Raw genomic sequence first — 54,791 nt, forward strand, 5'->3', positions numbered from 1 at the left:
CCCCCCCCCCCCCCCCCGGCCCTGAGCCGCCACCGACATCGCGTCCCCGGCCGTCGTCCTCGTCGCTGGGTGACATCGAGGTCTCAGCTCGCCTCGCGCGATGCGGGCAGCTGGTAGCGACCGCCTGCGAGCGGCTCGACCAGACCGTCCGCGACCAGTGAGTCGAGGCACCTCTCGCGTTGGATCTCGTTGTCGGACAAGGCCTCCAGCGTGGCGCGCTGCACAGGCGTGTCGCTCGCGCGCAGCACCGCGAGCAGCGCCCCACGCAGCTGGCGGTCCGTGCCCTCCCAGGCCTGGCCCTTGCGGGCCGGACCTCGGTGTGCCGGCCGGCCGGCGRCCTGCCAGGCGCACAGGTCCGCCACGGGACAGTCCGAGCACCGCGGCGACCGGGCGCTGCAGACGAGTGCTCCGAGCTCCATCACCGCGACGCTCCACGTGCGGGCCTCGGCGGCATCGATCGGCACGAGGCCGGCGGCAACGGTGAGCTCGGCCCTGGTCGGTGACGGCGCGGCATACTCCTCGCCTGCCACGACGCGGGCCAGCACGCGGCGCACGTTGGTGTCGACGACCGTGGTCCGCTCGCCGAAGGCGAAGGTGGCGACGGCGGCGGCGGTGTAGGTCCCGACCCCGGGCAGGGCGAGGAGCTCGACCTCGGTCGAGGGGACGGCTCCCGCATGGTGCTCGGTCATCGCCACGGCGGCGGCGTGCAGCCGCAGGGCCCGGGGGGGGTAACCCAGTCGGCCCCACGCGCGGACCGCCTCACCAGGCGGGTCGGCCGCCAGGTCGCCCGGCGTGGGCCAGCGCGCCAGCCACTCGCGCCAGACCGGCTCGACGCGGACCACGGGGGTCTGCTGGAGCATGATCTCGGAGACGAAGATGCCCCAGGGAGTGGCGTCCGGACGGCGCCACGGGAGGTCGCGGGCGGACACGGCGTACCACTCCAGCACCCGGTGGTGCAGGTGCTCAGGAGCGGTGCGGGTGCTCACACGTAGCGTTCGAGGATGCTCGACTCGGCCAGCCGGGACAGGCCCTCGCGGACGGCGCGGGCCCGGCCCTCGCCGACTCCCTCGACGTCCATGAGCTCCTCGAGGTTGGCGGCCAGCAGCTTCTGCAGGCTGCCGAAGTGCTCGACCAGCCGGTCGACGATCGCGCCGGGGAGGCGGGGCACCTTGGTGAGCAGGCGGTAGCCGCACGGGCTCACCGCCGAGTCGAGGGAGTCGCCGCCGACCGCGAACCCGACGGCCTTGGCCCCGGCGGACAGGTCGAGCAGCTCGGTGGAGGTGAGCTCCTCGAGGGCGGCCATCGCCTCGTCGAGCGTCAGGTCGGTCTTGGTGACGGGGAGGTAGTCGCGGACGACGAGCTCGCGGTCGTTGCCGAGGCCGCCGGTGAGCTCCTCGAGCTGGAGGGTGAGCAGGCGCCCGTCGACGCCGAGCTCGACGACGTAGCCGGAGATCTCGTCGCGGATCCGCCGCACCATCTCAAGGCGCTGGAGCACGCTGGCGACGTCGCGGACGGTGACGAGGTCCTCGATCTCGAGGGCCGAAAGGGTGCCGGTGACCTCGTCGAGGCGCGACTTGTAGCGCTCGAGGGTCTGCAGTGCCTGGTTGGCGCGGGAGAGGATCGCGCTGGAGTCCTCGAGCACGTGGCGGCGGCCGTCGACGTAGATCGCGACGATCCGCATCGACTGGCTCACCGAGATGACGGGGTAGCCGGTCTGCTTGGCGACCCGCTCGGCGGTGCGGTGACGCGTGCCCGACTCGCTCGTCTCGATCGAGGGGTCGGGGACCAGCTGCGTGGCTGCCCGAAGGATGCGCGAGGCCTCACGGTCGAGCACGATCCCGCCGTCCATCTTGGCCAGCTCACGCAGGCGGGTGGCGGAGAACTCGACGTCGAGCGGGAAGCCGCCGGTTGACAGCTGCTCCACGGTCCGGTCGTGGCCGAGGACGATCAGGGCACCGGTGCGCCCCCTCAGGATGCGCTCGAGCCCGTCACGCAGCTCGGTGCCGGGTGCCACGGCGGCGAGGGTGGCGCGCAGCACCTCGTCCTCGCGAAGATCCACTGGTCAAACCCCTTTGGTGCCGCTGGCGTCGGTCTGGCGCGAGTCTAACTGTGCACGGGCTGCAGCGCCGCGCGCACCGCGGTCCGAATGTCGTCGCACTCGATCACCTGCATGCCCTCGGGCGTCGGGGCCGTGCCGAGGACGCCCGAGGGGACGTAGGCGGTGCGGAACCCCAGTCGTCCCGCCTCCGCCAACCGACGGGGTATGCCGGTCACCGGCCTGATCTCGCCGGCGAGCCCGAGCTCACCGAAGGCGATGGCGTTGTCGGGCAGCGGCTGGTCCTTGACGGCGCTGGCCACCGCGAGGGCGATCGCCAGGTCGGAGGCGGGCTCGGTGAGCCGCACACCGCCCACCGTGGAGAGGTAGACGTCGGCGTTGCCGATGGGCGCCTGGGCTCGCTTGGCCAGGACGGCGATGATCATCGCGACCCGGGCCGAGTCCAACCCGCTGGTGGCGCGCCGCGGCGTGGGGATCTCGCTCTTGGCGACCAGCGCCTGGACCTCGGTCATCAGCGGCCGGCGACCCTCGAGGGTCACGGTCACACAGGTGCCGGGCACGCTGAGGGTGCCCCGAGACAGGAAGAGCCCACTGGGGTCGGCCAGCCCCACGATGCCGATGTCGGACAGGTCGAAGCAGCCGACCTCGTCGGTGGGGCCGTAGCGGTTCTTGACCGCCCGCACGAGGCGCAGGCGGGAGTGCCGGTCACCCTCGAACTGCACGACCACGTCGACGAGGTGCTCGAGGACGCGGGGGCCGGCGATCGACCCGTCCTTGGTCACGTGGCCGACCAGGAGGGTGGCGATCCCGCGTGACTTGGCCACCTGGATCAGGGAGGCCGCGACCTCACGGACCTGGGTGACGTTGCCGGCCGACCCCTCGACGTCGCCGCTGGAGATCGTCTGCACGGAGTCGACGATCACGAGGTCGGGCTGCACCGCGTCGATCTGGCCGAGCACGGTCGCGAGATCGGTCTCCGACGCCAGGAACAACGAGGAGGCCATCGCCTCGATCCGCTCGGCCCGCATCCGCACCTGGGCCGCGGACTCCTCGCCGGTGACGTAGAGGACGGTGCGGCCGTTGCCCGACCTGGCCGCGCGGGCGGCCACGTCGAGCAGCAGCGTGGACTTGCCGATGCCGGGCTCGCCCGCCACGAGCACCACCGCCCCGGGCACGAGGCCGCCGCCGAGCACCCGGTCGAACTCACTGACGCCGGTGCTGACCGCCTCGGCTCGACGGGCGTCGACCTGACCGATGGGCACGGCGGGCCGCTCCACGCGGGCGGCAGCGGTGGTGCGCACGGTGACGGCGCCGATCTCGCTGACGCTGCCCCAGGACTGGCACTCGCCGCAGCGGCCGACCCACTTCACGGCGGTCCAGCCGCACTCGGAGCAGCGGAAACCGCTCGACCTGGTCGTCGTCTTCGCTGCCATGCACGACAACCTACGGCGCGGCACCGACAGGCCTGCGGACCGGCCGCGCGACCTGCCGGAGCCCAGTGGTTCAGTGCCCTTCGGCGACCTTCTTGAGGCCGTCGAGCATGCCCTGCCAGTTCTGCGAGAACTGCTCGGCCTGCTTGGCGCTGTCGCAGCCGTCCTGGGTGAGCTGGACCGTCGTGCCCCCACCGTCCGGCGACAGCTCGTAGCGCACGCGGTGGTAGTTCTCGGGGATGTCCTCGTCCCCGGTCATCGGGCTGTAGTGGGTGACCTCGAGCAGCCGTCCGGGCTCGGCCTGCAGCACCTCGCCCTTGTCCTGGTAGGGCTTGCCCTCCCACTCCCCGGTCCAGGTGATCGGGCTGCCGGGCTGCCAGTCGCTGGCGACCTCGCTGCCCATCATGTACTCGGCGACGAGCTTGGGTTCGGTCATCGCCTGCCAGACCCTGTCGGGGTCGGCGTCGATGGTGGTGCTGGCAGTGGCCACGTGGTCGGTCATGGTGCCTCCTGGGGGGTCCGGGGTGTCCGGTTCCATCCACCTTGTCCCCCGACGGTGCCCGTGTCCAGACCTCGGGCGTCACCCGGGTGGCCGTCGACACCACCGCGTCAGTAGTGGCGCCACCACAGGCTGACGGCGTAGTCGACCCCGGTGCCCTCGTGCTCCGCGAGGATGCCCTCCGCTGCCGTCTCGGGGAACTCGATCCGCACCACCGACTCGAACTCCTCGCGCGAGTCGAACTCCCAGTCGATCACCAGCCGCTCGCGTGACCACCCCTGGCGGGCCCAGAAACGTTCCACCGCAACGGGATCGTAGGAGGGGTTGGCCCGCGTGAACCACCTGCCGAAGGTCGAGCGGGTGGCGTCGTTGTCGATCACGTATGCCGTCCCACCGGGTCGCAGGACCCGCTCCAGCTCGCGCAGGCCGGGTTCACAGCCGGCGCCGAAGAAGTAGGCCCACCGGGCATGGGCGATGTCCATGGAGGCATCGGCCAGCGGCAGGGACTGGGCGGCACCCTCGACGACCCGCACGTCCGGCATACCTGAGATGCGTTGCTCCGCAAGGGAAACCAGTGGAGGGTGCGGCTCCACGCCGACCACGCTCGCGCAGCCGAGCGAGGCGAACCGGGGCAGGTGGAACCCGGTCCCGCAGCCGACGTCGACGAGGTCCGCGCCGGCGAACGGGTGCAGCGACGCCATCGCGGCCTCGATGAGCCCGGCGCGGTCGACGCCGAGGTTCTCGACCTCGTAGACGTCAGGGGAGTCCCAGATGTTGGGGCTGCGTGTCAGCTCCGCTGGCGGACCTGCTGGCTCCGGCGGCTCCGGCGTCGAGCTCATCGGGACTTGCGGGCCTCTTGCGCGGCCAGCGTCGCGGGATGCACCAGGAGGGGGAGCATCTTGCGCGAGTAGGCGTTTCGGGCAGCCTTCACGCTCGCGAGGTGCGCCTCACAGCGGATCTCGAGCTCGGCGTAGGCGTCCTCACCCATCAGCTCGACCAGCTCAGCGCGGTTGCTGCGGAACACCGGCTCCCGGCCGACGTGGGCCTCGGGGTTGCTCGAGCAGTACCAGTCGAGGTCGTGGCCACCGGGCCCCCAGCCGCGGCGGTCGTACTCGGTGATGGTGACCTCCTGCCAGCTCGACCCGTCAGGCATCTCCACCTTGCGGTAGGTGCGGCGGATCGGTAGCTGCCAGCAGACGTCCGGCTTGACGGTGTGCGGCTCCTTGCCCGTGAGCACCGCGTGCTGGTGCAGCGCGCAGCCGGCACCGGCGGGGAACCCCGGCCGGTTGAGGAAGATGCAGGCGCCGTCGACGACCTTGGTCTTGAGGGCGTCGTCCTCCTTCTCGGTCCAGGCGGCGAGCTTGGTCGAGCCGGGGTGCAGCTGCCACTCGTCCTCGCCGAGCTCCTTGACGACCTTCTTGACCCGCTTGACGTCGTCGTCGTCGGTGAAGTGGGCGCCCAGGGTGCAGCACCCGTCGTCCGGTCGGCCGGCGTAGATCCCCTGGCAGCCGTTGCCGAAGATGCACGTCCAGCTCGACGTCAGCCAGGTCAGGTCGCAGCGGAACCGCTGGCCCGTGTCGGCGGGATCGGTGAATTCCACCCAGATGCGGGCGGTGTCGAGCGGGGTCTCAGGCACATTCGCAACCTTACGTCGCGCAGTGCGCCGCACTCGGCGTGGCCCGTATGCCGGTCGTGCCCCAGAGGCGGCAGACCGCCGCCCGAGAGGCGGCAGACCGCCTCCCCGGGAGGCGCCGCACCGCCTCCCGGGCGCGGGCCTTCAGCCGATCGGTGCGGGCACCGGACCGGAGGGGTCGAACTGCAGGGGCACCGGCGCCGGTTGCCGCCGCGGCGTCGTGATGCCCTTCTCGGTGCGGCCGTCGACCTCCAGCTTGCCGCCGACGAGTGACACCGTGACGTGGGCCGCGGTGGCGCCCGGGGTGTCGACCGCGTCCACGGTCACCGACAGCCCGCCCTCGACGACCGTGCCCCGGCCCACGAAGCCGACCTCACCGGTCGGCCGCGCCACGGTCACGGCCAGGCCGTCTCCGTCGGGCCGGGTCAGCACCACCCAACGGACGAAGGTCGTGCCCATCGACTCGTTGACGCCGAGCAGCGCGCCGGCGATGCCGGGCGCCGACGCGAGCGACTCCGGGTCCTTGCCTGCGAGCACCACGTGCGTGCGGTCCCCACAGCTGAACGCACCCACGGGCGCGGCGCCCTCGGGCACCAGCGACCGCCAGGGCAGGTCCGCGGTGGCGGCCTTCCGCGCGACGGGAAGCTCGACCGGCTTGACGCGGGTCTTGACCCGCGCCGTCACCGGCAGCACCGGAGCGGTCTCACCGGGGAGCTGTTGTCGGGGGTCGGCCGGGTCGACGGCCGCTCCCACCCGGTGGGCGAGCAGGCGTGCCGAGGCGCTCGCGCGAGTGCTGGCGTGCGGCCAGTCAGCGAGCTCGCTCGCCGTCCGCAGTCGCCGCACGTCACTGCGAGCGCCCAGGTTGGTGAGGCCTGCGGACGCCGCCGCGACGAGCTGGCCGTCCTCGGCCTGGTCGACCACCTTGCGCAGGGCGCGCAGCGAGGTCGCTGACTGCACCTGTGCCAGGCCCTTGGCCGCAGCGACCCGCACCTGCGGTTCGTGATGGTCCGAGACCACCTTGGCCAGGGCGTTGGTGGCCCGGCGCCCGGCGACCTTCTCCGGGCCGGCGGCGGCCGCCTCGGACAGGATGGCGATCGCTGCCCCGGGGGTCAGTGTGGTGGGTTTGCCGGCGAGGGCCGCGATGGCCCCCGACACGGTGCGGTCCTTGCGGGACCCGATGATGACTGACATGTCGCCTCCTAGCAGGGGTTCTTCATGCGGCAGTGGTCCCGCATGTTGTCGGCTTCGGACGTGGTGATGACGCCCCCGTTGGGGATCGTCGGGTTCATCAGGGCCGTGGAGCTGTTGCGGTGGCTGAGGCCGAGGTAGTGGCCCAGCTCGTGCGCAGTGGCGAAGTCGGAGACCCCGCCCCCCGCGTTCATCTCGACGACGCTGCCGTCCATCCCCTTGGCGTTCTTGTCGCACGGACCGTCGACCCGGGACAGGCCGGCGGTGCTGCCGACGTACATCCGGACGAAGAACAGGTCCAGCGCGTCGTTGGGCACGGTCCACTCGTCGGTGAGCGTCTCGGCCTCCCCGTCGGAGTTGATGACGTCCCGCCCGTTGGCGTCGCCGGTCGAGATGACGAAGTGCTGGATCCGCCCGACCCCCATCGACCGGCCGGCACCGGCATACAGGTCCCGGGTCTTGGCGACGGCGCGGTCGATCTCCACCGCGTCGTTGAAGGTGAACTGGTCGGACCCGACCTGGATGCAGTTCACGTGGACGAACTTGCTCCCGAGCCGGTCCAGCTGGGTCTTCAGCGACACGGGGACCGAGTTGGTCAGCTGCCCCATGAAGTCACGGCGGACCGAGAGTGGCGACGTCGCGATGCCGATGCAGGCGGCGCGTTGGCGAAGGCTGGCCACGGGTCAGCCCTCGAGCTTCTTGATTCTGGCGTCGAGGTGCTTGATGAGGTCGCTGTAGCGGGCGAGCGTGTCCTCGAGGCTGAGGTGGCCGAACGGGCTCTTCACCGTCAGCGTGCCGTTGACGACGACCGCCCCGTTGATCTTCAGGGGTCCGTTGATGGTCACCCCGCCCGGGTAGTCGTGCGCCCAGTTGATGGTCAGGCCGTCGTCGAAGTCGTGCACGAGTGCCCGTCGCCACGGCGTGGAGCTCTTGCGCCGCGCCGCGTGGTCGAGCACCACGTCGGCCTGGTGACAGGTCAGCCGGAACCCCTCGACCGTGACGCCACCGGGGTAGTCCGAGTCCCAGTTCAGCGTCATGCCGTCCTTGAAGTCGTGCACGATCGCGCGGCGCTGCCCAGCACCGGTGGAGCGACGGCTCGGCGCGTCGATGACGACATCGGCGGCGGTCGTCTTGAAGACGTCCCCCTGGGCCGTCGTGGTGTTCCCGTCCAGACGCAGGTCTGCATCCATGCTTGTTCCCCCCTGTTCGACAAGGCCCCGACGGCCCCGTCCCCGCAGGCAAGGAGGCTCGGGAAGGTCTTCGTGATACCTCTGCGGTGAACCGTCCCAGTGGCCGGCCACCTCAGCCGATACCGTGCAGCCATGCGCCTCGGGGTCATCGACGTCGGCTCCAACACCGTCCACCTGCTCGTCGTCGACGCCCATCGCGGGGCCCAGCCCCTCCCCGCCACCTCGCACAAGATCGAGCTGCGGCTCTCCGAACACGTGACCGACGGCGGTGACATCGCCGAGTCGGGCGAGGCCGCGCTCATCGAGTTCATCGGCGAGTGCCTGACGGTTGCGGAGGACCAGGGCGTCGAGGAGGTGATGGCCTTCGTCACGAGTGCGATTCGTGAGGCTCCGAACGGCGAGGAGGTGCTGTCCCGCGTGCGCGCGAGGACCGGGGTGGAGCTCCAGGTGCTCTCCGGTGAGGACGAGGCGCGGCTGACCTTCCTGGCCGCACGTCGGTGGTTCGGCTGGTCGAGCGGCACGCTGCTCGTGGTCGACATCGGTGGCGGGTCGCTCGAGCTCGCCGCCGGCATGGACGAGGACCCCGACGCCGCCGTCTCCCTCCCCCTCGGGGCCGGGCGGCTGACCCGCGACCTCCTCCCCGGTGACCCGCCGACGGCGGAGGTGGTCAGGGAGGCGCGCCGGGCCATCCGGCTGCGCATGGCCGCGGCCATGCGGCCCCTGGCCAAGGCCGGGACCGCCGACCGTGCCGTCGGCACCTCCAAGACGATGCGTTCGCTCGCCCGCGTCACCGGCGCGGCACCGAGCAGCGACGGTCCGTATGCCGCGCGCAGCCTCGAGCGCAGCGCGCTCGCCTCGCTCGTCGCCGACCTCGGCGGGATGACCGCACACCAGCGGGAGCGGCTGTCGGGCGTCTCGGCCAGTCGCTCGCCACAGCTGCTCGCCGGTGCCCTCGTGGCCGAGGCGGCGATGGACCTGCTCGGCCTGGAGCGCCTCGAGATCTGCCCCTGGGCGCTGCGCGAGGGGGTCATCCTGAGCCGACTCGACGCGATGCGCTGACCCGCGCTGGGTAGGCTCGGTGCATGGCCCAAGCCGTGTCGATCCCAGGAGCCACGGTGGCCCTCTCGACCGCGTCGGTCTACCCGGACACTTGCGCGTCGGCCTTCGCCACGGCGGCCCGGCTCGGCTACGACGCCGTCGAGGTGATGGTCTGGACCGACCCCGTCTCGCAGGAGGCCGGCGCGCTCGCGGCGCTGTCCCGGCTCCACGGCATACCCGTCGTGTCGGTGCACGCACCCACGCTCCTGCTCACCCAGCGCATCTGGGGACCCGACCCGTGGACCAAGGTGGACAACTCGATCGCCCTGGCCCAGGAGGTGGGGGCGTCAACGGTGGTGCTGCACCCACCCTTCCGGTGGCAGAAGGAGTACGCCGGCGAGTTCGTCGAGGGGGTGGCGGTGCGCGAGCACGAGACCGGCGTCGCACTGGCCGTCGAGAACATGTTTCCCTGGCGCGCCCGGCAGCGGGAGTTCGAGGCCTACCTACCGCACTGGGACCCGGTGCCCCAGGCCTACGACAACGTCACCCTCGACCTCTCGCACACGTCGACGGCGGGCTCCGACGCCATGGCCATGGCCGCGGCACTCGGGCCCCGGCTCGCCCACGTCCACCTCGCCGACGGCCTGGGCTCCCTCAAGGACGAGCACCTCGTCCCCGGGCGCGGCACCCAGCCCTGCGCGGAGTTCCTCGAAATGCTTGCGGTGCAACAGTTCTCGGGGTCGGTCGTCGTCGAGGTGGGGACCCGCAAGCTCACCCAGGAGCAGCGGGAGGTCGACCTCGCCGAGTCGCTGGCGTTCGCCCGGCTGCACCTCGCGACCGCGACGACGGTCGGCGCGTCATGAGCCCCCGTGGACGCCGCCCCGGAGGTGTGGACACGCGCCAGGCCATCGTCGAGGCCGCCCGGGTCGACTTCGCCGACCAGGGCTACGACGGCACCTCGCTGCGTGGCATCGCCCGCCGGGCTGCGGTCGACCCGGCCCTGGTGCACCACTACTTCGGCGGCAAGGCGCAGCTGTTCGCGGCCGTGATGGACATCCCGGCCGACCCCGCGGCCCTGATCAGCGCCGTGGTCGAGGGGCCACGGGACCAGGTGGGCGAGGCGCTGGTGCGGACCTTCCTCGCGGTCTGGGACTCCGAGGACGGGAGGCAGCGCTTCCAGGCCCTGATGCGGGCGGCGGTCAGCCACGAGGAGGCGACCCGGATGCTGCGCGAGTTCCTGACCCGCGAGGTCTTCGGCAGGGTGCTGCAGGCGATGGCAGCCGATGGCGACCGGCCGGCCGACCTCGAGCTGCGCGCCGGTCTGGCGGCGTCCCAGATGGTCGGGCTGGCGATGATGCGCTACATCGTGGAGTTCCCGGCCGTGGTGGACGCCGAGCACGACGAGCTGGCCGCTCTGGTCGGGCCCACGATCCAGCGCTACCTCGCCCCGTAGGGCGACTCCGCGGCATACCGGCGGACGACCAGGCTCGGCAGGTGCGCGGGTTGGGTCGTGCTCGCGCCTGTCGCCCCGCCCCCGGCCATGGTCGTCCGGCGGCGGCTGACAAAGGTCTTGTCCGGGCGAAGGAGCAGCGCTATATTCATCGCATGATGAAAAACGCCATCGAGATCACGAACCTCCGCGTGGTGCGCGGCGGTCGTGAGGTGCTGCCCGACCTGACCATGTCGGTCCCGGCCGGCCAGGTGGTCGGACTGCTGGGGCCCAGCGGCAGCGGCAAGTCGACCCTGATCCGGGCGGTCGTGGGGGTCCAGATCGTCGAGTCCGGCGACGTCACGGTGCTCGGGGAGCCCGCGGGCTCGCCGTCGCTGCGCAACCGGATCGGCTACGTCACCCAGACGCCCAGCGTCTACGACGACCTGTCCGTGCGGGCCAACGTCCGCTACTTCGCCAACATACTCGGGGCGGCCCCGACGGCAGCCGACGAGGCCATCGAGGCCGTCGACCTCACGAGCCACGCCGACTCCCTGGTCGGTCGCCTGTCCGGTGGGCAACGGTCACGGGTCTCGCTCGCGGCCGCGCTCGTCGGCGACCCCGAGCTGCTGGTCCTCGACGAACCCACGGTCGGCCTCGACCCGGTGCTTCGGCGCGACCTGTGGGAGCTGTTCAAACGCCTTGCGGGCCAAGGGCGTTCGCTGCTGGTGTCGAGCCACGTGATGGACGAGGCGAGTCGCTGCGACCGCCTGCTCCTGCTGCGTGAGGGTCGCATCATGGCCGACGACACCCTGCCCGAGCTGCTCGCCCGCACTGGCGCCGACGACGCCGAGCACGCCTTCCTGTCCCTGATCGACCGCGCCGAGGAGACTGCCCGATGAACGCCCACCGCACCCTCGTCACGGCCGGCCGGGTCCTGGCCCAGCTGCGTGCCGACCACCGGACCATCGGGCTGATGCTCGTCGTCCCCTGCGTGCTGATCGGCCTGCTGGCCTGGATCTTCAACGGCACCCCGGTCTTCGACGGCCTCGGGGCACCATTGCTCGGTGTGTTCCCGTTCGTGGTGATGTTCATCGTCACGAGCGTCGCGACCCTCCGTGAGCGGACGTCGGGGACCCTCGAGCGGCTGCTCACCACGCCGATGGGCAAGGGGGACTTCATGTTCGGCTACGCCCTCGCCTTCGGGGTGATGGCGGTCCTGCAGGCCCTGATCGCGACGGCCTTCGCGGTCTACGTGTGCGGCCTCGACGTCGCCGGTCCCGCGTGGCAGCTCGTGGTGGTGGCCGTGCTCGACGCCCTGCTGGGGACCGCGCTGGGCCTGCTCGCGAGCGGCTTCGCGCGCACCGAGTTCCAGGCGGTGCAGTTCATGCCGGCGTTCGTGCTGCCGCAGTTCCTGCTGTGCGGACTGCTCGTGGCCCGCGACGGGCTGCCGGACGTCCTGCGCTGGCTCTCCGACGTGCTGCCCCTGTCGTATGCCGTGGACGCCATGAAGTCGGTGACGTCCAGCCCCACCCCGGGCGCCGACGTGACCGCGGACGCTGCCGTCATCGGCCTGTGGGTGCTGGTCGCGCTGGTCCTCGGCAGCCTCACCCTGCGTCGCCGCACCGCCTGAGGCGGGCGCGGCACCCCGCGGCGCGGCATACCTGCTGGTTGGCGGTTAGCCTTGTCGGCGGCCGCGACCTCCGCGGCGCCCGGTCGGAAGGACTCACGTGGACGCCAGTGACCTGCTGCGCAACAGCCTGCTCCAGCTCTCCAAGAGCGGCGCTGTGCGACAGACGATCGAGAAGGCGCCGGTGAGCCGCAGCGTGGTCAGGCGGTTCGTCCCCGGCGACCGCACGCAGGACGCCGTCAGCGCGACCGCCGAGCTGCGCGCAACCAACCGGCTCGCGACGATCGACTACCTGGGCGAGGACACCGCCGACCTCACCCAGGCGATCCGCACCCGTGACCACTACATCGAGCTGCTCGAGGCGCTCGCGGACGCCGACCTGTCGCAGCACGGCATGGGCGAGGTCAGCCTCAAGCTGTCCGCGCTGGGCCAGTACCTCCCCGGCGACGGTCACAAGATCGCCCTCGACCATGCCCGCGAGATCTGCCAGGCGGCGGCGAACGCCGGCACGACGGTGACCCTCGACATGGAGGACCACACGACGACGGACGCCACGCTGGAGTCCTTGCGCGAGCTGCGCCAGGACTTCCCGTGGGTCGGCGCCGTGATCCAGTCCTACCTGCACCGCAGCGAGGCGGACTGCCGCGACCTGGCCCACGAGGGCAGCCGCGTGCGGCTGTGCAAGGGTGCCTACAAGGAGCCCGAATCCGTTGCGTACCAGAGCAGCTCGGACGTCGACCAGAACTACGTGCGCTGCCTCAAGATCCTGATGGCGGGCGACGGCTACCCGATGGTGGCCAGCCACGACCCGCGGCTGGTCGAGATCGCCGGTGCGCTGGCATCGCACCACCAGCGCGACGCCGACAGCTACGAGTACCAGATGCTCTACGGGATCCGGCCCGAGGAGCAGAAGCGGATCGCCGACCGGGGCAACCAGATGCGGGTCTACATCCCCTATGGCGAGGAGTGGTACGGCTACCTCATGCGCCGGATGGCCGAGCGCCCCGCCAACACGGTGTTCTTCCTGCGCGGTCTCGCCACCAAGAACTGAGGCGCACACACCTCCCGCGACTGGAAGACTGCCGCCATGGGAACTGTCGCAATCCTCGGGGCCGGCGTGATGGGCGAGACGCTGCTGTCCGGGCTGATCCGGTCTGGTCGTAGCGCTGACGAGCTCGTCGTGACTGCTCGCCGCCCGGACCGGGCCGACCAGCTGGCCGAGCAGTACGGCGTGCGTGCCATGTCCAACATCGCGGCGGCAGAGGCCGCCGACACCCTGGTCCTGGTCGTCAAGCCGCAGGACATGGGCGGGCTCGTCGAGGAGATCCGCGACCACGTCTCGCCCGGAAACCTCGTGGTCAGCCTCGCCGCGGGCATCCCCACGGCCTACCTCGAGCACCGGCTCCCGGCCGGGGTCGCCGTCGTCCGGGTCATGCCGAACACCCCGGCCCTGGTCGACCAGGGGATGGCTGCCGTGAGCCCCGGTCGCAGTGCCGACGCGGCCCACCTCGAGGAGGCCTCCGAGCTGCTGCGCTCGTGCGGTCGCGTCGTCCAAGTCGCGGAGAAGCACCAGGACGCCGTCACCGCCATCAGCGGCAGCGGACCGGCGTACATCTTCTACGTCGTCGAGGCGATGATCGAGGCGGGCGTGGTGCTGGGGCTGCCCCGGCCGACCGCCACGGAGCTCGTCGTCCAGACGCTGTTCGGTGCGGCGACGATGATGCGCGAGACCGGCCAGCACCCCACCGTCCTGCGCGAGCAGGTCACCTCGCCCGGTGGCACGACGGCCGCGGCGCTGCGCCAGCTCGACGACCACAAGGTGCGGGCCGCCTTCATCACGGCCATGGAGGCTGCCGCCAACCGCTCGCACGAGCTCGCCTCGGGCAACGACTGAGGGACTGCCCCACCCACCCCAGCCGGCCGGGTGCGCGACGGTCGGCGTGCTCGGGGAACTCCCAGTCGGCTCTGGGTGAACACCCAGCAACCCACCTGACCGAACACGCGTGGATCATGCGAGAGTGGGTCCATGAGCGACATCACCGTGCGGTCACTGGGTGAGGACGAGTGGGAGCAGTACCGATCGGTGCGGCTCAGCGCGCTCGAGGAGTCGCCCGACGCCTTCGTGGCGAGCGCCGACGAGGAACGCGGCTACGAGGAAGACTTCTGGCGCCGCAGGATGCGCCGCTCCCAGCGACTGATCGCCGAGCAGGACGGGGCGCCGGTGGGGGTGGCCAGCGTCGGCCAAGCCCGCCAGGAGGGCGAGAAGGACAACGAGAAGGTCGCTGAGCTGTTCGGTCTGTGGGTGGCTCCGACTGCCCGAGGCACCGGTGTGGCGACCCAGCTGGTGCAGGCCGGGGCCGACGCCGCGCGCCAGCAGGGTCGCAGCCACCTCGCCTACTGGGTGGGGGTGGACAACGGCCGCGCGGTCGCCTTCGCCAGCGGCTTCGGCTTCCGCCCGACCGACAGCCGCCGACCGATGCGGGTCAAGGGTGACGACGACGCCGAGGACGAGGTCGCCATGGTGCTTCCCCTCGGCGAGGACCGCGGCGTCCCCAACCTCTGACCGGCAGGTATGCCGCGTGGCCGGCCACGCGGCATACCTCGCCTGGCGGTTGGGGAACGGCTGGCTAGGGGCGTGCGGCGAGGCGGTCGAGCAGGTCGGTCGGGCCGCTGACGATCAACGTGTCGTGGGCCGTCACCTTGGTCTCGGGCACGGCATACGTGAAGTCGCTGCCAGGCGCCTTCACGCCCACGATGGTCACGCCGTACTTGCTGCGGATCGCGCTCTGCTTCAACGTGAAACCGATGGCTTCCTGCGGCGGCTTCATCTTGACGATGGCAAAGCCGTCGTCGAACTCGATGTAGTCCATCAGCTTGCCGTTGAGCAGGTGCGCGACGCGGCGGCCGCTGTCGACCTCGGGGGAGATGACGTGGTGGACGCCGATGCGCTCGAGGATGCGGGCGTGCTCGGGGGAGAGCGCCTTGGCCCAGATGGTGGGGATGCCGGCGTCCACGAGGTTCATCGCGCACAGCACCGAGGCCTCGACCGACGAGCCGATGCCGACGACCGCGATCTGGAAGCTGCGGGCCTTGAGGTTGGCGACCGACTGCGGCTGGGCCGCGTCGGCCTGGACGATGCGACCCACCTTGCCCAGGAACGACTCCGCGAGGTGAGGGTCGCGCTCGACGCCGACGACGTGGTGCCCGAGCTTCGTCAGCTCGATCGCGACCGCACTGCCGAACCGGCCGAGGCCGATGACGAGGACGTCGTCCTCGTAGAGCTTCTTCGCCACTGCGGTCCTCCGCGGCATCGGGGATGGTGAGACCTCCCACGCTAGCGCGTCCCTGCAGGTGGGACCGTGCTGTCCGCGATGACCCCCCGCCCGGTAGCGTCGGCCCATGCCCTCACAGGTGCGGGTGGTCTGGGATCCCGGCTTCACCGCCTACAACTTCGGACCGGGTCATCCCATGAACCCGGTCCGTCTCGACCTGACGGCCCGGCTCTGCGACGCCCTCGGTGTCTTCGATCCCGACGACGTCGAGGTCTTCTCCCCGGACGTGCCGGGCGACGACGTCCTGGCGACCGTGCACACGGCCGACTACGTGGCGGCGGTCAAGGCGGCGTCGGCCGACCCGTCGTCGGCCGATCCGGCCTACGGACTCGGCACCGAGGACGACCCGGCCTTCCCCGGCATGCACGACGCGAGTGCCCGGGTGGTCGAGGGCACCCGCCAGGTGTGCGCCGACGTCTGGGAGGGACGCACCCAGCACGGCGTCAACTTCTGTGGCGGGCTGCACCACGCGATGGCCGGAAACGCCGCGGGGTTCTGCATCTACAACGACATCGCCGTGGGCATCCAGTGGCTGCTCGACCACGGTGCGCAGCGCGTCGCCTACGTGGACATCGACGTGCACCACGGCGACGGCGTCGAGCGCATCTTCTGGGACGACCCGCGGGTACTGACGATCTCGCTGCACGAGTCCGGCCGGGCGCTGTTTCCCGGCACCGGCTTCGCGGGCGACATCGGAGGCCCGAAGGCGCAGGGCGAGTCGGTCAACATCGCGCTGCCGCCTGGCACGGGCGACTCCGCCTGGCTGCGTGCGCTGCACTCCACGGCGCTGCCCCTGGTGCGGGCGTTCAAGCCGGATGTCCTGGTCACCCAGCACGGCTGCGACACCCACGCCCAGGACCCGCTGGCCCACCTGGCCATGTCGGTCGATGCCCAACGGGCGGCGGCGGAGTCGCTGCACCGGCTGTCGCACGAGGTCTGCGACGGCCGCTGGGTCGCCCTGGGTGGCGGCGGCTACGAGCTCGTGCACGTCGTGCCGAGGACGTGGACGCACCTGACCGCCATCGCTGCGCACCGCCCGATCCCGTTGACCGAGCAGGTGCCGCAGGACTGGCTCGACCACGTGCGCCAGGCCTTCGGCCGCGAGGGTCCCCGCCGGATGGGCGACCTGGACCCGGCCGACGGCCCGATCTGGCACCAGCCCTGGGACATGGGCTACAACCCCCACGACGAGGTGGACCGGGCCATCATGGCGACGCGTGAGTCGGTGTTCGGGCTGCACGGCCTGGACGTCTGGTTCGACTGACAGGGGTCGCCGGCGGAGTGACACCTCTGTGATTCACAGGACCTTGGCGGCGTGTCGACTGGACAAGTCGAAAGAGTTTTCCCCGTTGGCTTCCCCACGAGTCACATCAGCCCCTACAGTTCCTTCTGCACGAGCGTAGAGGTCCGCCGGACGGGAAGCCGGCGATGCGCGCGTGTAGAAGATCGAGGTAATCATGTCCAACGAGCGACAGCTCGCCGAGGTGCGGTTCCTGACCGTTGCCGAGGTGGCCTCGATCATGCGCGTGTCGAAGATGACGGTGTACCGCATGGTGCACGCTGGAGAGCTTCCCGCCATTCGCGTGGGACGGTCCTTCCGGGTTCCGGAGGACGCCGTGCACAAGTACCTGCGCACGTCCTACGTCGACACCGCCTGATTGGTGCTGACCGCACGACGACAGGGTGGGCCGGGACGAGAAGTCCCGGCCCAGCGGTCAGCGGTTGTCGACCGCGGTGACGTCCACCTTCACGTTCGCCCCGGTGTAGAGCTGCGTCACCAGGTAGACCGAGCCGGGCGGGATGACCGCCGACTCGTCAGCAGCCGACGTCGCCGCAGAGCCCGTCAGCTGGCAGGCGCTGTCCAGGAAGTACAGGTCGAGGTCGTGACCCGTTGCATCGTCCGCGTCGCTGGTGCCCTTGACCGAGACCGAGTGCAGCCCGTCGGAGAACCCGAGCGGGAACTTCGTGACCCAGCCGTCCGCGCCCTGGCTGGCCGGCGGGAACGTGCACGCGGTGTTCATCTCGGTGCCGGTCACGCCGAACACGTTCTGCAGACCGGTCGGGTCGCCCGCAGCCGGGTTGGGCGCGACGATCGTGCCCGAGTCGGTGTAGGCCGGGTCAGGCGTGACCGAGCCGTTGGCGACGGTCGCCCCGGCCCCGAAGACCTCGATGTCCGCCACCTGGGCCGACGTCGACGTGTTGCCCTGCACCGAGTCGATGAAGAACCGGACGTAGCCCGCCTTCACCGGCTTCGCCAGTGAGAACGTCGCGAAGTTGAGGTCCGGCGCGGTGGGCCGCGGCGCGGCATACGCGAAGCCACCGGTGCGGGCCGTGGTCCAGCTGACCCCGTCCGTCGACGTCTGGACCGTGAAGTCCTTCAGGGCGACGAAACGTGAGGCGTTGGTGGCCTTGAACGCGCTGACGCGCAGGCTGCTGACCGTGGCCGGAGCCGCGAGCTTCACCGTCACCCGCTGGTCCGGACCGGCGTTGTATGCCGTGGCGCCGGGCTTCGTGGACCACACCGACGCGGCGGTGTCGTCGAAGGCGAACTTGGCGGGAGCCCCGTCGTCCTCACTGGAGACGTTGACGATCTGCGCACCTGCGGCCGTGGAGGCCAGGTTGGGGGCGAGCTTGATCGTCCTGGCCGTGTTGCGTCCTGCCGTCACGGCGAAGGCGTCGATGGTCTGGACGCCGAACCCCGGTGCCTGGATGGTCAGCGGGTAGGTGCCTGCGAGCGCCTTGACACTGGCGCCGCCCGCGGAGCCGGTGCGGACGAGCGGGGTGACCCGGGCCTCGAACCGACCGAGGATCACCTTGGCGTTGTTGATCGGCTGACCCGTGGTCGCGTTGACGAGCGTCAGCGCGACCGTACCGTTCTTGGCCGCTGAGGGGTGGTCGAAGGCGGGGGTGGGGTCGGTGTCGTCACCGGTGTTCGAGTGGGCGCCGGCGCCGGCGCCGCGCTTGGCGAAGACCGACCAGATGAGGTCGGTGTTGTCACCGTGGTAGCGGTCGAGGTCGGCGGAGAGGATGCCGTCACGGGCGTCGAGGAAGCTCGGGTCCGGTGCGGTCAGCGGCATGCCGTCGGTGACCAGGCGGGCGGCGACCTCGGCTCCCTGGGTGGCGCCGTAGCGAGCCACCAGGGCCTTGCGCAGGTCCCACAGGGTCGCCGTCCAGATCTCGCCGTCGGCGTGCACCTCCGGACCGGTCAGGTCGTAGCCGATGTCCCCGAACGTGGTCGGGTTCTGGTCGTAGTTCCAGTTGCGGATGCCCCGCGCGGGGTTGCCGGTGACGTAGTCGCCGACGATCGGCTGGGTGAGCAGCCCGGTCTTGAAGCCGTGGTTGAGGGCGTACCAGTCCGACCAGCCCTCACCCATCGACCCCGCCTGCTGCGAGCCGAGCGCGCTGCCGCCCGCGACGTAACGGGTCGAGAGGCCGTGGGTGTACTCGTGCTGGATCACGCTCATGTCGAACGAGCCGTCGCGGTACGGCCCCTCGAAGGCGTCGTCGATGGGCTCCCACAGGAACATGCCGCTCCACGGGGGGATGCCGTCGTCGAGGGTGAGCATGTAGGCGTTGTCGCGGCCCGTGTAGGTCGGGTTGCCACCGGACGCGGCACCGGCCTGGACCAGCCCGCGGACCGGGTCACCGCCGTTGCCGCCGTTGCTCCCGTTGTCGAGCTGGAAGTTTCCGGCGGTCTCGGTGAACCCGAGGTCGTAGTACTCGTCGTGGATCCTGTTGTGCTGGAAGAACAAGTTGGTCGCAGCGGGGTTGAGGTCCTCGGCGTAGGACGGGGGGACCGTCTGCCCCTTGGTGGCCGCCCACTGGTTCGTGTAGGTGTAGCTGAAGTTCCCGGTCGGGGCGACCGGGCGCGGGGCGTTGTCCACCGGCCCGATGAAGTTGGACCAGTTGGCGTAGGTGTCGGCGTTGTTGCCGTATGTCGTGACGCCGGTGCCGAGCAGCCCGGTCGGGTCGACCCAGCCCTTTGGCGACTGCGTCGTCGGCCCGAACGACTGCTGCCGTGGCTGGCCGCCCTTGGCCGCGCCCGGGTAGTTGTCGTAGACCGTTCCCTGCGGGTCGCCCTCGAAGTCGACGACGGAGGTCCGGTAGAGGGTGCGCCCGGTGGTGCCGTCGACGACGACCTCCCAGGCCTCCTGCGGGCTCTTGATGAAATACACCTTGTATGCCGCGACGGGGCCGGCCTTGGTCCCGAAGGTCACCTTCTTGACGTACGACGGTCCGCCGAAGGGTCCGGCCGCGTAGGTGGTGTAGCCGGCCTGGGTGCCGCTCGCCTTGGGGGCGTAGGACACGTCCGGTGCGAGGCCACCGGCAACCTTCAGCAGCGCGGCTGCCTCGCCGAGCGCCCAGCCGCCGGTGAGGTTCGCACCCGGGGTGGGGTCGCCGGCATACGAGAGGACTCTGCCGTCCTTGGTGACGGCAACGTTGAGCCGCCCTCCGCGCGCAGCAGCGACGCCGTCGGCGGTCTGGACGAAGTCCACGACGTGCGTGCCGGTGGTGGGCAGGGCGTGGTCGCGCACCACGGCGAGCGAGTCGACCTGGGCGGTCGTGAGCCCGAAGGCCGCGGCGTTGGTGCGCAGCCAGCCACGGGCGACGTCCACGGCGGTGCCGGAGGTCGCCGACGTGAGGTAACCGTCAGTGCGCACCGAGCGAAGCGTGCCGAACCGCTCGTCCCAGGTGGCACGAGTGCCGCTGCCGGCCTTGGCGAGCAGGGCGGACGCGGCGTTGCGGGCCGACGTCGTGGGCACGACGGCGTCCTTCACCGCCCGGGTGTCCAGGGTCCTGCCGAGCGCGTCGACGGTGTCGCCGAGCGCGGGGAGGACCGGTGCACCGGGAAGGGCGGCGGACGCGGTGGACAGGGGGAGGGCGGTGGCCGCCGCGGTCAGCAGGCACACCCCGATTCCCAGTGGTCTGACAGAGGGGTGCCTGCGGGACATGGTCGACGTCTCCTGCGCTCTGCGGGCCCTCGTTGGCCCGGGTGGCCTGACAACGAGGGCTCCCCACGAGTGGTTACTGGCTGGTCATGTCGGGCTGACGCCCTCGTGGTGGCGGATCCCCGCCACGTGCGCCTCGGGGGCCTTGCCTGGACGTGGGTTTGGGTTGCAGGGTCGCGGGCCGCTAGAGTGACGTCCACAGTTCGGCGTGGTGCGTTGGTTCGTTGCCCCGTCCGGCAACACCGACCACGATCAAGAGGACACCATGGGCTCTGTCATCAAGAAGCGCCGCAAGCGCATGGCGAAGAAGAAGCACCGCAAGCTCCTTCGCAAGACGCGCCACCAGCGTCGCAACAAGAAGTGATCGAGGGCCCCCGCTGAGCGGGGGCCTTTTGTCTTGAGCGGGGGTAGGAGTGCGGCAGTCCGAAAGTGTGACGAGGCACGCGTCCACGGAAGGCGCACTCCCGTCGGCCGGGGCACGGCTCTCGGTAGGGTTGGCACGGGTCGCGAGCCTCGCGACCATCGGACCCCGCGGGAGGGATCGTGGCTGAGGTCGTCCTCGTGACGGGTGTCTCCCGCTACCTCGGCGGGCAGTTCGCCAGGGCCCTGACCCAGGACCCCACGGTCAAGCGCGTCATCGGCGTCGACGTCATCCCGCCGCCAGGGGACATCGGCCGGGCCGAGTTCGTCCGCGCCGACATCCGGAACCCGATGATCGGCAAGATCATCGCGCAGTCCGAGGTCGACACCGTCGTGCACATGAACGTCATCGCGACGCCGACCGGCGCCGGTGGCCGCACGTCGATGAAGGAGATCAACGTCATCGGCACGATGCAGCTGCTCGCTGCGTGCCAGAAGGCGTCCAGCATCAAGCGTCTCGTCGTGAAGTCGTCCGCGGCCATCTACGGTTCCAGCCCGCGCGACCCTGCGATGTTCACCGAGGACATGGGCCCGAAGTCGTTGCCCAGAGCGGGATTCGGCAAGGACTCGGTCGAGGTCGAGGGCTACGTCCGCGGCTTCTCGCGTCGCCGTCCCGACGTCGAGATCTCCATGCTGCGCTTCGCCAACATCATCGGTCGGGGCATCCGCACGTCCCTGACCGACTACTTCGCCCTGCCCGTCGTGCCGGTGCCCTTCGGCTACGACGCCCGCCTGCAGTTCGTGCACGAGAGCGACGCGATCGGCTCGCTGCTGCTCGCCACCACCGGCCCGAGCACGGGCATCACCAACATCGCCGGGGACGGGGTCATCACCGTGAGCCAGGCGGCGGGCATGGCCGGCCGGCCGATCATCCCCGTGCCGATGCCCGCTGCGGGCATCTTCGGAAACCTCGTGAAGCGGTCCGGGCTCGCCGACTTCAGCAGCGACCAGATCCAGTTCCTCGCCTTCGGTCGCGGGTTGGACACCCGACGGATGCGTGAGGTGCTGGGGTACGAGCCGGACTACACCACGCGGGCTGCCTTCGCCGACTATGCGCAGGGGGTCGGCTCGGCGATCCCGGGGGCCGGGATGTTCGGGTCGGCCGTCACCGGCGCCGCGGAGAGTGCCGCCGGCGCGATCAGCCACGTGTGGGCTGCAGGGAGGAACGACTGATGGCCTCGACGCCCAAGAAGCCGGCGAAACCCACCGCGCGCAAGGGCGCCCTCGCAGCGGGCGCCGCCAGGGCATCCGGGGAACGCGCCAAGCGCCGCAGCACGCCCCTGCTCGCGTCGACCACCCCGGCTGCCCCCGCAGCTGCCGCTCCCACGACAGCTCCCGCTCCCGCACGCGCATCTGCGTCGGCATCGGCCGCCTCGGCGACCACCCCCTCGACGGCCAGTGGCAAACACCGCCCGAGCCCGGTGGCCAAGGCGGTGCCAAGCCGCAAGGCGGTGTCCCGTTCCGGCGCCCGCACGACCCAGCCCAGCAAGGCCGCCAAGCCCGCCCGGCCACCTCGGGAGGTGACGGGTGCGGCCACGTCAGGAGAGCGGCATACCCCTGAAGCCAAGGTGCGCACCCTCAAGGCGGTGACGGACGAGACCGTCGTGCCGGTTGACGTGCCGGAACCGGCGACCTCTCGCAGCATCGCGCCGGGAGTCGAGGAGCTGCTGACTGCGGGCATCGCTGCGGTCCGGGTTGCCTCGGAGGCGGCGGGGATCTCGTCGGACGACGTCGAGCGCCACATCGCCTCGTTGCTGTCGTTCGTGCGGCGTCGGGTGACGGGCGACTACACCGTCGACGAGTTCGGCTTCGACGAGGACTTCACCAGGCACTTCTACCTGCCGATCCTGCGGCCGCTCTACCGGTCGTGGTTCCGCGTCGAGGTCCGCGGGATCGAGAACATCCCGACCGTTGGCGGCGGCCTGGTCGTCGCCAACCACTCCGGCACGATCGCCATGGACTCGCTGATGACCCAGGTGGCCGTCCACGACGAGCACCCTGCGCACCGTCACCTGCGGATGCTGGGTGCCGACCTGGTCTTCCAGACCCCCGTCGTCGGCCAGGTCGCGCGCAAGTCGGGCTCGACGCTGGCCGCGAACCCCGACGCCGAGCGGCTGCTGTCGAGCGGCGAGCTGTGCGGGGTCTGGCCCGAGGGCTTCAAGGGAGTCGGCAAGCCGTTTAGCGAGCGCTACAAGCTCCAGCGGTTCGGGCGGGGCGGCTTCGTCTCCGCTGCGCTCAAGACGGGCGCGCCCATCATCCCGTGCTCGATCGTCGGCGCCGAGGAGATCTACCCGATCATCGGCAACATGAAGACCGTTGCGCGGCTGCTGGGGGCGCCCTACGCGCCGATCACGCCCACCTGGCCCTTGCTCGGCCCGCTCGGGCTGATCCCGTTGCCCAGCAAGTGGATCATCGAGTTCGGCGCACCCGTGGAGACCGCAGACCTGGGGCCGAACGCCGCCGACGACCCCATGCTCGTCTTCGACCTCACCGACCAGGTGCGCGAGACCATCCAGCAGACGCTCTACTCCCTGCTCATGCAGCGCCGTTCCGTCTTCTTCTGACGGGGCCTGGCCCACGGGGCTGGATCAGGGCAGCGTGACTGAGGGCAGCGTGACTCAGGGCAGGGTGACTGAGGGCAGCGTGACTCAGGGCAGGGTGACTCGGGGCAGGGTGACCGTGACGCCGGGCAGCGTGACCGGGCCGAGGGTGCTGCTCGGGACCGCGACACTGCCGCCTCCGGTGCCGAGTGACGCCGAGGGCAGCGGCACGGTGACGCTGGCGGAGGGCACTCCCGGCACCGAAGCGCTGACGGTCGGCAGGCGCACGCTCGCGCCACCCGTCGACAGGCTGGCGCTGCCGCCACCGCCTCCGACGACCGCTCCGGAGCCGCTCGAGCCGCCGGGCAGCACGCCGCCCGCCGGTGCCGTCACTGCGGTGCTGGGCACGGTGATGCCACCGGACGCGCCGCTGGTCGGTGACGCGGAGGGACCCGAGGTGGTCGTGGCGCCGGGCAGCGAACCCGGGCCGACCGTCGACGCGAGATCCGCGCTGCAGGAGCTGCCGCAGGCAGCGATCCGTCGCGAGGTGCTCTCCTGCGTGTCGCGCAGCAGGGCCTCGAGCCGCCCGAGCGTCAGCAGCGATGGGGCGGGCACCTCGGCCTTCAGGGCGTCGACCTGAGGGAGGGCCCGCTCCGTGAAGTCGCGCATGGCGAGCAGGGAATGGGGGTTGCCGGTCGCGGCATACGAGGTGTCGAGCGCCTGCCGCCCCTTGCGCACGGTGTCGATGGCCCCCTCGAGCGCGACGTCGACGTCCGTGGGGTCCTCGCGGTCGGCCTCGGCCAGCTGACGGGCATCGGAGATGTGTCCCTGGGCCTGGGACAGGTAGGTCTGGCCGCGGTCGAAGTCGTTGTCGGCGAGCCGGACGGCCACGCCGTCCAGCCAGCTCTTCACGGGGTACAGCGCGTCACCGGGCACCGCGCTGCGGGAGACCGCGCCCACGATGCCGCCGACGAGCAGCGCCGAGGCGGCGGCGCCGGCGACCAGGCGGGGGAGGCCACGACCCACCAGGACCACGACGGGGGTGTTGCGGGAGGCGGCACGACGGGAGGCCGCGGCCTTGGCAGCGACCGGGCTGGGCGCGGGCATCCGTGCGGCCTCGGCCATCAGCCGCTCGCGCAGGGTCGTGACGAAGACGGTGTCCGGAGCCGGGATGGTCGGGACGAGGTCCACGAGGTGACGGCTGGTCTCGACGAGCTCGACGAGGTGCGCATCGGTGATCCGCTCGCCTTCGAGGGCGCGCTGGAAACGGTCTGCCGAACGGTTCAGTACTGGCATGTCGGCTTCTCCCTCCCCAGCCCTGCGGTGTCCCCGGTCATGATGTCCCCGGTCATGTGGTCGGTGAGCGTGTTGTCACCGAACGTGTGTCGTGCTGAGAACGAGGTGCGATGCCGGAAGTTACGCGTCGCCACGTAGCGAAACCTGGAGGTCTCAGATGTCGACATCAGCGAGCTCCCGGTGCAGGGCGCGCACGGCGCGCAGCTGGAGCTGCTTCACTGCGCCCTCGGACTTGCCGAGGACCTTGGCGGTCTCCGCGAGGGTCAGTCCCTGCAGGAACCGGAGCACCACGCACTCGGCCTGCTCGGGCTTGAGACCCTTGACGGCGGCGAGCAGGCGCTGGTCGCGCAGCCGGTCCAGCACCTCCTGGTCGGGGGCGTCCACGCGACGGTCGGCGTCGAGCATGTCGGCGGTGGTGACCTCCATGCGGAAGCGAGCCGACTTGGCGTTGTCGGTGATCAGGTTCCGCGCGATGGTGATGAACCAGGCCGCGATGTCGCGGCCCTGCCAGGAGAAGGAGTCCATCCGGCGCAGTGCACGCAGGAAGGTCTCCGAGGTGATGTCCTCGGCCAGCTGCTTGCCTCCCACCCGCACGTAGACATAGCGGTAGACGACGTCGACGTAGCGTTCGTAGAGCATCCCGAACGCCTCGGCGTCGCCACGCTGGGCCAGCTCGACCAGCGCGGAGATGCGTTCGAAGTCCTGGGGCGCCTCACCCGGCCCGAAGCCGGCGCGCGCAGCCGAACCGCCGCCTGAACCTTCGTGGCCACCTCCAGACAGGGTGCCGGCCGTGCCGGCCTCGCCGGCGAGGCTCAGCAGCACTCGCAGGGTGCCGAGGAAGTCCGCCGTGGCCGCTCCCATGCCGTGGTCACCCACCGTGGCGTAACCGAAGGCCGGGCGGCTCGTTGCCCAGAGCGGACCCTGGTCTCCGGCCCAGTGGGCAGCACGAGGGACCGCGAGTCGTCTCGCGGCGCTGCGTGGTGAACGAATCCGGATCGGGGCCTCCTTGATCGGACAGTTTCCCCGATATCTGCCAGATTGTCAGGAGACCTGCGACACATCTCGGTATGCCGCGGTGTCCAGCGAGCCCCGTGGGGCGGGTGAGGCGCCCGCTACCGCGACCGGCGGCGGCGAGCGGCCGTGGCGCCCACGCGGCATACGCTCGGGGTGTGTCCGCAACCCCCACACCCGCCGAGGTGCGCATCACCCTGGTCAGCAAACCGGGGTGCCACCTGTGCGATGAGGCGCGGGCCGTCATCGAGCTCGTGGCCGCCGACCTCGGGGTGGGTTGGGTGGAGCTGTCGATCGAGGACGACCCGTCACTGAAGGAGCAGTACTGGGAGCAGATCCCCGTCACCTTCGTGGACGGGGGCCAGCACGACTACTGGCGGGTCGACGAGACCCGGCTGAGGAGCGCGCTCACGAGCACGAAGTGACGTGGATCACGCGGGTCCTGAGACGGACGCTTGTGACTTTGTGCATCCGTTCACAAAAGCGTAATCTGGCCGGGCTCCCATCCGCTCCAGCCAGGCGCGGACTGCCCGTGATGAGAAGGAGCCGGAAGAGACTGTGTCTGCCGACCCGAGCGCCCGTCGGGGTATTCCCGACGCCACGGTCGCACGGCTACCCGAGTACCTCCGAGCCCTGACCGGCTTCGCGGAGCGCGGGATCACGTCGGTGTCCTCCGAGGAGCTGGCCTCCGCCGCGGGCGTCCGCAGTGCCAAGCTCCGCAAGGACCTGTCCCACCTCGGGTCCTACGGCGTGCGCGGGGTCGGCTACGAGGTCGACCACCTCGCCTACCAGATCTCCCGCGAGCTCGGCCTCACCCAGGACTGGCCGGTCGCCATCATCGGGATGGGAAACCTGGGCCACGCGCTCGCGGCCTACAGTGGCTTCGCCACGCGCGGGTTCCGCGTCGTCGCCCTGCTCGACCAGGACTCCGCCCTGCTGGGGCAGGAGATCGCCGGGATCACCGTGCAGCCGATGGGCGCCCTCGCGTCGCTGGTGGCCGACCAGGGCCTGGCGATCGGCGTCATCGCGACGCCCGCCGCGTCGGCGCAGGACGTGGCCGACCAGCTCGTGGCGGTCGGGGTGCGCTCGATCCTCAACTTCGCCCCGTGCGTGCTCGTCGTGCCCGACGACGTCGACGTCCGCAAGGTCGACCTCTCGACCGAGCTGCAGATCCTCGCCTTCCACGAGCAGCGCAGGGCGCTGGCCGCCGAGGGCGCGCTCGACCAGGTCTCCGCCGGCTCGCTCGACCACGTGGCCCAGGCGGTCGGCCGATGAGCCTGGTCATCCTGGGCCTGTCCCACCACACCGCGCCGCTGCCCCTCCTCGAGGCGATGTCGCTCGACGCCGACCGCCGGCGCGCGCTCTCCGCCGGCCTCACCGGCCGCGAGAACCTCTCCGAGGCGATCGTCGTGTCCACGTGCAACCGCACCGAGGTCTATGCCGAGTCGATGACCTTCCACGGTGCGGTCACCGACATCTCGGACGCGCTCACCGAGGTCACCGGCGTGGGTCGCGACGAGCTGCGCGAGCACCTCTACGTGCACTACGAGGACCGCGCGATCGCGCACGCGTTCACGGTCGCCTGTGGCCTGGACTCGATGGCGGTCGGTGAGGCCCAGATCCTCGGCCAGATGCGCACTGCCCTGCGCGAGTCGCAGAAGTACGGCCACGCCGGCCCGGCCCTCAACACCCTCTTCCAGCAGGCCCTGCGCGTCGGCAAGCGCGCCCACACCGAGACCGGGATCGACGCCGTGAGCGTCTCCCTGGTCGAGGCCGGCCTGGCCCGCGCGGAACGCGAGCTCGGGTCCCTGGCCGGGCTCAAGGTCCTCGTCGTGGGCGCCGGGGGCATGAGCTCGCTGGCCGCCACGACCGTCTCGCGCCGCGGCGCCGCCGGACTCACGATCGTCAACCGGACGCTAGCCAAGGCGATTCGGCTCGCCGAGCGCACCGGCGGCACGGCTCGCCCCCTCGACGACCTCGCGGCTGCCCTGGCCGGCGCCGACGTCGTCATCTCCTGCACCGGGTCGACCGGCGTGGTCGTCGACCTCGCCAGCGCCGGCGATGCCCAGGTGGCCCGCGCCGGGCGCCCGCAGGCCTACATCGACCTCGCCCTTCCCCACGACGTCGCCCCCGAGGTCGCCTCCCTGAGTGGGGTCACCCTCGCCGGGCTGGGTGCGCTGGGGGAGGAGCTCTCCGGAGGCCAGACCCCGCCCCAGGTGCGCGAGGTTGCGGACCTCGTCATCGGTGAGGTCGCGGCATACCTCACCTCGCGGGCGGCGGAGACCGTCGCACCGACCGTGGCGGCGCTGCGGTCGCACGCCGCCGACGTCGTCGCGGGCGAGCTCAACCGGCTCGACCAGCGGCTCCCCGACCTCGACGACGTCGTCCGGGCAGAGGTCCAGCTCGCCGTTCACCGCATCGTCGAGAAGCTGCTGCACACCCCCACGGTCCGCATGAAGGAACGCGCCGTGGGCGGTGAGGGCGCCGACTACGCGCAGGCCCTGCGTGAGCTGTTCGACCTGCGTCCCGGCGAGGCCGTCATCGCGTCCGTGCCCCCGCCAGAGCGTGGAGGTATGCCGTGAGCGCACCTGCCGCCGCACCCCTCGCCCTGCGTCTGGGCACCCGACGCAGCCCCCTGGCCACGACCCAGTCCACCGGGGTGGCCGACCTGCTGCGCGCCCGGGGTCATGCGGTCGAGCTCGTGGAGATCGTCACCGAGGGAGACACGTCGACCGCCTCGCTCGCCTCGATCGGCGGGACCGGGGTGTTCGCGGCCGCCCTTCGCCGCGCCCTGCTCGCGGGTGAGGTCGACCTCGCTGTGCACTCGCTCAAGGACCTGCCGACCACGCCCGAGCCCGGTCTGGTCGTGGCAGCCCTCCCGGTCCGTGAGGACCCGCGCGACGTGCTGGTCTCCTCGGGCGGTCGCACCCTCGGTGAGCTCGGCGAGGGCGCGGTCGTCGGCACCGGCTCGCCGCGGCGCGTGGCCCAGCTCGCGGCCCTCGGGCTCGGGCTGTCGTTCAAGGACATCCGCGGCAACGTCGACACCCGCATCGGGCTGGTCAGGGACGGCGCCCTCGACGCCGTCGTGCTGGCTCGCGCGGGTCTGGCCAGGCTCGGGCGGCTCGATGAGGTCGCCGAGGCGATCGACCCCCTCCAGATGCTGCCCGCCCCCGGCCAGGGTGCACTCGCCGTGGAGTGCCGGGCCGACGACGACATCACCCGCGCCGCGCTGGAGGTCCTCGACGACCCCGACACCCGCGCGTGCGTGACGGCCGAGCGTGCTGTCCTCGCGGCCCTCGAGGCCGGCTGCTCGGCACCGGTCGGAGCGCTGGCCGAGATCGTCGAGGGTGAGGACGGGCTCGAGCTGTCCCTGCGTGCCTTCGTCGGTGCCGTCGACGGGTCGTTCGACCTGCGCCGGTCCCTCGTGGGCGGCGTCGACGACGGCGAGGCCCTCGGCCGCCGGCTCGCCGCCGTGCTGCTCGAGGACGGCGCCGACCTGTTGCAGGGACCCGAGGACCGCCCCCCTGCCCGACCGGTGCCGCCCGGCACGGGTCCCTCGAGCGCCGTCACCGACGGACTGACACCAGACCCAGCCGAGGCGAACGGACCAGCTCCGCTCGCCGCCCCCGACCGCCACCCAGAACACGACAGCACGGAGCGTGCACTGTGAGCCCCACGCGCTCGACCCAGCCCACCACCCACCAGACCCCTCGTCAGAGCCGGGTCCCGGGACGCGTCGCCTTCGTCGGCGCCGGCCCCGGCGACTCCGGACTCATGACCGTGCGGTCCCTGGAGTTCCTCGCCGCAGCCGACGTGGTCGTCATTGACCAGGTGGCTCGTGAGGACGTCGTTGCCCGCTACTGCCGTGCGGACGTCGAGATCATCGACGCCGGCCACGGCGAGCACGGGCAGCCACTGACCCACGCCATGAGGGCCAAGCTCGTCGTCAAGGCCGCCAAGTCCGCCACCGGCGGCTTGGTCGTCCGGCTCATGGACGGCGACCCGGGCACCTTCAACGGCCTCGCGGAGGAAGCCCTCGCCTGCCAGAAGGCCGGCATCGGCTTCGACATCGTCCCCGGGGTCAGCGCGGTCTCGGCCGTCCCGGCCTACGCGGGCATCCCGCTGACGTCGAGCAGCTCGCCGGCCGTGCACGTGATCTCCGCCAACGACCGGCACGTCGACTGGTCGGCCTCGGTGGCCGACTCGGTCACCGTGGTCCTGCTCGGCCAGCCCGAGGACCTCGGTGTCGCGCTGGGCAAGCTGCTGGGGGCGGGTCGGTCGGCCGACAGCCCGGTAGCCCTCACCGAGCGCGGCACGACGATCCGTCAGGCCACCCGCGTCACGACCCTGGGTGAGGTCGCCAAGGTCATGAAGACCCTGGAGTTCCCCGCCCTCGCGGTGGTCGGCACGACCGTGGCTCTCCGCGAGAACCTGTCCTGGTTCGAGACCAAGCCGCTGTTCGGCTGGAACGTCCTGGTGCCCCGCACCAAGGAGCAGTCCGGCTCGACCATCGCCCGGCTCGAGTCCTTCGGTGCGACCGCCGAGGTCGTCCCCACGATCTCGGTCGAGCCGCCGCGCACGCCCCAGCAGATGGAGCGTGCGGTCAAGGGCCTGGTCACCGGTCGCTACGAGTGGATCGGGTTCACCTCGGTCAACGCCGTGAAGGCCGTGCGGGAGAAGTTCGAGGAGTTCGGGCTCGACGCACGGGCCTTCGCCGGGCTCAAGATCGCTGCGGTCGGTGGCGTGACCGCCGCGGCGCTGCGCGAGTGGGGCATCGTGCCCGACCTCGTGCCGTCCGGCGAGATGTCCGCCAACGGGCTGCTCGAGGAGTGGCCGCCGTTCGACGAGGTGCTCGACCCCATCAACCGGGTCTTCCTCCCGCGCGCCGACATCGCCACCGACACCCTCGTCGCAGGCCTCCAGGAGATGGGCTGGGAGGTGGACGACGTCACGGCATACCGCACGGTGCGCGCCGCTCCGCCGGCCGCCCACATCCGTGAGGCCATCAAGGGCGGGCAGTTCGACGCAGCGGTGTTCACGTCGTCCTCGACGGTGCGCAACCTGGTCGGCATCGCCGGCAAGCCGCACCCGTCAACGGTCATCGCGTGCATCGGTCCGGCCACGGCCAAGACGGCCGAGGAGCACGGCCTGCGGGTCGACGTCCTCGCGCCCGAGGCGTCGTCCGACTCGCTCGTCGACGCGCTGGCCGACTACGGCCTGGGGCTGGCAACCGCTGCCGCGGAGGCGGGCGAGCCCGTGGTGCGTCCCAGCGCCAAGAAGTCGGCGTCACGCCGCCGGGCGAAGTAGCCGTCCCGCATGACTGACCACTCGCAGCCGGTGGGGCCGGTGATCCGGCCCCGTCGGCTGCGGCAGTCGGTGGCCATGCGCCGGCTCGTCGCCGAGACGAGGCTGGACCCGGCCGAGCTGGTGCTGCCCGTGTTCGTGCGCGAGGGCATCGACGAGCCGCAGCCGATCTCGGCGATGCCGGGCGTCGTCCAGCACACGCTGGACTCGCTGGTGGTCGCCGCACGTGAGGCGGCGGACGCGGGGCTGGGCGGGCTCATGCTCTTCGGCGTGCCGACTGCTAAGGACGCCGTGGGTTCCGGCGCCGACGACCCGGACGGCATCCTCAACGTGGCGCTCCGAGCCGTCGCCGACGCCGTCGGTGACCGGCTCGTCGTGATGGCCGACCTGTGCCTCGACGAGTTCACCGACCACGGCCACTGCGGGGTCCTGACCGAGGGCGGACGGGTCGACAACGACGCCACGCTCGAGCGGTATGCCGCGATGGGCCTCGCCCAGGCCCGCGCCGGCGCCCACGTGCTCGGGCTCTCGGGGATGATGGACGGCCAGGTCGCCCACGTCCGTGCGGCGCTCGATGCCGAGGGCTCCACCGACACCGTTCTCCTGGCGTATGCCGTGAAGTACACCTCGGCTCTGTACGGCCCGTTCCGCGAGGCCGTGCAGTCCTCGCTCGAGGGTGACCGGGCGACCTACCAGCAGGACCCGGCCAACGCGACCGAGGCCCTGCGCGAGCTCGAGCTCGACATCGCCGAGGGCGCCGACATCGTCATGGTGAAGCCGGCCGGGCCGCACCTCGACATCGTGGCAGCCGCTGCGGCGGTGTCGACCGTGCCGGTGGCGGCCTACCAGATCTCGGGGGAGTACTCGATGATCCAGGCGGCCGCGGCCAACGGCTGGATCGACCGCGACCGGGCGATGATGGAGTCGCTGCTGACCATCCGGCGCGCCGGGGCCCAGGTCATCCTCACCTACTTCGCGGTCGACGCCGCCCGCCTCCTGCGCCCCTGAGCCGGCACGGCGGCATACCTCACTTGTTGCGCGCTGGTGGTCACGGAGGGCCGATTTGGGGCCCTTCGTGACGATCTGCCGGCAACAAGTCGGCGAGCGCCTGGACTTGTTGCGCTCTGGTGGTCACGGAGCGCTGGTTCTGGGCCCCTCGTGACGATCTGCCGGCAACAAGTCGGAGAGGTGACGATCTGGCGGCACCAAGTCGGGGAGGGGCAGACATGACGAACGGGCCGGTTCCCCCGAACCGGCCCGTCGTCAGTCTGTGTGTGAAGCGCTGGGTCAGGCAGCCTTGGTGAGCTGGATGTCCAGGTTGAGCTTGACCTTCTCGGAGACGAGCACGCCGCCACCCTCGAGGGCGACGTTCCAGCCGAGGTCCCAGTCCTTGCGGTTGATGTCGGCGCTGGCCTCGAAGCCGGCCTTCTCGTTGCCCCACGGGTCGGTGGCCAGACCGGTGAACTCCAGGTCGAAGGTGACCGGCTTGGTGACGCCCTTGATGGTCAGGTCGCCGGTGAGCGAGTCGGGGGTGACCTCGGTCGAGGTGAAGCTCATGGTGGGGTTGGCCTCGGCGTCGAAGAAGTCGCCGGACTTGAGGTGGGTGTCGCGGTCGGCGGAGCCGGTGTCGACGGAGGCGATCTGGGCCACCGCGGTCACCTGCGAGTCGGTGATGTCGTCGCCGACCTTGACGGTGCCCTCGAACTCCTTGAACTGGCCGCGGACCTTCGTGACCATGAGGTGACGGGCGACGAAGCCGATCTCGCTGTGCGAGGCGTCGACGGTCCAGGTGCCGGCGGGGAGGTCGTTGATGCTTGCCATGGGGGTCTCCTGTGGTGGGGGGTGCGACCGGGCAGTTCCCGAACGCTTCATCTCTTCGAACATAGCAGACCTCATTTATATTTCAACTATCGCTTGGGATGCCATACTCACGCTCATGAGCACTCCCACCGGTGAGCCGCAGTGGCTCAGCGACGACGAACAGCGGGCTTGGCGTGCCTACCTGCGGGGGAGCCGCCTGATCGAGGAGGCCCTCGACCACGACCTCCAGTCGCACGGCGTCCAGCTGACGGAGTACGAGATCATCTCGATGCTCTCCGAGAGCCCCGGCCGGCGACTGCGCATGTCGAGCCTGGCCGACCTCGTCGTGCAGTCGCGCAGCCGCCTGACGCACACGGCCTCGCGCCTCGAGAAGCGTGGCTGGGTGGTGCGCGAGTCCTGTCTCGACGACAGGCGGGGGGTGGAGCTGGTGCTCACGGACCCCGGGTGGCAGGCCGTCCAGGACATGGCCCGGGTGCACGTCGCCAGCGTGAGGCGCTCGGTCATCGACCCTGTCCCGGCGCCGCTGTTCAAGGCCCTGGGCGAGGCGATGGACGCGATCCGGACGGCTCTGGCGCCGGGCGGCGACGAGGGTGACCACCCCGCGGTGGCCCGCGAAGCCGTGGCGCACGAGGTCCACACCCAGGCGGAGGCCCGCCGGGTGGGCAGCGCCTGACCCCCAGGGGCGCAAGCGCTCAGGTACGGCTGGGACACTGGCACCATGACGGCATACCCCTTCGACGCACCGGCCTCGCAGGCGCTCCTCGAGCGGGCTCTGGCGGTGACGCCCGGAGGCGTGAACTCGCCGGTCCGCGCGTTCCGGGCCGTGGGCGGGACGCCGAGGTTCATGGTGTCCGGCCAGGGCCCCTACCTCACCGACGCCGACGGCCGTGAGTACGTCGACCTGGTCTGCTCGTGGGGGCCGATGATCCTCGGCCACGGCCACCCGGAGGTCCAGCGGGCGGTCACCGAGGCGGCGGCCAAGGGCTTTTCCTTCGGCACCCCGTCGGAGAACGAGGTCGCCCTCGGCGAGGAGATCGTCCGGCGGGTGGCTCCGGTCGAGCAAGTGCGCCTGGTGTCGAGTGGCACCGAGGCGACGATGAGCGCCATCCGGCTCGCGCGCGGCTACACAGGGCGCTCACTCGTCGTGAAGTTCGCCGGCTGCTACCACGGACACGTCGACTCCCTCCTGGCGCAGGCCGGCTCGGGCGTCGCGACCTTCGCGCTGCCCGACTCGGCCGGGGTGCCCAAGGAGATGGCCGCCGAGACGATCGTGCTGCCGTTCAACGACCTGGACGCCGTCGAAGCCGCCTTCGCCGAGCGTGGCGCCGAGATCGCCGCCCTGATCACCGAGGCGTCCCCCGGCAACATGGGCGTCGTCCCGCCCGCGCCCGGCTTCACGGAGGGGCTGCGTCGCATCACCGCCGCCCACGGTGCGCTGCTCATCTCCGACGAGGTGATGACGGGCTTCCGGTGCAGCGAGGCCGGGTGGTTCGGCCTCGAGGCAGGAGAGCAGGGGTATGCCGCGGGCGCACCCGACCTGTTCACCTTCGGAAAGGTCATGGGGGGCGGCTTCCCTGCCGCCGCCTTCGGCGGACGGGTCGACGTGATGGGGCTGCTCGCACCCGTCGGGCCGGTCTACCAGGCGGGCACCCTCTCCGGTAACCCCGTGGCGACCGCCGCCGGGCTGGCCACCCTCCAGCAGTGCACCCCGGCCCTCTACGCCCGCCTCGGCGAGGTGGCTGACGCGCTCACGACGGGGCTCCACGAGCACCTCGGTGCCGCAGGTGTCCCGCACGTCATCCAGCGGGCCGGCAGCATGTTCAGCGTCTTCTTCCGTGACGGCCAGGTCAGCAACTACGACGAGGCGCGGGCCCAGCACGTCCCGGCGTTCGCGGCGTTCTTCCACTCGATGCTGAGCCAGGGGGTCTACCTGCCGCCGAGCGCCTTCGAGTCCTGGTTCGTCAGCGGGGCCCACGACGACCGGGCCGTCGACCGGGTGCTGGCGGCGATCCCGGCAGCGGCGTCGGCCGCCGCCGAGGCGTTTGCGACAATCGACTCGTGACCAGCGCAACCGACCACACCGTGGTGCACCTGATGCGCCACGGGGAGGTGCACAACCCCGATGGCGTCCTCTACGGACGGCTCGACGGCTACCACCTGTCCGACCTCGGTCACGAGATGGCGCGCACGGTGGCCGACCACCTCGCCGACCACGACGTCACCCACGTCGTGGCCTCCTCCCTGCTGCGCGCGCAGGAGACCGCCGCGCCGGTCGCCGAGGCGCACGGCATACCGGTCACCACGGACGACCGCGTGATAGAGGGCGGCAACGCGTTCGAGGGTGAGCGCGTCGGCGAGATGAAGCCGCTGGACTTCCTCCGCCCCGCCCACTGGTCCAAGCTGGTCAACCCGCTGCGTCCGTCGTGGGGTGAGCCCTACGCCGAGATCGCCGAGCGCATGTCCGCCGCCATCGCCGACGCCAGGGCCGCCGCGCGCGGCCACGAGGCCGTCATCGTGTCGCACCAGCTGCCGATCTGGACCGCCCGCAACGCGGTGATGGGCAAGCGGTTGTGGCACGACCCACGCAAGCGCGAGTGCCGCCTCGCCTCGCTCACCACCCTCACCTACGTCGGCGACAACCTCGAGTCGATCACCTACTCCGAGCCCGCCGCGTCGCTGCTCGCCCAGTCCCACGGCGGCACCGGATGACACGTCCCGCCATGCCGCGTGCGGCTGTGCTGCTCGCGGTGCCCCTGCTCGTCGTGTCGCTGTCCGCATGCACGGATGACCCGAACTCCATTGCGGCGCAAGCGAAGTCGGGCAACCGGCAGGGCTACGTCTCCCAGGACGGTGCGTTCGAGACGATCCCTGCCGCCAAGCGCCAGAAGCCGGTCGCCCTCACCGGCACGACCCTCGACAACCAGCCGTGGTCGTCCCAGGACGTCGTGGGCAAGGTCGCGGTGCTCAACGTCTGGGCCTCCTGGTGCCCGCCCTGCCAGAGCGAGGCCCCCGAGCTGAGGAAGGCAGCCGAGCAGATCGCCGCCGCCGACAAGCCGGTTGCCTTCATGGGCATCAACTACCGCGACAACGCCGACTCGGGTCGGTCGACGGCGAAACGGTGGGGCATTCCCTTCCCGTCGCTCGACGACCCGGCGGGCCTGACGATCCTCGCGCTGCAGGGCAAGGTCACGGCACCGCCCACCACCCTCGTGCTCGACCGCACCGGACGCATCGCCGCTCGCGTCAGCGGTGAGGTGAAGGCGTCGACCCTCACCGGGCTGGTCGACGACGTCCTGGCCGAGCAGTAGAACCCCCTGACTGATGACGGACGACTGATGACTGCCGACGCGGCGAACGCAGTGACCTCCGGCGCCCTGCCGGTGGCGATGGCGGTCGCCCTCCTAGCCGGCCTGGTGTCGTTCGCCTCTCCCTGCGTGCTGCCCCTCGTGCCGGGGTTCCTCGGCTACGTCACCGGCCTGTCCGACGAGTCGCTGGCGGAGCGCAAGCGACACCGGATGGTGCTCGGTGCCCTGCTGTTCGTCCTCGGGTTCACGGTGGTGTTCATGGCGACCACCGTGGTCATCGCCGGGATCGGCGCCACCCTGATCCGGCACCGTGAGGTGCTGGAGCGGGTCGGTGGCGTGCTCGTCATCCTCATGGCCCTGGTGTTCATCGGTGCGGGCTCCCAGCGCGAGCTCAAGCTGCACCGCCGTCCCGCCTCCGGGCTCGCGGGAGCGCCCCTGCTCGGTGCCGTCTTCGGCCTGGGGTGGGCGCCCTGCACCGGTCCCACCCTGGGCGCCGTGCAGGTGCTCGCCGCCGCCACCGACAACCAGTCGGCGGTGACCCGGGGGGTCATCCTGGCGGTGGTCTACTCGCTGGGTCTGGGCCTTCCCTTCCTGCTCATCGCCGCCGGCTACGAACGCTTCGGGCGGGTGTCCGCGTTCCTGCGCAAGCGGCAGCGCGGCATCCAGCTCTTTGGTGGTGCACTGTTGTTCGTCGTCGGGATCCTGCTCGTGACCGGACTCTGGGAGTCGATCACCCGCCACGTGCAGTCCACGCTGGTCGCCGGGTTCCGGACGGTGATCTGAGGTGACCGACCCCATCACCCAGCCACAGCTGGGCCTGGTCGGCTGGCTGCGCTGGATGTGGCGGCAGATCACGAGCATGCGCACGGCGCTGTTCCTACTGCTCCTGCTCGCGATCGCGGCCCTCCCCGGATCCATCTGGCCGCAACGCAGCATCGACGCCGCGCGCACGGCGCAGTACATCGCCGACCACCCCGACGCGGGGCCCTGGCTCGACAAGCTCGGCTTCTTCGAGGTCTACGCGTCACCGTGGTTCGCCGCGATCTACCTGCTGCTGTTCATCTCGCTCGTCGGGTGCGTCCTGCCCCGCAGCAAGGTGCACTGGAAGGCCATGACGTCCTCGCCGCCCAAGGCGCCGGCCCGGCCCGCCCGGCTGCCAGCCGGCGGCACGGTCGAGGTTGCGGGCCCGCCCGAGGTGGTCATCGACGCGGCACGGGAGGTGTTGCGCGGCAAGCGGTTCCGCACCGTCAACCATGACGGGGAATCGGTCAGCGCCGAGAAGGGCTACTTGAAGGAGACGGGCAACCTCGTCTTCCACCTGGCGCTGATCTTCGTCATCATCGGCGTCGCGATCGGGCACCTGTTCGGCTGGAAGGGCGACGTGATCGTCCCGGTCGGGGAGTCGTTCGCCAACACGCTCGGGAACTACGACACCTTCAGCCCCGGTCCCCTGGTCGACCCGGCCAGCCTGTCGCCGTTCCAGCTCACGGTCGACAAGCTGGACGCGACCTTCGAGGAGACCGTCACCGGTCGCGGACAGTTCGGCCAGCCACGGGACTTCACCGCGCACGTCACGACCAAGGCGACTCCCGGTGCGTCCGCGAAGAAGTCGACGATCAAGGTCAACCACCCGCTGGAGATGGACGGCGCCGGGGTCTTCCTCCTGGGCAACGGCTACGCCCCCGTCGTGACGGTCCGCGACGCGAAGGGCACCAGCATCTACCACGGCGCGACGCCGTTCCTGGCGAGGGACAACAACTACACGTCCGTCGGGGTCATCAAGGTGACCGGGGCCCAGCCCAACCAGCTCGGCTTCTCCGGGCTGTTCCTGCCCACGGCCGTCATCGACAAGGAGAGCGGCCCGATCTCGGTCTTCCCCGATGCGAAGAAGCCGGCCCTGGCCCTGACCGCCTACGAGGGTGACCTGCTGCCCGGCGGACGTCCCCAGTCGGTCTACGTCCTCGACATCGCCGAGCTCACCCAGCTCGAGAACGACAAGGGTGACCCGCTGCGGATCTGGCTGGAGCCGGGGCAGACCTACCAGCTCCCCGGCGGGCGCGGCAGCATCAGCTTCGACGGGGTCGAGCGGTTCGCCGGGCTGTCGATCCGTCACGACCCCGGCAAGTTCGTCACCCTGGCTGCCGCCCTGCTCGCCCTGGCCGGCCTGATCGCCTCCCTGGTGGTCCGGCGCCGACGCGTGTTCGTGCGGGTTTCCCCCGCCACCGTGCCGGGTCGTACCGTGGTAGCCGTCGGCGGCCTCGCCAAGGGCGACGACGACGGGCTCCAGGACGTGGTCGAGGAGTTCCTTGCCGCCATCGAACGACGATTGGGCACCAGCACATGACGAACGAAAACCTGGCCGGCTACGCCAACCTGAGCCTCTACTCGGCGATGGCTGTCTTCACGATCGCCATGGTGTGCCACGCCATCTACCTCGCAGCGCTGCTCCCCGCCCGAGACCGTGGCCGCGAGGGCGTCTCAGCCCTCGTGGCCGACCGCGACAGTGAGCTGGTGACGGCCGGTGCCGGCACCAGCGGTGGTGCCGGCGCCCCCGCCGCGCCCACGCGGCATACCGAGGCCGAGCTGTCCCGCCGGGCGCTCACCGCAGCGGGCATCGCCTCCACGACCACCTGGCTGGGCGGCTTCCTGCTCGTCCTCTCGGTGCTCCTGCGCGGCCTCGCCGTGCACCGCTGGCCGCTGGGCAACATGTTCGAGTTCGCCGTGATGGGTTCGATGTTCACCGTGCTCGCCTACTCGATCTGGTCCACGCGACGCGACCTGCGCTGGCTGGGGCTGTTCATCACCGGGCCGGTGCTGCTGATCCTGGGGATGGCCGTGGCGGTCTGGTACACCGAGGCCGCCGAGCTCATGCCGTCACTGCGCAGCTACTGGCTGGTCATCCACGTCACGGTCGCCACGCTCGCCACCGCGGTCTTCACCATCGGGGCGGCGCTCACCGCCGTCTACCTGCTCAAGGACGCGTTCGAGCGGTCCGGCCGACGCAGCGTCCTGGACCGGTTCCCGGAGACCGGGTCCATCGAGCGCACGGCCTACAGCCTGCACATCGTGGCCTTCCCGCTGTGGACCTTCACCCTCATCGCCGGCGCCATCTGGGCCCGTCAGGCCTGGGCGTCCTACTGGAACTGGGATCCCAAGGAGGTCTGGACCTTCGTGATCTTCGTCGTCTACGCGGCATACCTCCACTCGCGGGCCACCAGCGGGATCTCCCGCCAGACGGCGTCCTACATCGCCCTGGCCGGATATGCCTGCATCATCGTCAACTTCGCCGTCGTGAACGTCTTCTTCGTCGGCCAGCACTCCTACTCAGGGCTCTAAGGACTGACCAGGTCATGCTCCGCTACTCCGTCCTTCGCCTGCTCCTCTTCTTCGGCGTGCTGTCGCTGCTGTGGCTGCTCGGGCTGCGCGACCAGGACCAGCAGTGGATGCTGCTCGTCCTCAGCGCCCTGATCTCGATGGTGCTGTCGTTCTTCGTGCTCGCCCGGTTCCGCGAGGAGGGCACGGCGGCGATCGCCGACCGCCTGCAGCGTCGCGTCGAGGCCAAGCAGGCGGGCAAGCCTGCCGTTCACGGGGCCGACGAAGACGCCGAGGACGCCGAGGACGAGCGCGGACCGGCCGAGTACCGCTAGCGACTCGCTAGTGGCTGAGGGCGATCCCGACAGCCAGCAGCGCGGCATACCCGATCTCGAAGAGACCGGTCGCGGCGAGGACCGGCACGAGGTCACGTCCCGTGGCGCCGGACAGCAGGGACTTGAGCGGCTTGCCGACGATGCCGAAGGCGAGCAGGCCCAGCGTCGCCCACGGGTAGTCGCGGGCGACCGCCACCAGCGCCACCGCGGCGACGACGAGCAGCCCGACATAGAGGGCGCGGGTGCCGCGGTCGCCCAGCCGGACCGCCAGCGTCAGCTTGCCGCTCTCGCGGTCGGTGGGGATGTCGCGCAGGTTGTTGGCGACCAGGATGGCCGTGGCGATGGCCCCCACCCCGACGGCGCACGCCAGGCCCGTCCAGGTGACCCGGTGGGCCTGCGTGTAGAGCGTGCCCAGGGTGGCCATCAGGCCGAAGAAGAGGAAGACGTAGAGCTCGCCGAGGCCGCGGTAGCCGTAGGGGTTGTCGCCACCGGTGTACTTCCAGGCGGCGACCACGGCCAGGGCTCCCAGCGGGATCATGATCCAGGTCTCGGTGATGGCCACCAGGGCCAGTCCCACCAGGGCGGCAGCGCCGAAGAACGAGAAGGCCATCAGCTTGACGTTGCTCGGATCCGCGAGGTGCTGTCCGACCAGCCTGACCGGACCGACCCGCTCGCCGTCGGTGCCGCGGATGCCGTCCGAGTAGTCGTTCGCGTAGTTGACCCCCACCTGGAGGCCCAGGGAGACGAGGACGGCGAGCAGTGCCAGACCGAAGCTGGCCTTGTCGAGCGGGATGGCTGCGGCAGTACCCGCGACGACGGGGGCGATGGCGGCAGGGAGGGTGCGCGGGCGGGCGCCGGCGATCCACTGGTTCAGGGTTGCCATTCGGGTGGTGTTCTCACTCAGGTCGTGCGGGCAGGGCGGKGGGGCGGGGAGAGCCGTGCGGCGGGGTGCTGCTCAGAGCCTACGGAGGAAGTCCGGGTCGTCGTCGGGGCCACGCGGGGGCGGCGGCCGGTGAGATGGCCCACGCCCACTCGGCCCACCACCCGTGGTGCCACGCTGCGGTCGTCCGGCGATGAACCAGGCGATCGACCCCACGACCGGGAAGAGCAGGATCAGCAGCAGCCACAAGAGCTTGGGCAGGCCCCTGACCTGCGCATCGTCGGTCTGGATGCAGTCGACGACGGCGTAGACGGTCACCGCGATCGTCAGCAGCCAGGGCAGCAGCCGGATCATCTCCCCATGGTGTCACGCGTGGTCGGCGAAGCGTGCGGCGACCGCCGACCGGTCCGGTTTGCCCGGCCCCCGCAGGGGTATCGCCGTCAACACCAGGAGTCGTCGGGGCAGGGCCTGCGCCGGGAGTATGCCGCGGAGCAGCTCTCGCAGCTCCTCCACCGTGGGTGCGGGGGAGCCACCGAGGGCGTCGGGGGCATGGGGGGCGTGGGGGGCGTCGGGGGCGTGGGGGGCGTCGGTGGCCGCGAGGACGACGGCGGCGCTGACGACCTGACCCCAGTGGTCGTCGGGGGTGCCCACGACGAGGGCCTCCGCGATGGTGGGCAGGGCAGTCAGCGCGTCCTCGACGAGGCGGGGCGCGACCTTGAGCCCGCCGGTGGTGATGACGTCGTCGACGCGTCCGTCGACGTGCCACCGGGCGTCGGCATCCGCACCGACCGCGGCACCCGCGGGCAGGCCCTTGTCTCCGAAATGCCCCAGGTCGTCGGTGCGGAACCACCTGCGCCCAGCGGAGTCGGTGCTGAAGGCTGCCGCAGTGAGGTCCGGACGGCCGAGGTAGCCGGTCGCCAGGGTGGCGCCCCCGAGGTGGAGCCGACCGTCGTCGTCGACGCGGACCTCCGTGCCCGAGAGCGGGACTCCGTCGTAGACACAGCCCCCGGCGGTCTCGCTCATGCCGTAGGTCGTGACGACGGGGACCCCTGCCTCGCGAGCCCGACTCAGCAGTGCCGGTGGGCAGGCGGCGCCGCCGACCAGCACGGCGTCGAACCCCGCGAGCCCAGCGGTGGCACGCTCGTCCTCGAGCAGTCGGACCAGCTGGGTGGGCACGAGGGAGGTGTAGCGGCGGCTCCCACCGAACGTCGCGGACGCCTGCGTGAACGCGGGGGCGGTGAAACCCTCGGGCAGGTCCACGAACCCGGGCTCGGTGCCCGCTGCGAGGCATCGCAGCAGCACCTGCACTCCCGCGATGTGGTGGGCCGGTATCGCGAGCAGCCAGGCACCGGGCCCGCCGAGTCGTTCGTGCGTTGCGGCGGCGCTCGCGGCGAGGGCGGTTGCCGGGAGCATTGCGAGCTTGGGAGCGCCGGTGGATCCCGACGTCCCGACGACGAGTGCGGTCCCTGCATCGGGGACGGCGCCCTCGGGGACCGGTGGCGGGGGGCCGTCCACGGCATGGGGGAGGACGGCGAACTCGCCGTCCAGGGCCCGGCGGAGCGTCGGCAGGACTGACGCAGCGGCTCGGCCGGCGGGGATGGCCAGCGGTCGCAGCGACGTCATCCGGTCAGGTTAGCCGCCGGGTGGACGCGCCCGACGCGCGGCGGGACGATGGACCACGGGAGGTGCCATGGACGCGGACTTCGCGGCATACATCGATCGGGTGCGGGCTCACCGCGGGGAGCTGCGCGACTCGGTCGTCGCCGTCGACGAGGCGCTGGCCTCGCCCATCGCCCGGGGAGGTGCGTGGCGCGAACGGGTCCGGGCGGCGCTCGCCGAGCTGTCCCACGACTTCCGGGACCACGTCGACCTGACCGAACGGCCCGGTGGGATCTACGACGTGGTGCGACGCGGGGCGCCCCGCCTGATGAGGGCGGTCGACCGGTTGACCGGTGAGCACGCGAGCTATGCCGAGGCGATCGCGGGTTACCTCGCAGTCCTCGAGCACGGTGGCACGATCGCCGACCTGCCGGCCTTCCGCGAGGAGGTCACCACGCTGATGGGGCAGCTGGTGCGGCACCGCCAGCGCGGGGCGGACCTCGTGTACGAGGCGTTCGAGGTCGACCTCGGCGGCTCCGGCTGACGGCTCCCCGACTTGTTGCGCGCCGGTGGTCACGGAGAGGGGTTTCGGGGGGTCCGGTGACCACGAGCCGGCAACACGTGCCATGGCTCCCCGACTTGTTGCGCGCCGGTGGTCACGGAGAGCGGTTCCGGGGGGTCCGGTGACTACGAGCCGGCAACACGTGCCATGGCTCCCCGACTTGTTGCGCGCCGGTGGTCACGGAAAGGGGTTTCGGGGGTCCGGTGACCACGAGCCGGCAACACGTGCGAGCGGGTCGGCCCGCTCAGCTCAGAAGTACCAGGGGAAGGGTGACCAGTCCGCGTCCCGCTTCTCCAGGAACTGGTCGCGCCCCTCGACTGCCTCGTCGGTCATGTAGGCGAGCCGGGTCGCCTCCCCGGCGAAGACCTGCTGTCCCATCAACCCGTCGTCGAGCAGGTTGAACGCGAACTTGAGCATTCGCTGCGCCTGCGGGCTCTTGCCCATGATCTCGCGCGCCACCTGCAGGGCGTCGGCCTCGAGCAACGCGTGGTCGGAGACGAGGTTGACCGCGCCCATCCGGTGCATGTCGTCGGCGGTGTAGGTGCGACCGAGGAAGAAGATCTCGCGGGCGAACTTCTGGCCGACCATCTTGGCGAGGTAGGCCGAGCCGTAGCCGCCGTCGAACGAGCCCACGTCGGCGTCGGTCTGCTTGAACCGGGCGTGCTCGCGGCTGGCCATGGTCAGGTCGCAGACGACGTGCAGCGAGTGCCCGCCGCCCGCCGCCCAGCCGTTGACCAGCGCGATGACGACCTTGGGCATCGTGCGGATCAGCCGCTGCACCTCGAGGATGTGCAGCCGTCCGCCCTCAGCCTTGACCCTGCGCTCGTCGACCGTCTCGGCGGTGTCGCCCTGTGCGTACTGGTAGCCCGAGCGACCCCGGATCCGCTGGTCGCCGCCGGAGCAGAACCCCCACTGGCCCTCGCTGCCCGTCCCCTCGGGCCCTGGGCCGTTGCCGGTGAGGAGCACGACGCCGACATCGGGCGTGCGACGTGCGTGGTCGAGCGCCTGGTAGAGCTCGTCCACGGTGTGCGGCCGGAAGGCGTTCAGCACCTCGGGCCGGTCGAACGCGATCCGCACGGCCCCCACTCCACGCGCCCGGTGGTAGGTGATGTCGGTGAACTCGAACCCCTCCACCACGTCCCACGCGTCCGGGTCGAAGGTCTGGCTCACCACAGGCTGCTCGCTCACCTGCGCGAGCCTAGCTGTCATGTCCGGGCACACGACGAGGTATGCCGCGTGGTCGCCACGCGGCATACCTCACCCTTGTGACGGCTTGCCGAGGATCGTGACGTGCAGGCCGGGGAATCGTTCAAAGCCCTTGTCGAAGGTGACGAAGTGCGCGCCGAGCTCGATCGCCTGTGCCGCCAGCCACGCATCAGGAACGTCGTTGCCGCGCAGCTCCAAGGCGGTGACCAGCCCAACGAAGCGTTGCCAGGCGGCAGCGCCCGACTCCACGCGCTCGGCCATGGGCGCGGATCGGATGCGCTCGCAGAAGGCCAGTGCCTTCTCGGTCGACGCGGGCTGGGTCTTGATGCGCCGGTTGGTGCAGATGCGCATCGTCGCTGTCAGGGTGTCGTCGATCACGCCGACGGGCTCGCTACCCGTCAGCGCTCGGACCAGGGCCTGGTTCGCCACCGAGTAGCTTGCGGCGTCGAGGTCCATCGCGGTCACGAAGACGTTGACGTCGAAGATGATCACAGTCGGTCGTTGTCGCCCAACGCGTCGGCCAGGGCTTCCTTGTCGAGGATGTCGACGAGGAAGCCGCCGCCGTGATAGCTGGGCAGGGTGAAGTCCCGCCGGCGTCGCTCCTCCGCCTCGGTATGCCGCGCGAGCATCTCGCGCAGGGCCTCCTCGAGGACGCTGCTGACGGTGCGGTCGGTCCGGGCCGCCATGACCTTTGCCTCCCTCAACAAGTCTTCGTCGATCGTGATGGTGGTACGCACTGCATCAGTGCATCACGTTCTGCATCATGATGCAAGGGCGATGAAAGCCTGCCCGGGCGACCCTGTGGACAAGTCGTCTGCAGTGTCACCAGGGGCTGTCAGGGTGATCTCAGAGCGGTGGCCCGGGTTGGGCCGCACCGGCAGAGGGGGGCAGGAGATGGGTCAGGTCGAGGGCGCAAACCAGTGGGAGGGCGCAGACCAGTGGGACGGCGCAGGTCAGTGGGGGGACGAGGCAGCAGTGCTGCCGTTCGGCCGAGTGGGCAGGGACGAGCGCCGGTACGAGGACCTGTTGGCTGATGACAGCTTCGACGACGACGACGGCTTCGGTAGGGGATATGGGCGTGATCTCGGTCTGCTGACGATGGTCGTCATGATGGACGACAAGGTCGTGGACACCGTTCGCCGACCCGTCGAGGGAAGTGGCTACGAGTGCGCCGCCCTCGAGCTCGGACGTGGCGCTACTCGACCTGCGCCACCGCCCGCAGTGATCCACGTGCCGATGCAACCGCGACACGAGCTGGCGAGGACCTGGCTGCGTTCCCTGGTCGGCGGTGCGGAAGAGCTGGATGCCCTGACCAGGGAGCCCCTGCCCGACGAGCCGCTCGACCTGGGTCTGGTACCGGCGGACCTGCGAGATCGAGTGGCCGCGATCGCCGCGCGCACCGACGCCGTGGCGAAGTCGTTGATCGGCGTCGAGGGCCGCACCGCCTGTCGACGTCTCCTGGCCCGTGCTGTGGCCGCTGAGCCAGCCTTGCTGCGCGGGTACGACCGCGACGACATCGCGGCAGGTGCCGTGATCCACGCGGTGGCCATGGCCAACGACCTGCTCGGCCCCGGCCGCGCCCTCACGTCGACCGCACTGTGGACGCACATGGGGCTGCGGTCGTCTCCCCACGACAGGGCACGCAGGTTCGCCCACGCGGTGTCCGGCCCGGACGGTGTGGACGTGCGGCTTGGCCACCCGCACCGTGCACCGGACGTGTGGCGACTGGGGAGTGCCGACCTGTTGGTCGGCAGGTTCAGGAACTTCCTGATGGCGCAGCGGGCCCTGGCTGACCTCGAGGCGGTTCGTCCACGCGAAGGCTGAGCAGGCCCTGGCCACGGGGGCTCAGGCGGCGAGGGCGTCCTCGATGTCCTTGGCGATGGCCTCGGGCTTGGTGCTCGAGCCGTAGCGCTTGAGAACGGCGCCGTCACGGCCGACGAGGAACTTGGTGAAGTTCCACTTGATCTTGGCGCCCATCAGGCCGCGCTTCTCCGACTTCAGCCAGTCGTACAGCGGGTGCGCCTCGGCGCCGTTCACCTGGACCTTGGCGAACATCGGGAAGGTCACTCCGTAGTTGCGCTGACAGAACTCGCCGATCTGGTCCTCGTGACCGGGCTCCTGGCCGCCGAACTGGTTGCACGGGAACCCGAGCACGACCAGGCCCTGCTCGGAGTACGCCGCGTACAGCTCCTCCAGACCGGCGAACTGCGGCGTGTAGCCGCACTCGCTCGCCGTGTTCACGACCAAGGCCACCTGACCGGCATAGGTCGACAGCGGCTGGTCCTCGCCGGACAGGGTGGTTGCGGAGAAATCGGACAGGGTCGGCACGGGTGCCCTCTCGTCGGACGGCTTCTGGGCACCGTCGATGAACGTTTGTGGATGGGGATTCGTAGCAGAAGGGCGGGCGGATTCCCGTCTCGCCCCCTTTTTCAGGAGGTCTGCATGAACACACTCAAGCAGTGGGGCGTCATCGCGTCGGCCGTGGGGCTCGGTGCCGTCGGCATCCTCGGAGCTGGCGCGGTCGCCTCTGCAGGCGACGGCAGCCACAAGTCGTTCACGGTCACCGAGCGGCTCAGCGGCTACCACGAGACACCGCTCGCCCTGTCGACCAGCGGGTCGGGGTCGATCCGGCTGCGGATCAACCCCGACGCTGGCACCATCGACTACCGGGTGCGGTACGCCAACCTCGAGGGCACCGTCACGCAGTCGCACATCCACTTCGGTTCCCCGTCCCAGACGGGCGGGGTCAGCGTCTTCCTCTGCAGCAACGTGGGCGCTCCTCCCGGAATCGTCACGCCCGCATGCCCTACGACCAACCCGGGCGAAGTGAGCGGGACGTTGCGGGCCGCTGACGTGATCGGCCCGAGCGGGCAGGGCATCGCGGCGGGAGAGTTCGCCGAGCTGCTTGCGGCGATCCGGGCCGACTCGACCTACGCCAACGTCCACAGCACGAAGTACCCCGGCGGCGAGATCCGCAACCAGCTCACCCAGCACGACCACTGACCGCAGGGGTCGCGCCCGGCCCGCCGCCGGCGGTCCGGGCGCGTCTGCTGCAATGGGCACATGACCGTGCCCCGGGTGCCCTCGCCGCCCCCGCTGCCGCTGCCGCCACTCGACGAGCTGCTCGCGGGGATGCGCGTGGTCTCGATCCCGATGCGGGTGCGCTTCCGTGGCGTCACGGTGCGAGAGGCCGCACTGCTGCACGGCCCGTCGGGCTGGGGTGAGTTCTCGCCCTTCCTCGAGTACCCCACGGACGAGTCCGCCCGGTGGCTGTCCGCCGCCGTCGAGGCGGGCTGGGGCCAGTGGCCGTCACCGAGGCGCGACAGCATTCCCGTCAACGCGACCGTGCCCGCCGTGGCCGCCGACCAGGTCGTGGGCGTCCTCGCCCGGTTCGACGGCGCGACGACGGCGAAGGTCAAGGTCGCCGAGCACGGCCAGAGCATCGAGGACGACGTATGCCGCGTGGCCGCGGTTCGCGACGCGATGGGACCTGACGGCCGGATCCGGGTGGACGCCAACGGCGGGTGGTCCGTGGCCGAGGCGACGGACGCGCTGCGCCGGCTCGCGGCATACGGGCTGGAGTATGCAGAGCAGCCGTGCGCGGAGGTGAGCGAGCTGCGAGAGCTGCGCCTGGCGCTGGCACGCAACGGGATCGACGTCCTCGTCGCCGCCGACGAGTCGATCCGCAAGGCGGAGGACCCTGCGCGGGTGGCGCGCGAGGAGGCCGCCGACCTCGTGGTCGTCAAGGTGGCGCCGCTGGGGGGCGTCCAGCGCGCCCTGGAGGTGGTCGCGGACTGTGGACTCCCGGCCGTCGTGTCCTCGGCGCTCGACACGTCAGTCGGGATGGCGGCGGGGGTCGCGCTGGCGGCCGCGCTGCCCGACCTGCCCTTCGCGTGCGGGCTGGGCACCGTGGCGCTGCTGGAAGGGGACGTGTGCGCAGACCCCCTGGTGCCCCGGGGAGGTTTCCTGCCAGTCGGCCGGGTCGCGCCGGACGAGGCCCTGCTGACCCGGTGGGCGGCGACGGCCGAGCGGGAGCAATGGTGGCGCGAGCGGGTCGAGGCAGCGTACGCCCACCTCCTTGCACCACGACGAGCACTCGGGCCCGGGGCGGGCATAGGGTCGGGTCCGTGAACATCGTCTTCGTCGAGCCGGGGTTCCCCGCCAACCAGCGCCGCTTCGCCCTCGCCCTGGCCTCCGTGGGGGCCAATGTCATCGGCATCGGGGAGTCCGACGAGTACACCCTCGACGACGAGCTGCGCAGCGCGATGAGCGGCTACTACAAGGTCGGATCCGTCACCGACCTGAAGGCGATGGTCGAGGCGGTGCGGTTCATCCAGTCCAAGGTGTGGGTCGACGGCCTCGAAGCGACCGTCGAGGCGCACACCATGGTCGCCGCGCAGGTCCGCGAGGCCACCGGCGTCCCGGGCACCTCGGTCCGCACCACGTGGCTCTGCCGCGACAAGCCGTCGATGAAGCAGGCGCTGCGTGAGGCAGGGGTGCCGACGGCTGCCTCGGCGGCCGTCGACCACGCCCACGAGGCCTGGGCCTTCGCCGAGCGCGTCGGCTACCCGCTCATCCTCAAGCCGCGCGACGGAGCCGGCGCCAAGGACACGATGCGGGTCGACAACGACACCGAGCTGGCGCACGCGCTGACCGAGTTCGGGTCGCACGGTGCCGCGTCCATCGCGATCGAGGAGTTCGTCGAGGGCCACGAGGGCTTCTACGACACCATCGCCAAGGACGGCCGGGTGGTCCACGACTGGACCACGCACTACTACCCCAACGTCCTGGAGGCGATGCGCAGCCGCTGGATCTCGCCCCAGTTCGCCACGACGAACCGGATGTCCGACTCACCCTTCTACGCAGAGGTCGCGGCGATGGGCGCCCGTGTCATCGAGGCCCTCGGCATCGGGACGAGCGCCACCCACATGGAGTGGTTCCACGGCCCGAAGGGGCTCAAGTTCTCCGAGATCGGGTGCCGCCCGCCCGGCGTGGGGTGCTGGGACCTCTACTCCGCGAGCAACGACGTCGACGTCTACCGCGAGTGGGCCCACATCATCACCCACGGCGTCCCGGAGCAGCCCATGAGGCGTCCCTACTCCGCCGGGATCATCGCGCTGCGTCCCGAGGCCGACGGCCACATCACCGGCTACACCGGCATCGACGAGATCCAGTCCCGATACGGCCAGTGGATCATCGACGGCCACTTCCCTCCGCAGGGTCACCACACCCAGCCCGTCGAGGCCGGCTACATGGCCAACGCCTATGTGCGCATGCGCCACCCCGACTACGACACCCTCCGCAGCATGCTCGACGACGTGGGCCAGACCGTCCACGTCCACGCAGGCTGACCGCCGTCCCCTGATGCGCACCGTCCTCCTCGGGCCGCAACGGTTCATGACCACGGCCGGCACCGCCCTGCGTTCCCTCGGTGTCGAGGGACCCGTGGCGACGATCAACGCGGGCTGGGAGGAGCGCGAGGACGACGTCGACGAGATCGACACCGTCCTCGGGGGCGACACCCGCCACCTGCGTCTCTACCACCGCAGCCTCGACGTCATCACCAAGGACGAGGCGTTCGGCTCCGCGGCGCTCGCCTTCCGCGACCGCCACGACGCCCTCCTCTCGCTCTACCGCCTGCGCCTCCAGAACGCCATGGACGGGGTGTATGCCGTGCAGCGACGCACGGGCGAAGGCGAGGGCCGCGTCCGCGGCGAGGCCACGGCCTACGCGGCGCTCGACGACTCGATCGAGGTCGTGCGCCACGTCGACCAGTGGTACGCCGCGCAGCTCAAGGCGCTGTACGCCGAGCTCGACGAGGCGGCGCCGATCGACGCCAGCGGGGTGATCGGCTGGCACCGCGGCGAGCTCGCCGACCTGCTCCGCCAGTCGGCCGCGGTCGTGCTCACCGGCGGACACGTCGGCACCCTGCTGCGGACCTTGCGGCTCTTCGCGATCCGCCTGCCCGACGAGGTGCCGGTGATCGCGTGGTCGGCCGGCGCGATGGCGTTGACCGAGCGGGTCGTGCTCTTCCACGACCACGGTCCCGAGGGCAACACCGAGGCCGAGGTCTTCGACCGCGGCCTGGGTCGGGTGCGGGGGATCGTCGCGCTGCCGCACGCCCGCCGCCGGCTGCGTCTCGACGACCGGGACCGGTGCGCCGTCATGGCTCGGCGGTTCACCGACCAGCACTGTGTGCTGCTCGACGACGGGACCGCCCTCGAGCTCACGGAGTCCGGTGGGCTGCCCCTGGGTGCGCGGATCCTGGGCATCGACGGAGCGGTCCACGAGCTGGGCGGCGCGAATGGTTCGCCGGCGACCGGCACGCAGGTCATGGACGGCAGGGGGGCCGGCTCGTGAGCGAGGGACGGCTGGCGGTCAACAGGCTGCGCGAGCGCCTGCCGGTGGACGGCGCGGTGATCGACCGGTTCATCGCCCGGCACGGGGCGCCGATCATCGAGAACGAGCGGGCGACGTTCCTCTTCCGCGGCGAGGCCGACGAGGTGAGGGTCCGGCACCGGGTCGTGGGGCTGCCCGACCCGTTGGTCATGAAGCGGCTGCCCGACACCGACCTCTGGGCGGTCACGACGGTCCTGCCCAGCGGCTCGCGAGTGGAGTACCAGCTCGAGACCCGCAACGGCGAGCACTACGCGACGTTCAACGACCCGCTGAACCAGCGGCTGGCTCATTCCCCTATGGGGTCGAGCTCGGTGTGTGCGGCCACGGGCTACGAGGTGCCGGACTGGGTGCACCACGACCCCGAGGCCAGACCGGGCGAGATCATCGAGGACACGTTGCAGTCGAAGGCGCTGCGCCGCGAGCAGCACGTCAAGCTCTACCTGCCGGCTCGTTACAACCCTGCTCTTCGCTACCCGCTGCTCGTCGTCCACGACGGCACCGACTACCTCGACTACGCCGCGATGAAGACCGTGCTGGACAACCTCATCCACCGGCTCGACGTCGCACCGCTGATCGTTGCCTTCGTGCCACCCCGGGACCGGCTGCGGGAGTACCCCAACCACGCGCCGCATGCGCGCTTCATCGCCCGCGAGCTCCTCCCGATGCTGGCCGAACGGCTCCCGCTCATCGACGACCCGCACGCTCGAGCCCTGATGGGATCGAGCTTCGGCGGCATCGCGTCACTGTCCACCGCGGTGCGCTATCCGGGCGTGTTCGGGTCACTGTTCCTGCAGTCCGCGTCACTGGTGTTCACCGACATCGGCACCGACCACGGCGGCGGGCCGGCGTTCGACCCCGTCGTGAAGTTCGTCAACCGCTACCGGGCCAAGCCCACCGCACCCGTCGAGCGGCTGTTCATGAGCTGCGGCATCTACGAGCCGCTCATCACGCCCAACCGGTCCATGGTGCCGGTGTTCCGCGGCGCGGGCATGACCGTCAAGTACGTCGAGGCGCGGGACGGCCACAACTGGGAGGACTGGCGGGACCGGCTGCGCGACGGGCTGTCCTGGCTGTTCCCCGGACCCCAGAAGTTCGTGTACGAGTAGATGCACCCCACCTCACTCCCCACCCCCTGGAGGACGGCATGAAGGTCACCGAACGCTGGCATTCGGAGCGGATGGGGCGCGACATCACCCTGGTCCGCTGGGGCCACTACGGCGTGCCCGTGCTGCTGTTTCCGACCGCCGGCGGAGACGCCGAGGAGGTGGAGCGTCACCACCTGGTCGGGACGCTCGCTCCGCTGATCGAGGCGGGCCGGATCAAGGTCTACTCGTGCGACAGTGCGGCCGGTCAGGCGCTGCAGCGCAACGAGGGGTCGCCAGAGCACCGGATGTGGCTGTTCAACCAGTACCACCAGGCTGTCGCCGAGGAGGTCGTGCCGGCCATCCACGCCGACGGCTCCCCCCAGGCCGTGGTCGTGGCCGGCGCCTCTATCGGCGCGTTCAACTCCTACGCCATGATCTGCCGCTACCCCCACCTGTTCGCTGCGGCCGTCTGCATGAGCGGCACCTTCCGGGTGGAGAAGTTCATCGGCGGCGACACCACCCAGGACTGGTACTTCGCGTCGCCGCTGCAGTTCCTCCCCGGGCTCGAGGGCCCGGCGCTGGAGATGCTGCGCCGTCGCTACGTCGTCCTCGCCTCGGGTAGTGGGCGCTGGGAGGACGTCGGAGAGTCCTGGGCGGCCGGGGATGCGTTGGGCCGCAAGGGAGTTCCCAATCGGGTCGACGACTGGGGCGACCGCTACGACCACGACTGGCCGACCTGGTGGGAGATGCTCCCGCTCTACCTCGACGACCTGGTGCCGTGAGCGAAGCGTCTCCGGCTGGCGCTCCGGTGGGCGCCTCCCTCGCCGCGAGGCTCGCGGCCGCCGTCGACGCAGGTATGCCGCGGGTCCGCGAGGACCTCGCGCGCCTGGTTGCGTTGCGTTCCGTGGCGAACCCGGCGATCGAGCCCGAGAGCGAGTGCCGGGCCGCAGCTGCGCTGGTCGGTGACCTGTTCACCGAGGCCGGGGTGGACGGCATACGCGCGCACGAGACACCGGACGGGTCGCTCGCCGTGGTCGGGCGCTCGGCTGGCCCGGACGGGGCTCCGCGAGTGCTGCTGTACTCGCACTACGACGTCGTGCCGGTCGGTGACCCGGCCGCCTGGCAGACCCCGCCGTGGGAGCTCACCGAGCTCGATGGGCGTTGGTATGGAAGGGGATCAGCCGACTGCAAGGGCAATCTCATGGCCAGCGTCCTGGCCCTGCGGGCCCTTCGCGAGGTGCTCGGCGGGTGGCCGGTCGAGGTGGCCGTCGTCTGCGAGGGGTCCGAGGAGCAGTCGAGTGGGGGGATGGAGGGGCTCGCGCGGGCCCACCCCGAGCTCGTGCGGTGCGATGCCCTGCTGCTCGCAGACACCGGCAACGTCGAGGCCGGGCTCCCGACCCTCACGACCTCGTTGCGCGGCACCGGCAGCGTCCTAATGACGGTGCGCACGATGCGGCACGCGGCGCACTCCGGCATGTTCGGCGGCGCCGCGCCAGACGCCCTCCAGGCCCTGCTCACCTCTCTGGCCAGCCTGCGCGACGCGAGCGGCGAGACGACGATCGACGGGCTCGACCACGACGGACTGTGGGACGGGGCGCCCTTTGACACCAACAGGTTTCGCGGCGACGCAGGACTCCTCGACGGTGTCGAGCCGTTGACGGGCACCGGCTCCGTGGCCGACCTCCTGTGGGCGCGACCGGCAGCCACCGTGCTGGCCATCGACTGCCCTCCCATCTCGCAGGTGACGGCCGCAGCCCAGGGCGAGGCGCGGGCCGTGGTCAACCTCCGGGTGCCCGCCGACACCGACGCGGCTGCCGCCCAGAAGCTGCTCATCGCGCACCTGCGGGCACACACACCCTTCGGGGCACAGGTGGAGATCAAGCCGGTCTCGCTGGGGCACGGGTTCCGCGCGAGGACCGACGGACCGGCATACACGGCCATGCGGCGGGCGATGCGGACGGCGTTCGGCCGCGACGCGGTCACCACCGGGCAAGGTGGATCGATCCCGCTCGCGACAGCCCTGGCCGAGCTCGTTCCCGACGCCGAGATCCTGCTGCTCGGGGTGGAGGAGCCGGAGTCCCGGATCCACTCGCCCGGAGAGAGCGTCGACCCCGAGGAGCTGCGGCGGACCGCGCTCACCCAGGCGTTGTTCCTCGCCGACCTCGGTGGGCTGCTCGAGCCTGGGGACGAACCTGGGGACGAGCCTGAGCGCGAGGCTGTGGGGCCGGCTCCGCGCGAGGCTGTGGCCGAGGCGGTGGGGCCGGCTCCGCTCAGTGATGGGGCCGCTGCGGACTGATTTGTCCACATGCCTCGACCTCGAAGGCGACCGGCCCACAGGGCTCGAAGAGCGCGCTGCGCACGATTCGTCCGCGCGGCACCGTGGTCGCATGATCGGACACCCGCACGAGATCAGGGCCATGGCGACGCGGCTGCACGCCGACGCGGACCGGCTTCGTCACCTCGCCGTGAGGGTGGGGCGCACGCGCGACCTCGCCTGGCGGTCGAGGGCGGCGACGCTGTTCCGCGAGCGCGTTGGCGAGCGTGCGCACGCGCTACAACGCTCGGCGCAGCAGCTCGACGAGGCGGCCGGACGGGTTCAGGCCCACGCCGACGGTGTCGAAGCCGCCCGGGCGGAGGTGCTCCGCGTCGCAGCGCTCGGCGCCGACTTTGCCCGCGCCGCCGGTGAGGCTGCTACGCGGGCCGCGGGCCGCGCATGAGCCGCGACCTCCTCCACGTCCGCGGTGGCTCCGCGGGGACCTCCGTCGGGTTGGACTCGCTGGACGCCGCTGCCGCTGCCCTCGCCGACGTGGCGGGGGACGTGGCTCTCGTGGCCTGTCGAGCGGTCGCTGCCGCGGCAGATCCCGACCTGGTCGCAGGGTCCCTGCTCAGCCCCGGCACGGGGTTGCGGGCCGACGCGGCGCTCGCGGAGGCCGTCGGGCCGCGCGGCCTCCTGGGCGACGTCGCGTCGATGGTCTCGCTCTCCTCCGCCGTGATGGCTGCTTCCGCGTCCTACCGTCGGGCAGAGGCGGAGGCGGCCAGGGCTGTCGAGCTCGCCCAGGACACCGTGATGCTGGTCGTGGGCGAGCTGGCCCCTCAGCTCCTCGTCGGGGTGCTTGCCCTCGACGCGCTCGGCGTCGACGTGGCGGGTCTGCTGGACCGGGCCGTGTTCGACGAGCCGGCCATCGCGGATCTGGCCGGGGGAGTGGAGGGGCTCGTGGTGGGACTTCGGTCCAACCCGCTGACCGCCCCCTTCGTGTCCGCGCGCCCGCGCGCTGACGGGCTCGCCTCCGGGGCAGACGGCCCCGCGGGTGGCCGTTCCGAGCCTGACGGTTCCGAGCGTGT

Annotated in this window: 60 protein-coding genes (1 of these 60 running past the window's edge); 38 read left to right on the top strand and 22 right to left on the bottom strand. The window is 71.1% G+C overall.

Features of this window, described 5'->3' with window-relative positions; translation table 11 throughout:
• Positions 1-83: 83 nt before the first annotated feature.
• From AC1DS4_RS11810 to AC1DS4_RS11850, 9 genes are all read right to left on the bottom strand, one after another.
• A complete protein-coding gene (locus AC1DS4_RS11810; RefSeq protein ID WP_477646044.1) occupies positions 84-986 on the bottom strand; it encodes an HhH-GPD family protein in 903 nt (300 codons plus the stop codon).
• Positions 983-2,059, bottom strand: coding sequence for a DNA integrity scanning diadenylate cyclase DisA (gene disA / locus AC1DS4_RS11815; protein ID WP_477613780.1), 1,077 nt, complete (start codon positions 2,057-2,059; stop codon positions 983-985). Before disA ends, AC1DS4_RS11810 begins: the two co-directional genes overlap by 4 nt.
• A 44-nt stretch (positions 2,060-2,103) precedes the next feature.
• On the bottom strand, positions 2,104-3,489 hold the full coding sequence (gene radA / locus AC1DS4_RS11820; protein ID WP_477633272.1) for a DNA repair protein RadA: 1,386 nt from the start codon (positions 3,487-3,489) through the stop codon (positions 2,104-2,106).
• Between the two features lie 70 nt (positions 3,490-3,559).
• A complete protein-coding gene (locus AC1DS4_RS11825; protein WP_477633271.1) occupies positions 3,560-3,988 on the bottom strand; it encodes an SRPBCC family protein in 429 nt (142 codons plus the stop codon).
• Between the two features lie 107 nt (positions 3,989-4,095).
• Complete coding sequence (locus tag AC1DS4_RS11830) at positions 4,096-4,824, bottom strand: class I SAM-dependent methyltransferase (protein WP_477633270.1); 729 nt, start codon at positions 4,822-4,824, stop codon at positions 4,096-4,098.
• A complete protein-coding gene (locus tag AC1DS4_RS11835) occupies positions 4,821-5,621 on the bottom strand; it encodes a DUF3109 family protein (RefSeq protein ID WP_477633269.1) in 801 nt (266 codons plus the stop codon). Before AC1DS4_RS11835 ends, AC1DS4_RS11830 begins: the two co-directional genes overlap by 4 nt.
• 141 nt (positions 5,622-5,762) lie before the next feature.
• A complete protein-coding gene (locus AC1DS4_RS11840; RefSeq protein WP_477633268.1) occupies positions 5,763-6,809 on the bottom strand; it encodes a hypothetical protein in 1,047 nt (348 codons plus the stop codon).
• Between the two features lie 8 nt (positions 6,810-6,817).
• Entirely contained in the window at positions 6,818-7,486 is a 669-nt protein-coding gene (locus AC1DS4_RS11845) for a matrixin family metalloprotease (protein WP_477633267.1), read from the bottom strand.
• Between the two features lie 3 nt (positions 7,487-7,489).
• Entirely contained in the window at positions 7,490-7,996 is a 507-nt protein-coding gene (locus AC1DS4_RS11850; protein ID WP_477613773.1) for a hypothetical protein, read from the bottom strand.
• A gap of 132 nt (positions 7,997-8,128) precedes the next feature.
• Between AC1DS4_RS11850 and AC1DS4_RS11855 the strand changes: the two genes are divergently transcribed.
• The 3 genes from AC1DS4_RS11855 to AC1DS4_RS11865 are packed head-to-tail and all read left to right on the top strand — an operon-like array spanning position 8,129 to position 10,487.
• The gene (locus tag AC1DS4_RS11855; protein ID WP_477613772.1) at positions 8,129-9,055 is read left to right on the top strand and encodes a Ppx/GppA family phosphatase; all 927 of its coding nucleotides are present in this window, start codon (positions 8,129-8,131) and stop codon (positions 9,053-9,055) included.
• A 23-nt stretch (positions 9,056-9,078) separates the two neighbouring features.
• A complete protein-coding gene (locus AC1DS4_RS11860) occupies positions 9,079-9,897 on the top strand; it encodes a sugar phosphate isomerase/epimerase family protein (protein WP_477633266.1) in 819 nt (272 codons plus the stop codon).
• Entirely contained in the window at positions 9,894-10,487 is a 594-nt protein-coding gene (locus tag AC1DS4_RS11865) for a TetR/AcrR family transcriptional regulator (protein WP_477633265.1), read from the top strand. Before AC1DS4_RS11860 ends, AC1DS4_RS11865 begins: the two co-directional genes overlap by 4 nt.
• Here AC1DS4_RS11865 and AC1DS4_RS11870 read toward each other — a convergent pair.
• The gene (locus tag AC1DS4_RS11870) at positions 10,472-10,636 is read right to left on the bottom strand and encodes a hypothetical protein (RefSeq protein WP_477633264.1); all 165 of its coding nucleotides are present in this window, start codon (positions 10,634-10,636) and stop codon (positions 10,472-10,474) included. The two genes, AC1DS4_RS11865 and AC1DS4_RS11870, sit on opposite strands and share 16 nt — an antisense overlap.
• A gap of 3 nt (positions 10,637-10,639) precedes the next feature.
• Here AC1DS4_RS11870 and AC1DS4_RS11875 point away from each other — a divergent pair, with 3 nt between their 5' ends.
• The 5 genes from AC1DS4_RS11875 (at position 10,640) to AC1DS4_RS11895 (ending at position 14,656) form a co-directional block, all read left to right on the top strand.
• Entirely contained in the window at positions 10,640-11,365 is a 726-nt protein-coding gene (locus tag AC1DS4_RS11875) for an ABC transporter ATP-binding protein (RefSeq protein ID WP_477633263.1), read from the top strand.
• Positions 11,362-12,096, top strand: coding sequence for an ABC transporter permease (locus tag AC1DS4_RS11880; protein WP_477613768.1), 735 nt, complete (start codon positions 11,362-11,364; stop codon positions 12,094-12,096). The genes AC1DS4_RS11875 and AC1DS4_RS11880 overlap by 4 nt, the downstream gene beginning before the upstream one ends.
• Before the next feature lie 97 nt (positions 12,097-12,193).
• The gene (locus tag AC1DS4_RS11885; RefSeq protein ID WP_477633262.1) at positions 12,194-13,144 is read left to right on the top strand and encodes a proline dehydrogenase family protein; all 951 of its coding nucleotides are present in this window, start codon (positions 12,194-12,196) and stop codon (positions 13,142-13,144) included.
• Between the two features lie 36 nt (positions 13,145-13,180).
• A complete protein-coding gene (gene proC / locus AC1DS4_RS11890; RefSeq protein ID WP_477613766.1) occupies positions 13,181-13,987 on the top strand; it encodes a pyrroline-5-carboxylate reductase in 807 nt (268 codons plus the stop codon).
• A gap of 132 nt (positions 13,988-14,119) precedes the next feature.
• Positions 14,120-14,656, top strand: coding sequence for an N-acetyltransferase family protein (locus AC1DS4_RS11895; RefSeq protein WP_477633261.1), 537 nt, complete (start codon positions 14,120-14,122; stop codon positions 14,654-14,656).
• Positions 14,657-14,720: 64 nt separating this feature from the next.
• Here AC1DS4_RS11895 and AC1DS4_RS11900 read toward each other — a convergent pair whose 3' ends face one another.
• Entirely contained in the window at positions 14,721-15,404 is a 684-nt protein-coding gene (locus AC1DS4_RS11900; RefSeq protein WP_477613764.1) for a potassium channel family protein, read from the bottom strand.
• An 88-nt stretch (positions 15,405-15,492) separates the two neighbouring features.
• Between AC1DS4_RS11900 and AC1DS4_RS11905 the strand changes: the two genes are divergently transcribed.
• Positions 15,493-16,689 carry an acetoin utilization protein AcuC gene (locus AC1DS4_RS11905; protein WP_477633260.1) on the top strand — a complete coding sequence of 399 codons (1,197 nt, stop codon included), beginning with the start codon at positions 15,493-15,495 and terminating at the stop codon, positions 16,687-16,689.
• Between the two features lie 193 nt (positions 16,690-16,882).
• A complete protein-coding gene (locus tag AC1DS4_RS11910; protein ID WP_056915613.1) occupies positions 16,883-17,083 on the top strand; it encodes a helix-turn-helix domain-containing protein in 201 nt (66 codons plus the stop codon).
• Between the two features lie 57 nt (positions 17,084-17,140).
• Here AC1DS4_RS11910 and AC1DS4_RS11915 read toward each other — a convergent pair whose 3' ends face one another.
• On the bottom strand, positions 17,141-20,377 hold the full coding sequence (locus AC1DS4_RS11915) for a M36 family metallopeptidase (RefSeq protein WP_477633259.1): 3,237 nt from the start codon (positions 20,375-20,377) through the stop codon (positions 17,141-17,143).
• A 262-nt stretch (positions 20,378-20,639) separates the two neighbouring features.
• Between AC1DS4_RS11915 and AC1DS4_RS11920 the strand changes: the two genes are divergently transcribed.
• The 3 genes from AC1DS4_RS11920 to AC1DS4_RS11930 all read left to right on the top strand — a co-directional run bounded on the left by AC1DS4_RS11920 (position 20,640) and on the right by AC1DS4_RS11930 (position 23,358).
• Positions 20,640-20,738 carry a 30S ribosomal protein bS22 gene (locus tag AC1DS4_RS11920; RefSeq protein WP_003792170.1) on the top strand — a complete coding sequence of 33 codons (99 nt, stop codon included), beginning with the start codon at positions 20,640-20,642 and terminating at the stop codon, positions 20,736-20,738.
• Between the two features lie 179 nt (positions 20,739-20,917).
• Positions 20,918-21,967 (top strand): NAD-dependent epimerase/dehydratase family protein, encoded by a 1,050-nt coding sequence (locus AC1DS4_RS11925; protein ID WP_477613761.1) that lies wholly within the window; start codon positions 20,918-20,920, stop codon positions 21,965-21,967.
• On the top strand, positions 21,967-23,358 hold the full coding sequence (locus tag AC1DS4_RS11930) for a lysophospholipid acyltransferase family protein (protein ID WP_477633258.1): 1,392 nt from the start codon (positions 21,967-21,969) through the stop codon (positions 23,356-23,358). Before AC1DS4_RS11925 ends, AC1DS4_RS11930 begins: the two co-directional genes overlap by 1 nt.
• Positions 23,359-23,442: 84 nt before the next feature.
• Here AC1DS4_RS11930 and AC1DS4_RS11935 read toward each other — a convergent pair whose 3' ends face one another.
• The gene (locus AC1DS4_RS11935; RefSeq protein WP_477633257.1) at positions 23,443-24,630 is read right to left on the bottom strand and encodes a DUF5667 domain-containing protein; all 1,188 of its coding nucleotides are present in this window, start codon (positions 24,628-24,630) and stop codon (positions 23,443-23,445) included.
• A gap of 153 nt (positions 24,631-24,783) precedes the next feature.
• On the bottom strand, positions 24,784-25,491 hold the full coding sequence (locus AC1DS4_RS11940; protein ID WP_477613758.1) for a sigma-70 family RNA polymerase sigma factor: 708 nt from the start codon (positions 25,489-25,491) through the stop codon (positions 24,784-24,786).
• Between the two features lie 308 nt (positions 25,492-25,799).
• Here AC1DS4_RS11940 and AC1DS4_RS11945 point away from each other — a divergent pair, with 308 nt between their 5' ends.
• The 6 genes from AC1DS4_RS11945 (at position 25,800) to hemB (ending at position 31,953) form a co-directional block, all read left to right on the top strand.
• Positions 25,800-26,066, top strand: coding sequence for a glutaredoxin family protein (locus AC1DS4_RS11945; RefSeq protein ID WP_477633256.1), 267 nt, complete (start codon positions 25,800-25,802; stop codon positions 26,064-26,066).
• A gap of 133 nt (positions 26,067-26,199) precedes the next feature.
• The gene (locus AC1DS4_RS11950; protein WP_477633255.1) at positions 26,200-26,916 is read left to right on the top strand and encodes a redox-sensing transcriptional repressor Rex; all 717 of its coding nucleotides are present in this window, start codon (positions 26,200-26,202) and stop codon (positions 26,914-26,916) included.
• Positions 26,913-28,223 carry a glutamyl-tRNA reductase gene (locus AC1DS4_RS11955; protein WP_477633254.1) on the top strand — a complete coding sequence of 437 codons (1,311 nt, stop codon included), beginning with the start codon at positions 26,913-26,915 and terminating at the stop codon, positions 28,221-28,223. Before AC1DS4_RS11950 ends, AC1DS4_RS11955 begins: the two co-directional genes overlap by 4 nt.
• Positions 28,220-29,311: a hydroxymethylbilane synthase gene (gene hemC / locus AC1DS4_RS11960; protein WP_477613754.1), complete on the top strand. Its 1,092-nt coding sequence runs from the start codon at positions 28,220-28,222 to the stop codon at positions 29,309-29,311. Before AC1DS4_RS11955 ends, hemC begins: the two co-directional genes overlap by 4 nt.
• Positions 29,308-30,948 (top strand): bifunctional uroporphyrinogen-III C-methyltransferase/uroporphyrinogen-III synthase, encoded by a 1,641-nt coding sequence (locus AC1DS4_RS11965; RefSeq protein WP_477613753.1) that lies wholly within the window; start codon positions 29,308-29,310, stop codon positions 30,946-30,948. Before hemC ends, AC1DS4_RS11965 begins: the two co-directional genes overlap by 4 nt.
• A gap of 9 nt (positions 30,949-30,957) precedes the next feature.
• Positions 30,958-31,953 carry a porphobilinogen synthase gene (gene hemB / locus AC1DS4_RS11970; RefSeq protein WP_477633253.1) on the top strand — a complete coding sequence of 332 codons (996 nt, stop codon included), beginning with the start codon at positions 30,958-30,960 and terminating at the stop codon, positions 31,951-31,953.
• A gap of 279 nt (positions 31,954-32,232) precedes the next feature.
• On the opposite strand, the gene AC1DS4_RS11975 is transcribed toward hemB, so the two are convergent.
• Positions 32,233-32,766 (bottom strand): YceI family protein, encoded by a 534-nt coding sequence (locus AC1DS4_RS11975; RefSeq protein ID WP_477613751.1) that lies wholly within the window; start codon positions 32,764-32,766, stop codon positions 32,233-32,235.
• Positions 32,767-32,881: 115 nt separating this feature from the next.
• Between AC1DS4_RS11975 and AC1DS4_RS11980 the strand changes: the two genes are divergently transcribed.
• Genes AC1DS4_RS11980 through AC1DS4_RS12015 form a run of 8 tightly spaced genes read left to right on the top strand, consistent with a single transcriptional unit; the run spans position 32,882 to position 39,718 of the window.
• A complete protein-coding gene (locus tag AC1DS4_RS11980) occupies positions 32,882-33,439 on the top strand; it encodes a MarR family winged helix-turn-helix transcriptional regulator (protein ID WP_477633252.1) in 558 nt (185 codons plus the stop codon).
• Positions 33,440-33,484: 45 nt separating this feature from the next.
• A complete protein-coding gene (hemL, locus tag AC1DS4_RS11985; protein ID WP_477633251.1) occupies positions 33,485-34,828 on the top strand; it encodes a glutamate-1-semialdehyde 2,1-aminomutase in 1,344 nt (447 codons plus the stop codon).
• Positions 34,829-34,860: 32 nt separating this feature from the next.
• Positions 34,861-35,475, top strand: a complete 615-nt coding sequence (locus AC1DS4_RS11990; RefSeq protein WP_477613912.1) for a histidine phosphatase family protein — start codon at positions 34,861-34,863, stop codon at positions 35,473-35,475.
• Positions 35,476-35,486: 11 nt separating this feature from the next.
• Positions 35,487-36,074, top strand: a complete 588-nt coding sequence (locus AC1DS4_RS11995; protein WP_477633250.1) for a TlpA family protein disulfide reductase — start codon at positions 35,487-35,489, stop codon at positions 36,072-36,074.
• A 27-nt stretch (positions 36,075-36,101) separates the two neighbouring features.
• Positions 36,102-36,854: a cytochrome c biogenesis CcdA family protein gene (locus tag AC1DS4_RS12000; protein ID WP_477633249.1), complete on the top strand. Its 753-nt coding sequence runs from the start codon at positions 36,102-36,104 to the stop codon at positions 36,852-36,854.
• 1 nt (position 36,855) lies between these two features.
• A complete protein-coding gene (gene resB / locus AC1DS4_RS12005; protein WP_477633248.1) occupies positions 36,856-38,415 on the top strand; it encodes a cytochrome c biogenesis protein ResB in 1,560 nt (519 codons plus the stop codon).
• Complete coding sequence (gene ccsB, locus AC1DS4_RS12010; protein WP_477613745.1) at positions 38,412-39,407, top strand: c-type cytochrome biogenesis protein CcsB; 996 nt, start codon at positions 38,412-38,414, stop codon at positions 39,405-39,407. The genes resB and ccsB overlap by 4 nt, the downstream gene beginning before the upstream one ends.
• 14 nt (positions 39,408-39,421) lie before the next feature.
• Complete coding sequence (locus AC1DS4_RS12015; RefSeq protein ID WP_477633247.1) at positions 39,422-39,718, top strand: DUF4229 domain-containing protein; 297 nt, start codon at positions 39,422-39,424, stop codon at positions 39,716-39,718.
• A gap of 7 nt (positions 39,719-39,725) precedes the next feature.
• On the opposite strand, the gene AC1DS4_RS12020 is transcribed toward AC1DS4_RS12015, so the two are convergent.
• From AC1DS4_RS12020 to AC1DS4_RS12030, 3 genes are all read right to left on the bottom strand, one after another.
• Positions 39,726-40,601 (bottom strand): 1,4-dihydroxy-2-naphthoate polyprenyltransferase, encoded by an 876-nt coding sequence (locus tag AC1DS4_RS12020; RefSeq protein ID WP_477633246.1) that lies wholly within the window; start codon positions 40,599-40,601, stop codon positions 39,726-39,728.
• A gap of 72 nt (positions 40,602-40,673) precedes the next feature.
• Positions 40,674-40,952: a PLDc N-terminal domain-containing protein gene (locus AC1DS4_RS12025; RefSeq protein WP_477613742.1), complete on the bottom strand. Its 279-nt coding sequence runs from the start codon at positions 40,950-40,952 to the stop codon at positions 40,674-40,676.
• A 12-nt stretch (positions 40,953-40,964) separates the two neighbouring features.
• Positions 40,965-42,221 carry an AMP-binding protein gene (locus tag AC1DS4_RS12030; RefSeq protein WP_477633245.1) on the bottom strand — a complete coding sequence of 419 codons (1,257 nt, stop codon included), beginning with the start codon at positions 42,219-42,221 and terminating at the stop codon, positions 40,965-40,967.
• Positions 42,222-42,288: 67 nt separating this feature from the next.
• Between AC1DS4_RS12030 and AC1DS4_RS12035 the strand changes: the two genes are divergently transcribed.
• Positions 42,289-42,741 (top strand): hypothetical protein, encoded by a 453-nt coding sequence (locus tag AC1DS4_RS12035; RefSeq protein ID WP_477633244.1) that lies wholly within the window; start codon positions 42,289-42,291, stop codon positions 42,739-42,741.
• 267 nt (positions 42,742-43,008) lie between these two features.
• Here the strand turns inward: AC1DS4_RS12035 and AC1DS4_RS12040 are convergent, their stop codons facing one another.
• From AC1DS4_RS12040 to AC1DS4_RS12050, 3 genes are read right to left on the bottom strand one after another with little or no spacing between them, the layout of a single operon-like run.
• Positions 43,009-43,968 (bottom strand): 1,4-dihydroxy-2-naphthoyl-CoA synthase, encoded by a 960-nt coding sequence (locus AC1DS4_RS12040; protein WP_477633290.1) that lies wholly within the window; start codon positions 43,966-43,968, stop codon positions 43,009-43,011.
• A gap of 48 nt (positions 43,969-44,016) precedes the next feature.
• Positions 44,017-44,457, bottom strand: a complete 441-nt coding sequence (locus tag AC1DS4_RS12045) for a TA system VapC family ribonuclease toxin (protein WP_477633243.1) — start codon at positions 44,455-44,457, stop codon at positions 44,017-44,019.
• A complete protein-coding gene (locus tag AC1DS4_RS12050) occupies positions 44,454-44,702 on the bottom strand; it encodes a CopG family ribbon-helix-helix protein (protein WP_477623823.1) in 249 nt (82 codons plus the stop codon). The genes AC1DS4_RS12045 and AC1DS4_RS12050 overlap by 4 nt, the downstream gene beginning before the upstream one ends.
• Positions 44,703-44,859: 157 nt before the next feature.
• Here AC1DS4_RS12050 and AC1DS4_RS12055 point away from each other — a divergent pair, with 157 nt between their 5' ends.
• Complete coding sequence (locus AC1DS4_RS12055) at positions 44,860-45,789, top strand: hypothetical protein (RefSeq protein WP_477633242.1); 930 nt, start codon at positions 44,860-44,862, stop codon at positions 45,787-45,789.
• Positions 45,790-45,810: 21 nt separating this feature from the next.
• Here AC1DS4_RS12055 and AC1DS4_RS12060 read toward each other — a convergent pair whose 3' ends face one another.
• Positions 45,811-46,293 (bottom strand): glutathione peroxidase, encoded by a 483-nt coding sequence (locus tag AC1DS4_RS12060; RefSeq protein ID WP_477613734.1) that lies wholly within the window; start codon positions 46,291-46,293, stop codon positions 45,811-45,813.
• Between the two features lie 114 nt (positions 46,294-46,407).
• Between AC1DS4_RS12060 and AC1DS4_RS12065 the strand changes: the two genes are divergently transcribed.
• From AC1DS4_RS12065 to AC1DS4_RS12105, 9 genes are all read left to right on the top strand, one after another.
• Positions 46,408-46,968: a CHRD domain-containing protein gene (locus AC1DS4_RS12065; protein ID WP_477633241.1), complete on the top strand. Its 561-nt coding sequence runs from the start codon at positions 46,408-46,410 to the stop codon at positions 46,966-46,968.
• Positions 46,969-47,028: 60 nt separating this feature from the next.
• Positions 47,029-48,096, top strand: coding sequence for an o-succinylbenzoate synthase (locus AC1DS4_RS12070; protein WP_477633240.1), 1,068 nt, complete (start codon positions 47,029-47,031; stop codon positions 48,094-48,096).
• Positions 48,093-49,316 carry an ATP-grasp domain-containing protein gene (locus AC1DS4_RS12075; RefSeq protein ID WP_477633239.1) on the top strand — a complete coding sequence of 408 codons (1,224 nt, stop codon included), beginning with the start codon at positions 48,093-48,095 and terminating at the stop codon, positions 49,314-49,316. The genes AC1DS4_RS12070 and AC1DS4_RS12075 overlap by 4 nt, the downstream gene beginning before the upstream one ends.
• A 13-nt stretch (positions 49,317-49,329) precedes the next feature.
• Positions 49,330-50,325: a type 1 glutamine amidotransferase family protein gene (locus AC1DS4_RS12080; RefSeq protein ID WP_477633238.1), complete on the top strand. Its 996-nt coding sequence runs from the start codon at positions 49,330-49,332 to the stop codon at positions 50,323-50,325.
• On the top strand, positions 50,322-51,470 hold the full coding sequence (locus tag AC1DS4_RS12085; RefSeq protein WP_477613729.1) for an alpha/beta hydrolase: 1,149 nt from the start codon (positions 50,322-50,324) through the stop codon (positions 51,468-51,470). The genes AC1DS4_RS12080 and AC1DS4_RS12085 overlap by 4 nt, the downstream gene beginning before the upstream one ends.
• 38 nt (positions 51,471-51,508) lie before the next feature.
• On the top strand, positions 51,509-52,231 hold the full coding sequence (locus tag AC1DS4_RS12090; protein WP_477633237.1) for an esterase family protein: 723 nt from the start codon (positions 51,509-51,511) through the stop codon (positions 52,229-52,231).
• Positions 52,228-53,745, top strand: coding sequence for a M20/M25/M40 family metallo-hydrolase (locus AC1DS4_RS12095; protein ID WP_477633236.1), 1,518 nt, complete (start codon positions 52,228-52,230; stop codon positions 53,743-53,745). The genes AC1DS4_RS12090 and AC1DS4_RS12095 overlap by 4 nt, the downstream gene beginning before the upstream one ends.
• A gap of 91 nt (positions 53,746-53,836) precedes the next feature.
• On the top strand, positions 53,837-54,166 hold the full coding sequence (locus tag AC1DS4_RS12100; RefSeq protein WP_477623831.1) for a hypothetical protein: 330 nt from the start codon (positions 53,837-53,839) through the stop codon (positions 54,164-54,166).
• Positions 54,163-54,791, top strand: partial view of a PGAP1-like alpha/beta domain-containing protein gene (locus AC1DS4_RS12105; protein ID WP_477633235.1) — the 5' portion only. The gene runs 949 nt beyond the window's last position; only the first 629 of its 1,578 coding nucleotides appear in the window; its start codon is at positions 54,163-54,165; its stop codon lies beyond the right edge, outside the window. Before AC1DS4_RS12100 ends, AC1DS4_RS12105 begins: the two co-directional genes overlap by 4 nt.

The organism is Pedococcus sp. P3_C7 (assembly GCF_056402615.1).

Excerpts from the sequence above, each read along its gene's own strand:
- radA (WP_477633272.1), bottom strand. The coding sequence starts at position 3,489 with ATGGCAGCGAAGACGACGACCAGGTCGAGCGGTTTCCGCTGCTCCGAG.
- AC1DS4_RS11825 (WP_477633271.1), bottom strand. The coding sequence starts at position 3,988 with ATGACCGACCACGTGGCCACTGCCAGCACCACCATCGACGCCGACCCC.
- AC1DS4_RS11830 (WP_477633270.1), bottom strand. The coding sequence starts at position 4,824 with ATGAGCTCGACGCCGGAGCCGCCGGAGCCAGCAGGTCCGCCAGCGGAG.
- AC1DS4_RS11840 (WP_477633268.1), bottom strand. The coding sequence starts at position 6,809 with ATGTCAGTCATCATCGGGTCCCGCAAGGACCGCACCGTGTCGGGGGCC.
- AC1DS4_RS11850 (WP_477613773.1), bottom strand. The coding sequence starts at position 7,996 with ATGGATGCAGACCTGCGTCTGGACGGGAACACCACGACGGCCCAGGGG.
- AC1DS4_RS11855 (WP_477613772.1), top strand. The coding sequence starts at position 8,129 with ATGCGCCTCGGGGTCATCGACGTCGGCTCCAACACCGTCCACCTGCTC.
- AC1DS4_RS11860 (WP_477633266.1), top strand. The coding sequence starts at position 9,079 with ATGGCCCAAGCCGTGTCGATCCCAGGAGCCACGGTGGCCCTCTCGACC.
- AC1DS4_RS11865 (WP_477633265.1), top strand. The coding sequence starts at position 9,894 with ATGAGCCCCCGTGGACGCCGCCCCGGAGGTGTGGACACGCGCCAGGCC.
- AC1DS4_RS11870 (WP_477633264.1), bottom strand. The coding sequence starts at position 10,636 with ATGAATATAGCGCTGCTCCTTCGCCCGGACAAGACCTTTGTCAGCCGC.
- AC1DS4_RS11875 (WP_477633263.1), top strand. The coding sequence starts at position 10,640 with ATGATGAAAAACGCCATCGAGATCACGAACCTCCGCGTGGTGCGCGGC.
- AC1DS4_RS11880 (WP_477613768.1), top strand. The coding sequence starts at position 11,362 with ATGAACGCCCACCGCACCCTCGTCACGGCCGGCCGGGTCCTGGCCCAG.
- proC (WP_477613766.1), top strand. The coding sequence starts at position 13,181 with ATGGGAACTGTCGCAATCCTCGGGGCCGGCGTGATGGGCGAGACGCTG.
- AC1DS4_RS11895 (WP_477633261.1), top strand. The coding sequence starts at position 14,120 with ATGAGCGACATCACCGTGCGGTCACTGGGTGAGGACGAGTGGGAGCAG.
- AC1DS4_RS11900 (WP_477613764.1), bottom strand. The coding sequence starts at position 15,404 with ATGCCGCGGAGGACCGCAGTGGCGAAGAAGCTCTACGAGGACGACGTC.
- AC1DS4_RS11905 (WP_477633260.1), top strand. The coding sequence starts at position 15,493 with ATGCCCTCACAGGTGCGGGTGGTCTGGGATCCCGGCTTCACCGCCTAC.
- AC1DS4_RS11910 (WP_056915613.1), top strand. The coding sequence starts at position 16,883 with ATGTCCAACGAGCGACAGCTCGCCGAGGTGCGGTTCCTGACCGTTGCC.
- AC1DS4_RS11915 (WP_477633259.1), bottom strand. The coding sequence starts at position 20,377 with ATGTCCCGCAGGCACCCCTCTGTCAGACCACTGGGAATCGGGGTGTGC.
- AC1DS4_RS11920 (WP_003792170.1), top strand. The coding sequence starts at position 20,640 with ATGGGCTCTGTCATCAAGAAGCGCCGCAAGCGCATGGCGAAGAAGAAG.
- AC1DS4_RS11930 (WP_477633258.1), top strand. The coding sequence starts at position 21,967 with ATGGCCTCGACGCCCAAGAAGCCGGCGAAACCCACCGCGCGCAAGGGC.
- AC1DS4_RS11935 (WP_477633257.1), bottom strand. The coding sequence starts at position 24,630 with ATGCCAGTACTGAACCGTTCGGCAGACCGTTTCCAGCGCGCCCTCGAA.
- AC1DS4_RS11940 (WP_477613758.1), bottom strand. The coding sequence starts at position 25,491 with ATGGGAGCGGCCACGGCGGACTTCCTCGGCACCCTGCGAGTGCTGCTG.
- AC1DS4_RS11955 (WP_477633254.1), top strand. The coding sequence starts at position 26,913 with ATGAGCCTGGTCATCCTGGGCCTGTCCCACCACACCGCGCCGCTGCCC.
- hemB (WP_477633253.1), top strand. The coding sequence starts at position 30,958 with ATGACTGACCACTCGCAGCCGGTGGGGCCGGTGATCCGGCCCCGTCGG.
- AC1DS4_RS11975 (WP_477613751.1), bottom strand. The coding sequence starts at position 32,766 with ATGGCAAGCATCAACGACCTCCCCGCCGGCACCTGGACCGTCGACGCC.
- AC1DS4_RS11980 (WP_477633252.1), top strand. The coding sequence starts at position 32,882 with ATGAGCACTCCCACCGGTGAGCCGCAGTGGCTCAGCGACGACGAACAG.
- hemL (WP_477633251.1), top strand. The coding sequence starts at position 33,485 with ATGACGGCATACCCCTTCGACGCACCGGCCTCGCAGGCGCTCCTCGAG.
- AC1DS4_RS11990 (WP_477613912.1), top strand. The coding sequence starts at position 34,861 with ATGCGCCACGGGGAGGTGCACAACCCCGATGGCGTCCTCTACGGACGG.
- AC1DS4_RS11995 (WP_477633250.1), top strand. The coding sequence starts at position 35,487 with ATGCCGCGTGCGGCTGTGCTGCTCGCGGTGCCCCTGCTCGTCGTGTCG.
- AC1DS4_RS12000 (WP_477633249.1), top strand. The coding sequence starts at position 36,102 with ATGACTGCCGACGCGGCGAACGCAGTGACCTCCGGCGCCCTGCCGGTG.
- ccsB (WP_477613745.1), top strand. The coding sequence starts at position 38,412 with ATGACGAACGAAAACCTGGCCGGCTACGCCAACCTGAGCCTCTACTCG.
- AC1DS4_RS12015 (WP_477633247.1), top strand. The coding sequence starts at position 39,422 with ATGCTCCGCTACTCCGTCCTTCGCCTGCTCCTCTTCTTCGGCGTGCTG.
- AC1DS4_RS12020 (WP_477633246.1), bottom strand. The coding sequence starts at position 40,601 with ATGGCAACCCTGAACCAGTGGATCGCCGGCGCCCGCCCGCGCACCCTC.
- AC1DS4_RS12025 (WP_477613742.1), bottom strand. The coding sequence starts at position 40,952 with ATGATCCGGCTGCTGCCCTGGCTGCTGACGATCGCGGTGACCGTCTAC.
- AC1DS4_RS12030 (WP_477633245.1), bottom strand. The coding sequence starts at position 42,221 with ATGACGTCGCTGCGACCGCTGGCCATCCCCGCCGGCCGAGCCGCTGCG.
- AC1DS4_RS12035 (WP_477633244.1), top strand. The coding sequence starts at position 42,289 with ATGGACGCGGACTTCGCGGCATACATCGATCGGGTGCGGGCTCACCGC.
- AC1DS4_RS12040 (WP_477633290.1), bottom strand. The coding sequence starts at position 43,968 with ATGACAGCTAGGCTCGCGCAGGTGAGCGAGCAGCCTGTGGTGAGCCAG.
- AC1DS4_RS12055 (WP_477633242.1), top strand. The coding sequence starts at position 44,860 with ATGGGTCAGGTCGAGGGCGCAAACCAGTGGGAGGGCGCAGACCAGTGG.
- AC1DS4_RS12065 (WP_477633241.1), top strand. The coding sequence starts at position 46,408 with ATGAACACACTCAAGCAGTGGGGCGTCATCGCGTCGGCCGTGGGGCTC.
- AC1DS4_RS12070 (WP_477633240.1), top strand. The coding sequence starts at position 47,029 with ATGACCGTGCCCCGGGTGCCCTCGCCGCCCCCGCTGCCGCTGCCGCCA.
- AC1DS4_RS12080 (WP_477633238.1), top strand. The coding sequence starts at position 49,330 with ATGCGCACCGTCCTCCTCGGGCCGCAACGGTTCATGACCACGGCCGGC.
- AC1DS4_RS12090 (WP_477633237.1), top strand. The coding sequence starts at position 51,509 with ATGAAGGTCACCGAACGCTGGCATTCGGAGCGGATGGGGCGCGACATC.
- AC1DS4_RS12100 (WP_477623831.1), top strand. The coding sequence starts at position 53,837 with ATGATCGGACACCCGCACGAGATCAGGGCCATGGCGACGCGGCTGCAC.